Annotated in this window: 50 protein-coding genes and 1 tRNA gene (1 of these 51 cut by a window edge); 26 read left to right on the top strand and 25 right to left on the bottom strand. The window is 67.6% G+C overall.

Going from position 1 to position 56,362, the window contains the following annotated elements:
• From PMI02_RS12075 to PMI02_RS12090, 4 genes are all read right to left on the bottom strand, one after another.
• Positions 1–251, bottom strand: a 251-nt coding sequence (locus tag PMI02_RS12075; protein ID WP_007682981.1) for a recombination protein O N-terminal domain-containing protein, incomplete at its 3' end; no start/stop codon positions are given.
• Positions 252–267: 16 nt separating this feature from the next.
• Complete coding sequence (locus tag PMI02_RS12080; protein WP_007682985.1) at positions 268–522, bottom strand: accessory factor UbiK family protein; 255 nt, start codon at positions 520–522, stop codon at positions 268–270.
• A gap of 41 nt (positions 523–563) precedes the next feature.
• A complete protein-coding gene (locus PMI02_RS12085; RefSeq protein WP_007682987.1) occupies positions 564–1,118 on the bottom strand; it encodes a TspO/MBR family protein in 555 nt (184 codons plus the stop codon).
• A 90-nt stretch (positions 1,119–1,208) separates the two neighbouring features.
• Positions 1,209–1,985 carry a TlyA family RNA methyltransferase gene (locus PMI02_RS12090; protein WP_036503595.1) on the bottom strand — a complete coding sequence of 259 codons (777 nt, stop codon included), beginning with the start codon at positions 1,983–1,985 and terminating at the stop codon, positions 1,209–1,211.
• 49 nt (positions 1,986–2,034) lie between these two features.
• On the opposite strand from PMI02_RS12090, the gene PMI02_RS12095 reads away from it, so the two are divergent.
• Both PMI02_RS12095 and PMI02_RS12100 read left to right on the top strand, forming a co-directional pair.
• On the top strand, positions 2,035–2,592 hold the full coding sequence (locus PMI02_RS12095; RefSeq protein ID WP_052025529.1) for a hypothetical protein: 558 nt from the start codon (positions 2,035–2,037) through the stop codon (positions 2,590–2,592).
• Positions 2,593–3,246: 654 nt separating this feature from the next.
• Positions 3,247–4,347 carry a branched-chain amino acid aminotransferase gene (locus tag PMI02_RS12100; RefSeq protein WP_007682992.1) on the top strand — a complete coding sequence of 367 codons (1,101 nt, stop codon included), beginning with the start codon at positions 3,247–3,249 and terminating at the stop codon, positions 4,345–4,347.
• A gap of 145 nt (positions 4,348–4,492) precedes the next feature.
• On the opposite strand, the gene PMI02_RS25880 is transcribed toward PMI02_RS12100, so the two are convergent.
• On the bottom strand, positions 4,493–5,095 hold the full coding sequence (locus PMI02_RS25880) for a hypothetical protein (protein WP_007682995.1): 603 nt from the start codon (positions 5,093–5,095) through the stop codon (positions 4,493–4,495).
• Positions 5,096–5,313: 218 nt separating this feature from the next.
• On the opposite strand from PMI02_RS25880, the gene yghU reads away from it, so the two are divergent.
• From yghU to PMI02_RS12120, 3 genes are all read left to right on the top strand, one after another.
• Entirely contained in the window at positions 5,314–6,162 is an 849-nt protein-coding gene (gene yghU, locus PMI02_RS12110) for a glutathione-dependent disulfide-bond oxidoreductase (protein WP_007682997.1), read from the top strand.
• Between the two features lie 107 nt (positions 6,163–6,269).
• Positions 6,270–6,344: transfer RNA gene (locus PMI02_RS12115), tRNA-Gln, on the top strand.
• Between the two features lie 35 nt (positions 6,345–6,379).
• Positions 6,380–6,643 (top strand): hypothetical protein, encoded by a 264-nt coding sequence (locus PMI02_RS12120; protein WP_007683000.1) that lies wholly within the window; start codon positions 6,380–6,382, stop codon positions 6,641–6,643.
• 17 nt (positions 6,644–6,660) lie between these two features.
• Here the strand turns inward: PMI02_RS12120 and PMI02_RS12125 are convergent, their stop codons facing one another.
• The 3 genes from PMI02_RS12125 to PMI02_RS12135 form a co-directional block, all read right to left on the bottom strand.
• Positions 6,661–7,911 carry an MFS transporter gene (locus tag PMI02_RS12125; RefSeq protein ID WP_007683003.1) on the bottom strand — a complete coding sequence of 417 codons (1,251 nt, stop codon included), beginning with the start codon at positions 7,909–7,911 and terminating at the stop codon, positions 6,661–6,663.
• An 80-nt stretch (positions 7,912–7,991) separates the two neighbouring features.
• Positions 7,992–8,498, bottom strand: a complete 507-nt coding sequence (locus PMI02_RS12130; protein WP_007683005.1) for a nuclear transport factor 2 family protein — start codon at positions 8,496–8,498, stop codon at positions 7,992–7,994.
• A gap of 11 nt (positions 8,499–8,509) precedes the next feature.
• Positions 8,510–9,688, bottom strand: a complete 1,179-nt coding sequence (locus PMI02_RS12135) for a MaoC family dehydratase N-terminal domain-containing protein (protein WP_007683007.1) — start codon at positions 9,686–9,688, stop codon at positions 8,510–8,512.
• A gap of 247 nt (positions 9,689–9,935) precedes the next feature.
• Here PMI02_RS12135 and PMI02_RS12140 point away from each other — a divergent pair, with 247 nt between their 5' ends.
• Positions 9,936–10,730: an SDR family oxidoreductase gene (locus PMI02_RS12140; protein WP_007683008.1), complete on the top strand. Its 795-nt coding sequence runs from the start codon at positions 9,936–9,938 to the stop codon at positions 10,728–10,730.
• A 64-nt stretch (positions 10,731–10,794) separates the two neighbouring features.
• Here PMI02_RS12140 and PMI02_RS12145 read toward each other — a convergent pair whose 3' ends face one another.
• From PMI02_RS12145 to PMI02_RS12155, 3 genes are read right to left on the bottom strand one after another with little or no spacing between them, the layout of a single operon-like run.
• Positions 10,795–11,250, bottom strand: coding sequence for a nuclear transport factor 2 family protein (locus PMI02_RS12145; RefSeq protein WP_007683009.1), 456 nt, complete (start codon positions 11,248–11,250; stop codon positions 10,795–10,797).
• A 23-nt stretch (positions 11,251–11,273) separates the two neighbouring features.
• Positions 11,274–12,023, bottom strand: a complete 750-nt coding sequence (locus tag PMI02_RS12150; protein WP_007683010.1) for an SDR family NAD(P)-dependent oxidoreductase — start codon at positions 12,021–12,023, stop codon at positions 11,274–11,276.
• 42 nt (positions 12,024–12,065) lie between these two features.
• A complete protein-coding gene (locus PMI02_RS12155; RefSeq protein ID WP_007683011.1) occupies positions 12,066–13,973 on the bottom strand; it encodes a CocE/NonD family hydrolase in 1,908 nt (635 codons plus the stop codon).
• A 193-nt stretch (positions 13,974–14,166) separates the two neighbouring features.
• Between PMI02_RS12155 and PMI02_RS12160 the strand changes: the two genes are divergently transcribed.
• Positions 14,167–15,192, top strand: coding sequence for an acyltransferase (locus PMI02_RS12160; protein ID WP_036503600.1), 1,026 nt, complete (start codon positions 14,167–14,169; stop codon positions 15,190–15,192).
• Between the two features lie 4 nt (positions 15,193–15,196).
• Here the strand turns inward: PMI02_RS12160 and PMI02_RS12165 are convergent, their stop codons facing one another.
• From PMI02_RS12165 to PMI02_RS12180, 4 genes are all read right to left on the bottom strand, one after another.
• A complete protein-coding gene (locus PMI02_RS12165) occupies positions 15,197–16,246 on the bottom strand; it encodes a phosphotransferase family protein (protein WP_007683013.1) in 1,050 nt (349 codons plus the stop codon).
• A 144-nt stretch (positions 16,247–16,390) separates the two neighbouring features.
• Entirely contained in the window at positions 16,391–17,221 is an 831-nt protein-coding gene (locus tag PMI02_RS12170) for an IclR family transcriptional regulator (protein WP_007683014.1), read from the bottom strand.
• Between the two features lie 99 nt (positions 17,222–17,320).
• A complete protein-coding gene (locus PMI02_RS12175; protein ID WP_007683015.1) occupies positions 17,321–18,892 on the bottom strand; it encodes a class I adenylate-forming enzyme family protein in 1,572 nt (523 codons plus the stop codon).
• 216 nt (positions 18,893–19,108) lie between these two features.
• Positions 19,109–20,506, bottom strand: coding sequence for a short-chain fatty acyl-CoA regulator family protein (locus PMI02_RS12180; RefSeq protein WP_007683016.1), 1,398 nt, complete (start codon positions 20,504–20,506; stop codon positions 19,109–19,111).
• 148 nt (positions 20,507–20,654) lie between these two features.
• Here PMI02_RS12180 and PMI02_RS12185 point away from each other — a divergent pair, with 148 nt between their 5' ends.
• The 4 genes from PMI02_RS12185 (at position 20,655) to PMI02_RS12195 (ending at position 27,718) form a co-directional block, all read left to right on the top strand.
• Positions 20,655–22,247 (top strand): isocitrate lyase, encoded by a 1,593-nt coding sequence (locus PMI02_RS12185; RefSeq protein ID WP_007683018.1) that lies wholly within the window; start codon positions 20,655–20,657, stop codon positions 22,245–22,247.
• 102 nt (positions 22,248–22,349) lie between these two features.
• Positions 22,350–22,520 (top strand): hypothetical protein, encoded by a 171-nt coding sequence (locus tag PMI02_RS27515; protein ID WP_162130158.1) that lies wholly within the window; start codon positions 22,350–22,352, stop codon positions 22,518–22,520.
• A 163-nt stretch (positions 22,521–22,683) separates the two neighbouring features.
• Complete coding sequence (locus tag PMI02_RS12190; RefSeq protein WP_007683022.1) at positions 22,684–25,515, top strand: EAL domain-containing protein; 2,832 nt, start codon at positions 22,684–22,686, stop codon at positions 25,513–25,515.
• A gap of 91 nt (positions 25,516–25,606) precedes the next feature.
• Entirely contained in the window at positions 25,607–27,718 is a 2,112-nt protein-coding gene (locus tag PMI02_RS12195; RefSeq protein ID WP_238539062.1) for a bifunctional diguanylate cyclase/phosphodiesterase, read from the top strand.
• Between the two features lie 60 nt (positions 27,719–27,778).
• Here PMI02_RS12195 and PMI02_RS12200 read toward each other — a convergent pair whose 3' ends face one another.
• Positions 27,779–28,429, bottom strand: a complete 651-nt coding sequence (locus PMI02_RS12200) for a TetR/AcrR family transcriptional regulator (RefSeq protein ID WP_007683027.1) — start codon at positions 28,427–28,429, stop codon at positions 27,779–27,781.
• A 138-nt stretch (positions 28,430–28,567) separates the two neighbouring features.
• Between PMI02_RS12200 and PMI02_RS12205 the strand changes: the two genes are divergently transcribed.
• Both PMI02_RS12205 and PMI02_RS12210 read left to right on the top strand, forming a co-directional pair.
• On the top strand, positions 28,568–28,894 hold the full coding sequence (locus PMI02_RS12205; RefSeq protein WP_007683029.1) for a 2Fe-2S iron-sulfur cluster-binding protein: 327 nt from the start codon (positions 28,568–28,570) through the stop codon (positions 28,892–28,894).
• A gap of 37 nt (positions 28,895–28,931) precedes the next feature.
• Complete coding sequence (locus tag PMI02_RS12210; protein ID WP_007683031.1) at positions 28,932–30,191, top strand: cytochrome P450; 1,260 nt, start codon at positions 28,932–28,934, stop codon at positions 30,189–30,191.
• Positions 30,192–30,357: 166 nt separating this feature from the next.
• Here PMI02_RS12210 and PMI02_RS12215 read toward each other — a convergent pair whose 3' ends face one another.
• Positions 30,358–31,236: an alpha/beta fold hydrolase gene (locus PMI02_RS12215; protein ID WP_007683033.1), complete on the bottom strand. Its 879-nt coding sequence runs from the start codon at positions 31,234–31,236 to the stop codon at positions 30,358–30,360.
• Positions 31,237–31,771: 535 nt separating this feature from the next.
• Between PMI02_RS12215 and PMI02_RS12220 the strand changes: the two genes are divergently transcribed.
• On the top strand, positions 31,772–33,094 hold the full coding sequence (locus PMI02_RS12220) for an MATE family efflux transporter (RefSeq protein ID WP_036503603.1): 1,323 nt from the start codon (positions 31,772–31,774) through the stop codon (positions 33,092–33,094).
• Here the strand turns inward: PMI02_RS12220 and PMI02_RS12225 are convergent.
• From PMI02_RS12225 to PMI02_RS12240, 4 genes are all read right to left on the bottom strand, one after another.
• Positions 33,081–33,686 carry a DUF938 domain-containing protein gene (locus PMI02_RS12225; protein ID WP_007683037.1) on the bottom strand — a complete coding sequence of 202 codons (606 nt, stop codon included), beginning with the start codon at positions 33,684–33,686 and terminating at the stop codon, positions 33,081–33,083. The two genes, PMI02_RS12220 and PMI02_RS12225, sit on opposite strands and share 14 nt — an antisense overlap.
• A 156-nt stretch (positions 33,687–33,842) precedes the next feature.
• Positions 33,843–35,393 carry a DHA2 family efflux MFS transporter permease subunit gene (locus PMI02_RS12230; RefSeq protein ID WP_007683040.1) on the bottom strand — a complete coding sequence of 517 codons (1,551 nt, stop codon included), beginning with the start codon at positions 35,391–35,393 and terminating at the stop codon, positions 33,843–33,845.
• Positions 35,393–36,553 (bottom strand): HlyD family efflux transporter periplasmic adaptor subunit, encoded by a 1,161-nt coding sequence (locus PMI02_RS12235; protein ID WP_007683042.1) that lies wholly within the window; start codon positions 36,551–36,553, stop codon positions 35,393–35,395. The genes PMI02_RS12230 and PMI02_RS12235 overlap by 1 nt, the downstream gene beginning before the upstream one ends.
• Positions 36,546–38,006: an efflux transporter outer membrane subunit gene (locus tag PMI02_RS12240; protein ID WP_007683044.1), complete on the bottom strand. Its 1,461-nt coding sequence runs from the start codon at positions 38,004–38,006 to the stop codon at positions 36,546–36,548. The genes PMI02_RS12235 and PMI02_RS12240 overlap by 8 nt, the downstream gene beginning before the upstream one ends.
• Before the next feature lie 77 nt (positions 38,007–38,083).
• Here PMI02_RS12240 and PMI02_RS12245 point away from each other — a divergent pair, with 77 nt between their 5' ends.
• From PMI02_RS12245 to PMI02_RS12255, 3 genes are all read left to right on the top strand, one after another.
• Positions 38,084–38,680, top strand: coding sequence for a TetR/AcrR family transcriptional regulator (locus tag PMI02_RS12245; RefSeq protein WP_007683045.1), 597 nt, complete (start codon positions 38,084–38,086; stop codon positions 38,678–38,680).
• A gap of 122 nt (positions 38,681–38,802) precedes the next feature.
• Entirely contained in the window at positions 38,803–39,318 is a 516-nt protein-coding gene (locus PMI02_RS12250; protein WP_007683048.1) for a nitroreductase/quinone reductase family protein, read from the top strand.
• 25 nt (positions 39,319–39,343) lie between these two features.
• Positions 39,344–40,507, top strand: coding sequence for a MaoC family dehydratase N-terminal domain-containing protein (locus PMI02_RS12255; protein WP_007683049.1), 1,164 nt, complete (start codon positions 39,344–39,346; stop codon positions 40,505–40,507).
• Here PMI02_RS12255 and PMI02_RS12260 read toward each other — a convergent pair.
• Complete coding sequence (locus PMI02_RS12260; RefSeq protein WP_036503620.1) at positions 40,504–41,346, bottom strand: PhzF family phenazine biosynthesis protein; 843 nt, start codon at positions 41,344–41,346, stop codon at positions 40,504–40,506. The two genes, PMI02_RS12255 and PMI02_RS12260, sit on opposite strands and share 4 nt — an antisense overlap.
• Positions 41,347–41,476: 130 nt before the next feature.
• On the opposite strand from PMI02_RS12260, the gene PMI02_RS12265 reads away from it, so the two are divergent.
• Positions 41,477–41,944: a glycine zipper 2TM domain-containing protein gene (locus PMI02_RS12265; RefSeq protein ID WP_007683051.1), complete on the top strand. Its 468-nt coding sequence runs from the start codon at positions 41,477–41,479 to the stop codon at positions 41,942–41,944.
• Between the two features lie 51 nt (positions 41,945–41,995).
• On the opposite strand, the gene PMI02_RS12270 is transcribed toward PMI02_RS12265, so the two are convergent.
• Complete coding sequence (locus PMI02_RS12270) at positions 41,996–43,069, bottom strand: nucleoside hydrolase (RefSeq protein ID WP_157222495.1); 1,074 nt, start codon at positions 43,067–43,069, stop codon at positions 41,996–41,998.
• 335 nt (positions 43,070–43,404) lie between these two features.
• Between PMI02_RS12270 and PMI02_RS12275 the strand changes: the two genes are divergently transcribed.
• The 5 genes from PMI02_RS12275 to PMI02_RS27975 all read left to right on the top strand — a co-directional run bounded on the left by PMI02_RS12275 (position 43,405) and on the right by PMI02_RS27975 (position 48,061).
• Positions 43,405–43,734, top strand: coding sequence for a glycine zipper 2TM domain-containing protein (locus tag PMI02_RS12275; protein ID WP_007683054.1), 330 nt, complete (start codon positions 43,405–43,407; stop codon positions 43,732–43,734).
• Between the two features lie 319 nt (positions 43,735–44,053).
• Complete coding sequence (locus PMI02_RS12280) at positions 44,054–44,818, top strand: SDR family oxidoreductase (RefSeq protein WP_007683055.1); 765 nt, start codon at positions 44,054–44,056, stop codon at positions 44,816–44,818.
• Between the two features lie 92 nt (positions 44,819–44,910).
• Positions 44,911–46,152: a cyclopropane-fatty-acyl-phospholipid synthase family protein gene (locus PMI02_RS12285; RefSeq protein WP_007683057.1), complete on the top strand. Its 1,242-nt coding sequence runs from the start codon at positions 44,911–44,913 to the stop codon at positions 46,150–46,152.
• Between the two features lie 78 nt (positions 46,153–46,230).
• Positions 46,231–47,448 (top strand): argininosuccinate synthase, encoded by a 1,218-nt coding sequence (locus tag PMI02_RS12290; RefSeq protein WP_007683059.1) that lies wholly within the window; start codon positions 46,231–46,233, stop codon positions 47,446–47,448.
• Between the two features lie 274 nt (positions 47,449–47,722).
• Positions 47,723–48,061 carry a septal ring lytic transglycosylase RlpA family protein gene (locus tag PMI02_RS27975; RefSeq protein WP_007683062.1) on the top strand — a complete coding sequence of 113 codons (339 nt, stop codon included), beginning with the start codon at positions 47,723–47,725 and terminating at the stop codon, positions 48,059–48,061.
• Here the strand turns inward: PMI02_RS27975 and PMI02_RS25885 are convergent.
• The gene (locus PMI02_RS25885) at positions 48,051–48,983 is read right to left on the bottom strand and encodes a hypothetical protein (RefSeq protein WP_157222497.1); all 933 of its coding nucleotides are present in this window, start codon (positions 48,981–48,983) and stop codon (positions 48,051–48,053) included. The genes PMI02_RS27975 and PMI02_RS25885 overlap by 11 nt on opposite strands.
• A 606-nt stretch (positions 48,984–49,589) precedes the next feature.
• On the opposite strand from PMI02_RS25885, the gene PMI02_RS12305 reads away from it, so the two are divergent.
• Together PMI02_RS12305 and PMI02_RS27115 are read left to right on the top strand one after the other, a co-directional pair.
• Entirely contained in the window at positions 49,590–50,036 is a 447-nt protein-coding gene (locus PMI02_RS12305) for a hypothetical protein (RefSeq protein ID WP_157222498.1), read from the top strand.
• A gap of 254 nt (positions 50,037–50,290) precedes the next feature.
• Positions 50,291–50,461 carry a hypothetical protein gene (locus PMI02_RS27115; protein ID WP_007683068.1) on the top strand — a complete coding sequence of 57 codons (171 nt, stop codon included), beginning with the start codon at positions 50,291–50,293 and terminating at the stop codon, positions 50,459–50,461.
• 246 nt (positions 50,462–50,707) lie between these two features.
• Here PMI02_RS27115 and uvrA read toward each other — a convergent pair whose 3' ends face one another.
• Positions 50,708–53,605, bottom strand: a complete 2,898-nt coding sequence (gene uvrA, locus PMI02_RS12310; RefSeq protein ID WP_007683070.1) for an excinuclease ABC subunit UvrA — start codon at positions 53,603–53,605, stop codon at positions 50,708–50,710.
• A 209-nt stretch (positions 53,606–53,814) separates the two neighbouring features.
• On the opposite strand from uvrA, the gene PMI02_RS12315 reads away from it, so the two are divergent.
• Positions 53,815–56,362, top strand: the 5' portion of a protein-coding gene (locus PMI02_RS12315) for a DUF2235 domain-containing protein (RefSeq protein ID WP_007683072.1). 278 nt of this gene lie beyond the right edge of the window; only the first 2,548 of its 2,826 coding nucleotides appear in the window; the start codon lies at positions 53,815–53,817; its stop codon lies beyond the right edge, outside the window.

Raw genomic sequence — 56,362 nt, forward strand, 5'->3', positions numbered from 1 at the left:
GGCTCGGGGAGCCACGGCGCGCGGCTCTGCATGAGTTCGACGCGGGCGAAGGGAAGCTGGCTCTCGGACTTCGAGCGCACTTCGATGTCGACGGTATTGCCGGGGATCAGCACCGGGCGCAGCTGCCGCCCCCTGCCCCCCGCGACATAAGCCGCGACGAGGCCATGCTCCGCCGTCATCAACCGCGCAATGACGGCAGTCTCACCATGCGACAGGGCGGCGCAGACGACGGCGGGCGCGCGAAAGTGCATCGCCGCCGGACGGGGATCAGTTGGGGGTGTTGAGCTTCGCTTCGAGCGCGTCGAGGCGGGCCTTGAGCGTTTCCAGCTCGCCGCGAGCCGTCGAGGCCATGTCCTTCACCGCGTCGAATTCCTCGCGGCTGACGAAGTCCATGTCGCCCATGAACTCCTTGACGCGCTCACGCGCGCCGTCGCGCGCCTCGCGGCCGACACCGGCCAGCGTACCGGCGGCGCTGTTCATCATCTTCACGAAATCGGCGACGAAGGGGTTTTCGCTTTGCATGATGCCTAAATGGAACTCCCGCGCGCCGGACGCAAGGGGGATCAGATCTCGAAGCGTTCCACCGCGCCCGAACGCTGCACGCCGTCCATGCCGGGATTCTCGCGCAGGATCGCGAAATTGAGGTAGGTCGCGAACACCAGCCACACGAGATAGGGCAACAGCAGCGCCCCCGCGACCGGCCGCACGCGCCAGAACAGGACAGTGGTGGCGATCGCCGCCAGCAGCATCGCCACGATCACGATCAGCGCGACCGACATCAGGTGCATTCCGAAGAACACCGGCGACCATGCGAGGTTGAGGAGGAAATGCGCGCCGAAAACCGCTGCCGCCACGCCCCGGTCCCGCGCGCCGCGTGCCGAGAGAACCAGCGCCAGCGCCGTGCCCATCATGAGGTAAAGGACCGTCCAGACGATCCCGAAAGTCGCGGGCGGCGGATAGCCGGCGGGCTTGACCAGCTCGGCGAACCAGGGGTTTTCCGGCCCGCTCTGGGACAGGGTGCCCGACAGGAATCCGAGCAGCACGACGAGGGGAACGCAAACGAGCAGCCACCGCATGAAACCGGCACGCAACTGGCCCGACGAGGCTAGCAGGTTCATGGGCGCGAAAATCTCCGAATCGACGGCCGGACAGCGGCCTTTCGCGGTTTGTGGAACGGCGCAGGCCCGGGCGCAATCGTTGGCAGTAGCCTAGCCTTCACGTTGTGCCGAAACGAGAAACTCCACGTTTCCTTCCGGACCCTTGATCGGGCTCTCGACGATTCCCTGGATGACCCAGCCCTCACCCTCGAGCCAGTCGCGAACTTCGCCGCAGACCCGCTCGTGCAGCACAGGGTCTCGCACGACGCCGCCCTTGCCCACTTCGGCGCGCCCGACCTCGAACTGCGGCTTGATGAGGGCGACCAGCCGGCAGCGCGGCGCGGCGAGACGCAGCGGCACCTCCAGCACCTTGGCGAGGCCGATGAAGCTGGCGTCGCACACCACCCAATCGCAGGGCGCATCGATCTCGGCGGGCGTGAGGATGCGGGCGCTGGTCTGCTCGAGCACGGTGACGCGCGGGTCATTGCGCAGTTTCCACGCGAGCTGGTTGGTGCCCGAGTCGACCGCGAAAACCCGCACCGCACCGTTCGTCAACAGCACGTCGGTGAAGCCCCCGGTCGAGCTGCCGATGTCCATCGCCGTCGCGCCCGAGGGATCGAGCCCGAAGTGCTCGATCGCGTGGGCCAGTTTAATTCCGCCGCGCGAGACCCAGGGATGGTCGCGGCCGCGGACCTCGAGCGGCGCGTCGCCCCTGAGGCTCTGGCCCGGCTTGGCTATCTTGCTCTCGCCTGAGAAGACGAGGCCCGCGAGCACCAGAGCCTGCGCGCGGGTGCGGCTCTCGGCCAACCCCCGGTCGACCAGCATCTGGTCCACGCGCGCCTTGGCGGGCTTCTTTTCGACAGGACGGGGCTCGGATGGGTCGGTCATGGGCCAGTGCGCACTTGAGATGGGCCGCGCGTCATTCCATACCGGGGGCATGAAGGCAAATCCGCGCGTCCGCGCCATCGTTTCCCGCTTCCCCTCCACGGCGGCCATTTCCTCCTCGCTCCTTGCGGGAATGCTGGCCGGCTGCGTGCCGCCGCCGCCCACCATGCCCTCCCCGACGCCGACGGCCGCGCCGGTACCGCCCCAGCGTCCTGCACCTGCGCCGCCGCTCTCCGCCGACTGGCGCGACGCACCGATCACGCCGGGCGACTGGACTTACGCCGCCAATGCAGGAGGCTCGGTGGCGAGTTTCGGCGGCGGCGTGTTCAGCATGCGCTGCAATCCGCAGGCCCGCACCGTCAGCCTCATCCGCGCGGGCACGCCCCGCTCGGCGTCGGTCTCGATGGGCGTGACGACCTCGAACACCAGCCGCGCTCTCACCGGCACCGGCGCCTCGGCCGGCATCGAGGCAACCCTGCCCGCGCGCGACCCGCTGCTCGACTCCATGGCGCTGAGCCGGGGCCGTTTCGTGATCGCGGTTACGGGAGAGCAGACACTCTATGTGCCCAGCTGGACAGAGGTGACTCGCGTGGTCGAGGACTGCCGCTAGGCCCGCTGCGGCCGACCCGCACAGCGCTCATTCTGGACTGTGGAAAAATCCGGCCAGCAGTCCCGCTGGCTGCCTCTAAACCCGCTTCAAAGCTGGGTAAATGCGGGCCGGAAGCGAAGATCATGACGGCAAAAAAAATCATTGCAAGACTTGTTGTGCGGTGCGGAATGAGCCACATTTTCATCAGGACAACGGGACCCGGGAAACGCGCCCGGGAGTTACCGAAGTCCTCGCCGCTTCAGTGCGGCAAACCTGGCTCAACAGCGCGAAAGGAGGTGATCCGATGTCTCATGGTTCAGCAGAGAGGTCGGCAATTCCCGTCGCGGAGCATTATCGCTATTCCTGACTAGCGATAAAGGCTTCGCTGGCGGCACTTCCCGGCCGCTGACCATGCGAAGGGCCGTACCGGAACTCCGGTGCGGCCCTTCTCATTTGGGCCGGACCAACTCACGGCCGCTCAAAATTACGGGCTTTCCCGTAAGCGCCCGCTATCCCTGCACTATCTCGCCAGACTGCCATTGCAGGACAGGATTTCGCCGTCCCAACCTTCGTGCTACACCCGAAGCGACGAGAAGCAATGTTGCTTTAGGGTTGCGATCTACGACATTTTCGTTCAACGGCGCATCCTGATCGCAGTTATAGGAAGTTCGTTCGATGGCGAGTCTCGCCGATACCGGCCTGTCTTTCACCACTCTTGCCCACCCTGCCCCGACCAGCGCCGAAGCGCGCGGCGCGGTACTCGCGAACCCCGGCTTCGGCACCAACTTCACCGACCACATGGTGACGATCGAGTGGACCGAGGGGCAAGGCTGGCATGACGCGGTAATCGGCCCGCGCCAGCCCATCGCGCTCGACCCGGCGGCGGCCGTGCTGCATTACGCGCAGGAAATCTTCGAGGGCCTGAAGGCGTACAAGCAGGCCGACGGATCGATCTCGCTGTTCCGTCCCGAAGCCAACGCCGCGCGCTTCAATCTCTCCGCGCAGCGCCTTGCCATGCCCGACCTGCCCGAGACGCTGTTCGTCGAGGCCATCGAACGCCTCGTGGCGCTCGACCGGGACTGGATCCCGGAAGGCGAAGGCAGCTCGCTCTACCTGCGCCCGTTCATGATCGCGACCGAGGCGTTCCTCGGCGTGCGCCCTGCCCGGCAGTACAAGTTCATCGTCATCGCCAGCCCGGCGGGCAACTACTTCAAATCGGGCGCGCCCGCCGTCTCGATCTGGGTCAGCGACTACACTCGCGCCGCGCCCGGCGGCACCGGCGCTGCCAAGTGCGGCGGCAACTACGCCGCCAGCCTCGTGCCCCAGGCCGAAGCGATCGCGCGCGGCCATGACCAGGTCGTCTTCCTCGACGCCGCCGAGCACAAGTGGATCGAGGAACTGGGCGGCATGAACCTCTACTTCGTGTTCGACGACGGCACCCTGCTGACCCCGGCGCTGACCGGCACCATCCTGCCTGGCATCACGCGCGACAGCCTGCTGACGCTGGCGCGCGAGGAGGGCCTCAACGTCGTGGAAGGTCGCTACAGTCTCGACCAGTGGCGTGAAGACGCCGCTTCGGGCAAGCTGGTGGAGACGTTCGCCTGCGGCACCGCCGCGGTCGTCACCGCAGTCGGCAAGGTCTCGGGCCGTGACGGCGAGTTCACCGTCGGCACCGGCGGCCCCGGCCAGCTCACCGGCAAGCTCAAGAACCGCCTCGTCGCCATCCAGCGCGGCGAAGCACCCGACACCCATGGCTGGATCCGCAAGATCGGCTGAGAATACCGTCGTCCCGGCTTGATCGGGACCGCTGGCAAGGCCGCGCCGAACTCTCGGCTGGGCTGATGCAAGGGCTGGCCGTTCGAGAGCGGCCGCCTTCAGAATACACAGCGGTCCCGGCCTTCGCTGGGACGACGACCTCCCCTCAATACTCACCCTCGCCCACGGTGTTGAACTGCGGGTGGAGGCGCTTCCATTCATACATCCAGTCCATGCCTTCCCGCGCGCGCACGAGGTCGTCGTCGCGCGGCGCCAGGGCCAGCGCCGCCTCGCGCGCGACTTCGGGCAGGACCGAGGTATCCCAGCCCTGCTGCTCGACCTCGTCCGCCAGCGCGCCGGCTTCCGCACGTCGCAGCATGACCGGCAGGCGCTCGCGCAGCGCGGCGGTCACCCAGGGGATCATCGGGCCGTTGACGTCGGGGTCGTAGCCCCACAGCACGTTGTGGCCCGGTCCGTTGAGGATGTAGTGGTAGTGCAGCACTTTCCCGAAGACGTCGAAGCGCAGGTATTCCTCGTCGCGCGCGGCGTTGAAGACGTGGATGCTGGGGCCGCGCACCATGCGCTGCGGACTGTCACCCAGAGCTCGCGCCTCCACCGCGATCGAGACCAGTCCCGCGTCGAACCACCGCGCGTGGCGCTCGACCATCGGGATCAGCATGAATTTGTGATGCTGGCCGCGGATCGTCTCCACGGTGCGGTTGCCCAAGGGCGCAGCGGGCGGCGGCGTGGCCAGCGAGGTGGCGGTCATGGTGCAATTCTCCCGTTCTGCGGCCCGATTGCGGCTCTTCTGGACAGGGCCTGATTGCACCCCCTGAGGACCCCCGAGTCAATCATACGGGCTTGATCGAACGTCCAGACGACGCGCCCTTGCTGCCGTGCGGATAGCTCCCTGTCCGCCCTTGTCGGCGCACAAGTGCACACCTACCTGTGGGCGGCAATTCCCTCTCCCCAAGGAGCACCCCCCGCATGGCCGATCTCACTTACACGCCGCCCAAGGTCTGGACCTGGGACAAGGCCAACGGCGGCCAGTTCGCCAACATCAACCGCCCGGTTTCCGGCGCCACGCACGAGAAGGACCTGCCGCGCGGCAAGCATCCCTTCCAGCTCCACTCGCTCGGCACGCCCAATGGCCAGAAGGTCACGATCCTGTTCGAGGAACTGCTCGCGGCCGGCTACTCCGACGCCGAATACGACGCCTGGCTGATCAACATCGGCGACGGCGACCAGTTCTCCTCGGGCTTCGTTTCGGTCAACCCCAACTCCAAGATCCCCGCCCTGCTCGACTACTCGGGCGGCGAGCCGGTGCGCGTGTTCGAATCGGGCGCGATCCTGTTCCACCTGGCCGAGAAGTTCGGCGCCTTCCTGCCTGGCAGCGGCCCGGCGCGCACCGAATGCATGTCGTGGCTGATGTGGCAGATGTCGACCGCGCCGCTGATCGGCGGCGGCTTCGGCCACTTCTACGCCTATGCGCCCGAGAAGTACGAGTACCCGATCAACCGCTACGCCATGGAAACCAAGCGCATCCTCGACGTCGCCGACAAGCGCCTCGGCGAAACCCGCTACCTGGCGGGCGATGACTACACGATCGCCGACATCGCCGCTTATGGCTGGTTCGGCGCCTTCGTGCGCGGCGATGCTTATGGCGACGCCGCGACCTTCCTCGACGTGCCGAGCTACACGAATCTCGTGCGCTGGGGCGAGGAACTCGGCGCGCGCGAGGGTGTCCGGCGGGGCCGCATCGTCAACCGCAAAGGCGAGGGCCTCGTGCCCGAACGCCACAGCGCGGCCGACATCGACATTGTCCTCAAAGGCTGACCGACCTGCCGGCGCTGGATAACTCGGTCCAAAGGGCCTTTTCAGCGCCGGTATAAGCCGCTAAGCGGCGCCTCTCCCGTGAGGCCGCACAAGCGCGGCCGATCCGCTGGGGCGTCGCCAAGTGGTAAGGCACCGGTTTTTGGTACCGGCATTCGCAGGTTCGAATCCTGCCGCCCCAGCCAGCACTTCACCGCCGACAAGGGCGAGAGGAGGACCAATGACCGCATCATCCGCAATACAGGATACGCGCGACCACTTCGCTCATTGCATCCAGGTGTTTGGCGGCACGACCGCTGCCTCGCGCCGGCTCGGCATCGACGAACGGGCGCTCCGGCGGTTCGTGAATGGCGACCTGCCGATCAGCGCCCGCCTGCTGGACGACACCGCCACGGCATTGCGTGCCCTGATCGCGGAAGCGACTGCGGCGGAAACGGGCATCGCGGCGCTCGACACGAGCGATCCGCAGAGCAAGCCGGATTAAACCGGCCCACTCTCGAATCACCCGACCTTGGGCTTGTCCGGCGACCACGGCAGGAACAGGAACAGCACCGCGCCCACCGCGATCGAGCCCGACACCGCGTAGAGGAACGGTGCGAAGCTGTCGTAGGCGGCGAGCGTGCGGCTGATCGCCAGCGCGCCCAGCGCCGAGGCGAAGAAGCTCACCGTGTAGACCAGTCCGAGCGTCGTATTGTAGATTCGCAAGCTGAAGTAGCGCGCGACGAGGTACGAGATCAGGTCGCTCTCCGCCCCCACGGCGAGGCCGACGAGGAACATCGCGCCTCCGATCACCGGCACCGAATCGTGGTTGGTCCCCAGCACGAAGAAGCCGAGCGCGGGCAGCACCATGGACAGGCTCGTCACCAGCGGAGTCGCGAAGCGGTCGAGCGCGAGCCCGCAAGCGATGCGCCCGATCACCGTGCCGGCTGCGTAGACGGTGACGATGTTCGCGGCGGTCTGCGCAGAGATGTGGTTGTCGACGAGCATGAGGTTCATCTGCGAGGCGTGGAGCGGCGTCTGCAGCAGGCACAGGAACATCGCGGCGAAGATGGTCCAGAACACGGGACTGCGCAGGATCATCGCGTAGTCTCCGCGTGCCGGACGGTGAAGTTCGGCAGTGACGGGCAGGTCGGGCAGGTTGGCCCCCGGCCCCGCCTCGTGCCCCGGCCCGGTGCCCTTCGGGATCATCCGCACCGCCGCGAGCCCGGCGAACAGCGCGATCGCGCCGAGCACGAGATAGGCGCTTCTCCAGCCTATGGCCTCGATCCACCAGTTCGTGAGCGGCACCAGCGCCATCGCCAACAGCGCCGGCACGCAGTTGACGATCGTCAGTGCTAGGCCGGTCGCCTTCTCGAAGTTCTCGGCGATGAGGCGGGTGTAGACGAGCGTGCTGGTCAGGCTGCCGACCGCCAGCGTCGCGGTGGAAGCGGCGAGGAACCAGGCGAAGCTGCCGTTCTGCGTGGCATAGCCGATGAAGCACAGCGGGATCGCCAGCGTGCCTAGCAGCGCCATGCGCCGCACGCCGAGCTTGTCGGTGAAGCGGCCGACGAAAGGCAGGATGAAGATCGTCGTCAGCATGGTCAGCCCGACGAGCGCGAACTGCGACCGCGACCAGCCGAACTCGCGCACGAGGTGCGGCGCGAAGGCGCTGTTGGTGTAGGCGAACAGCGGCAGGCTGGTGCCCGACCCCAGGCTGGCAGCGATCAGCGGCCGCATGTTGCGGCGCAGTTCGCCGGTGTAGCTAGACGACATCATCGCTCTCCCCAGTGCCCGGCGGTTGTCCCGCAAGGTCGTATTGTTGTCGAACCGGCGGGGCGATATCGTCGCGGTTTCTAGCCCAGCGCCTTCGCGAAGCCGATCCGCCCTGCCCGCTCCTCCTGGTGGAGCGAGACGAGGTCGAGCTGGAACACCATGTCCTCCATCGGCGTCTGGACGCGCGGGTTGCCGGTCCAGAACACCACGCGGCAGGTGCGTTTCTCGATCCGCCAGCCCTCGGGAGTGCGCACCAGGCTATCGTCGTAATAACCGGTGCCGTCCCACACCGGAGGATCACCCGCGGCATGCCGGACAAGCCGCCAGCTCCCGTAAGTATGGGCCGAGGCGCGGTCGCCCGCCACTTTGACGAGGTGGTTGGTCATCATGTGCTGGGTGGCGTCGAACAGTTCGTGGAACGCGCCGAAGTCGGCCTTGAACCGCTCACGGTCGGTCCAGCTGGAGGTCGGGCCGTAGTCGGCGTCGACGCCGGGCGTGAATATCCGGTCGAACAGGTCCCAGCGGCGGGTGTCCATGGCGAACCCGTATAGGTTCAGCAGTTCGACGATGTCCTCGCGGTCGGCCATGGCGGTTCCTTTCAGCGCGGCAGCGAGACGGTGGCGGTGCCCTTGAGGATCGTCGCGCCTTCCTGCGTGGTCATGCGGGTCTCGACCGTGACGACCGGCAGGCCGAAAGCGCTGGTCTCCTGCTTGTCGACCACCGTGGCGTCCACATAGGTCACGTCGCCTTCGAAGGCGGGGCTGCGGAACTGGGTCTTGGAGTGCCAGATAAAACCGTCGACCCCGGCCCAGTAGGCCACCGTATCCAGGTGCCAGGCGTTCATCGACGAGCCGTAGCCATAGACCCCGCCCATGCCGACCTTCTCGCCCTTCTCGGCATTGATATGGCCCGAGCTGGGGCCGTGGAACAGGCCGTCTCCGTGGCGCGGATCGATCTTGCGGGCCTCGAAGTCGTAGGACATGTCGTCGGCGAAACCGGCGTCCTCGGTGGCGGGATCGTAGACGCCCTCGGGCACGTTCCAGCGCCATGTCCCCCAGATGTTCTGGCGGTGCGCGCGGCATTCGAGCGCGAAGGTCACCCGGCTGTGCGGACCGATCACGCGGCGCGGCAGCGGGTCGCCGACCTTCACCTCGCTCCACAGCGGCGAGACGCCCGAGCGCCCTGCCCTGATCCAGTCGAGCCGCACCTTCGCAACTTCCTCGAGCTCCGAGCGCGACCAGAGCTTGGGCGGCACGTTGCCCTTGTCGTACACCTTGCGCTTGGCCGCCTCCTCCACGAGGTAGCGGATCGAAGTGGCCCGCTCCTTGGCGACGAGGGCGCCGTGCTGGTTGCGGTGGACGGTGTCGCCGTCGGCGAACATCGTCGGCCCGGCAAAGCTTGTGTCGGCGATCTTGTACCCCGCGAAGCTGCGCTCCTGCGTCAGCTTGTCGCCGGGGCGGACGGGGGTGCCGTAGAACCACCACTCCTCGCCCGCGAAGATCAGGTGCGACCCGGGGATCTTGCCCACGCACGAGGGGTGGCAGCCGTGGCCGTAGTCCATCGCCACGGTGAAGCTCTGCGGCGCGACGATGCCGCCGAACCTGCTCGCCCGGGCGTACTGCTCGTCCCAGTGGAGCGGGTTGGCATAGTCCATCGCCTGTACCCAGCGGCGGATGTCGGTCGCGTTGCAGGGGTCGTAGAACTCCGCGAAGATGACGGGCTTGCCCACCCACTTGTCGACATCGCTGGTATCCAGGGTGACGTCACCTTCGGCCATCGTTCATCCGTCCCGTATCGTTGAGCTTCGCTCTTTCGCGGCGCCATCCAAGGCGCGCTCGCCCGCAGGCGCAAGAGCATCGGCAGCGCGTGCAAGCGCGATTGCCGATGCGGACCAGTGGGGATCGCGCCGCCTCCGCAGGGGCGATACTTGCAGTGGGTTAGCATCGTCGTTTCGACATCTGTCCACTCCCTGCGGTAGCGAGGCCAGCATACGATTCGAGCAGAGTTCGGGGAGACACATTCCAATGCAGATCGACAACAGCCTCGCAGCCATCGTCACCGGCGGCGCCTCGGGTCTCGGCCGCGCCAGCGCGCAGGCTCTGGCGGACGCGGGCGTCAAGGTCGCCATCTTCGACATCAGCGAGGAAGCCGGTGAGGCGTTCGCGGCCGAGATCGGCGGCGTCTTCTGCAACGTCAACATCATGGACGAGGACAGCGTCGAGGCCGGCTTCGCCAAGGCCCGCGCGGCCCACGGGCAGGAGCGCATCGTCGTTCACTGCGCGGTCGTGGCCGGCGGCGGCAAGACCGTCTCGTTCGACAAGAAGACCGGCGCGTACAAGCGCACCGCCACCGAGCAGATTTCCAAGTCGGCCGAGGGCATCTTCACCGCCTCGTACCGCGTCGCCTCGATCGCGGCGCTGGGCATGGCCAATGCCGACCCGCTCAACGACGACGGCGAGCGCGGGGCGATTATCCTGACCTCCTCGGCTGCGGCGCAGGACGGCCAGGTCGGCCAGGTCGCCTACGGCGGCGGCAAGGGCGCGGTGAACGCCATGGTCCTACCGATGGCGCGCGACCTCATGGACCTCGGCATCCGCGTCAACGCGATCATGCCCGGCACGTTCGCCACCCCGCCGATGCTGCGCGTCAAGGAGCACGCGCCCGAGGTCTACGACAACCTCGGCAAGGCCGTCCCCTTCCCCCGCCGCCTCGGCAAGCCGGAGGAGTTCGGGTCCTTCGTACTAGAACTGGCGCGCAACACCTACTTCAACGGCCAGTGCATCCGCCTCGACGGCGCGATCCGCATGCCGCCGAAGTAAAGGCGCCTCGCATAGACATCGGGAGGGGCCGCGCCGTCAGCGCGGCCCCTTTTCGTTGCCCGGCTCAGGATTCCCGAGGGAGCGGACGGCTGTCGTAGATCAGATAGCTCAGCTGCGTCTCGGCGATCCGCCAGCGGCCGTCGGCACATCGCCGATACCGTTCGCGGTAGTGGCCGTAGCCGGTGTGCCCGGTCTCGCCGACGGCAGCGCGGCGGTTATCGGCCATCTCGACCCGGTCGTTCATCGCCCAGACCACGCTGGCGCCGTTTCCATCCGCGTCGATCGCGATTTCGGGGTTGTGGACGTGGTGCGCGGTGCGGGCATGCTCGATGGACCCGCGCACGTAGCGGATCGCCTCGTCGCGGCCCTCCACGCGCTTCCCGCCGGCGGGCGAGGTATCGAGCACGAGGTCGTCGACGAAGCAGTCCGCCCAGCCGTCCCAGTCCTTGGTGTCCATCAGACGGCAGTACCGCGCCTTGGTTTCGCAGATCGCGAGCCAGTCGGAAAACGCGATGGTCATGGTTTACCTCCCCTCATTGTCGCTCAGGTGATCGTGAAGCCGCCGTCCACCGCAAGCACCTGATTGGTGACGCGCGCGGCCATCGGGGTCGCGAAGAACAGCACGGCGGAGGCAATGTCGCGCGGGGTGCAGGTGCCGAGCGGCGGGCGGCGGTTGCCGGGGCCGACCGGCGGCGGGCCTTCAGCGCCGATCGCTCCGGGCGTGCCTACGCCGCCGGGCAGCACGGTGTTGACGGTGATGCCATGCTCCGCAAGCTCGAACGCTGCCGAGGTGGTGAGCGCGGCGATCGCGCCCTTGCTCGCGGTGTAGGCGGCGAGGCCCTGCACGAACTGGCCGACGAGCCCGGACGAGGCGCAGTTGACGATGCGCCCTCCAGCGCCGCCCGCGATCATCGCGCGCGCGACTTCGCGGATCATCAGGAACGGTGCGCGCGCGTTGACGGCGTTGATCCGCTCCCAATGCGCGGCAGTGGCATTGAGCAGCATCTCGCGGTGCTGGAGCCCGGCGTTGTTGACGAGCAGCCAGGGCGCGCCGTGCCGCCCGACGACCTCGGCGCAGGCCGCGACGATCGAGGCTTCGTCGGTGAGGTCGACGGCGACGAAATCCGCCGCCGCGCCCTCTTCGATCCGGGCGCGCGCACCGCCCTCGTCGCGGTCGGTGATGACCACGCGGGCGCCGGCTTCGGTGAGCACTTCGCAGATGCCCGCGCCGATGCCGCTCGCCCCGCCGGTGACGAGCGCGACGCGGCCCGCCAGATCGAATGCTGCGCTCATTCATCCACTCCCCGTTTCGGCGGGGAGTGGATCTCCCCTGCCTCAGTCCTGCGCGACCGGAAGCCAGACGGCGCTGGCCGAGTCGCCGCCCCAATGTATCGTCTCGGTCGCCTTCACATAGTCCCCAGGCTTCGCTTCCATGATGGACGGCACCCAGCTCTGCGGGTTGCGGTCGTAGAGCGGGAAGAGGCTGGACTGGACCTGCACCATGATCTTGTGGCCCGGCAGGAAGACGTGGTCGACGTTGGGCAGTGCCCACTTGAAGTCGTAGACCTTGCCCGGCTCCAGCGGCTGCGGCTTGTCGAAGCCGCCCACGTAGCGGCCGCGGAAGATCTCGATGCCGATGCCCAGCTGGTAGCCGGCCATCGTGGGGTCGGCGCTGTTCTCGGCCGGGTAGACGTCGATCAGCTTGACCACGTAGTCGCTGTCGCGCCCGCTGGTCGCCGCGCGCAGGTCCACCTTGGGTGCGCCCTTGATGTGCAGCGGCTTGTCGAGCACGCCGGTCGAGTAGCTGAGCACGTCGGTGCGCCCGTCGACGAAGCGCTGGTCGTGGACGAGCCAGGTCTTCCACTCATCGCCCGACATGGTGATCGGGCGCGGCAGCATCGGCACGGGCTTGGCGGGGTCGGAGACGTAAGCGTCGGTGCCCGCCTGCGGCTTGCTCCACGACAGGCCGGAGTTCGCAGCCAGATACAGCGGTGTATAGGTGCCCGCGGGCCACTGCTGCGACACCTCCCAGCGGTTCTCGCCGGTCGCATAAGTCAGCACCGGCGGCGTGTCGCAGGCCGGCGCGTTGGTCTTGAGGTGGCAGTCGAGGAACGGCTTCATGTACTGCTTGCGGAACTGCAGGCCGGTGTCACCCTCCCACTTCAGGGGCCCGAGCGAGCGCGCCTCGTAGTTCACCTGGGAGTGACGCCACGGGCCGATCACCAGGCTCACGTTATCGGCGCCGTTCGCCTTGAGCGCGTGGTAGACCGCCGGCGCGCCGTAGCTGTCCTCCTGGTCCCACTGGCCGACGACGAGCATGGTCGGCACGGTCAGCTTGCGCGCGCCCAGCAGCTTGTCGACCGCCTGGCCCTGCCACCATGCGTCGTAGCTCGGATGCTCGAGCACCTTGCGCACCACCGGCAGGTCGGTGAGACCGTAAGCCTTGGCATAGTCCATCGCCGAGCCGACCGAGAGGTAGTGCGAGTAATCGTCGCCGGTCCCGCGCGGGACCGAGCCGCCACCCTTCTTGACCGTCTGGCCGAGGTCGTAGTCGAGGCCCATGGTGCGGAAGGCGCCGTTGTGGAACCAGTCGTCGCCCATCCAGCCGTCGACCATCGGGCTCTGCGGCACCGAAGCCTTGAGCGCCGGGTGCGGATCGACCAGCGCCATCAGCGAGGTGAAGCCAAGGTACGACGAGCCGGTGATGCCGACCTTGCCGTTGCTCTCCTTCACGTTCTTCACCAGCCAGTCGATCGTGTCGTAGGCGTCGGTCGCGTGATCGACCTTGGTCTTGTTCAGCGGACCGCGCAGCGGGCGGTTCATCACGTAGTCGCCCTCGGACCCGTCGAGCCCGCGCACGTCCTGGTAGACGCGGATATAGCCGTCGTTGACGAACTCGGCGTCGGCGACGGGCAGGATTTCCTCGATCTTCTGGCTGCGGTTGCGGCTGGTCATCCCGTCCGCGTTGTAGGGGGTGCGGCTGAGCAGGATCGGGCCGTCGGTGGTGCCCTTGCGGTAGACGATGACGGTGTAGAGCTTCTTGCCGTCGCGCATCGGCACCATCACGACCTTGCGCACGTAGTCCGCCTGGGGGCGCACCCAGTCGTAGGACTTCACCTGCTCGTTCATCATGGTGTCGGTGGGAGTCGCCCCGTCCTGCGCGGCGGCAGCGTGGGGCACGGCGATGGCGAGCGCGAGCGAGGTCAGTGCCAGGCTCGCGACGTTCCTGGTCTTTTTGTTCATGGCGCTTGGGTGCCCCGGCGACGGGAGCGGGTCAAGAGGCCAGGCGTGCGCCAGATGCGATGGATGTGGAGGATCGGGACGGCGCCCGGAGGGACCGTCACCCGGGGGAAGCTCCTGCCCATTTCTCCGGATGGATTGCGTGTCATCCCCGCCGCTAGGCTGCCTGCGGACTGCCGCTGGCGAGGATGACGTGTTGATACAGAGTAGCACGGCCGGACATCCTGCCCTCGGGCTCGCCTCGCGCAACCCTCCGGCGGCGAGCCCGGAGCAATCCGCCCGCAATCTCGGCATCGATGCCTTGCGGTATGGGCTGGCGTTCCTGGTCGTGTTGCTCCACGCCCTGCCCGGCGATCCCGAGCCCGGCTGGGCCGTGACGACCCAGTTCGCCTGCCGGGCGGCCGTGCCGTTCTTCTTCGTCACGAGTGGCTATTTCCTGCCGCGAGCGCCGAGCCCGGCCCTGGATTTCGTGCGGAAGACGGCCATGCGGATCGTGCCGGTCTACGCGCTGTGGATGGCCATCTACTTCCTGTATTTCACGCTCAACCCGGTCGGCACGCTCATCGCCCGGCCGCAGGACCTGATTTCCGGAGGCGGGGCGTTCCACCTCTGGTTCCTGCCTGCCCTGGGTTTCGGAATGGTATCGGTCGGACTGGGCATGCGGATCGCCGGCCCTTGGGCCACCGGCCTTGCCTGCCTCGGACTTGCGGTGATCGGCATCGCCACCAGCAGCTATGCGCCGTTCATCGATCCTGCCATGGAGCCGCGGCGCGGCGGGCTGCTGATCGCCCCGCTGCTCATCTTCGCCGGCCACATGGCCGCGCTGCACGGGCTGCGCATGAAGCCTCTCCACGCCGCTGGCCTGTTCGCTGCCGCCAACCTGCTGGTAGCGGCCGAGGAGCATTTTATCCGCGCTGCCACTCAGGCGACCCAGCTCGCAAGCCATGACTTCGTGGCATCGACGATCCCGCTCGGCATGTCGCTGTTTCTCGTCGCGCAGTCGCTACCGGCGAGCCGGCTGATCACGGCATGCGCCAGCTTCGGCAAGCTGAGCCTGGGCATCTATGCATCCCACCTCATGATCCTGCTGACGCTCTCCCGCTTCACCGACAGGGCCACTGCCCCGGAGGCTTTCGCGCTGGCGCTCGCCACGTTCCTGGCCGCGACCGTACTGGTTCTGGCCATGCGCCGGTCCAGACGGCTGGCCCGGTTCGTCGGCTAGCTCCTCAGGCGACCTTCAGGCGCCGTCGCATCGTCGCCTCGTCCATAATCGGCGTGCCGCGCAGGTGGCCGAGGCGTACGCCCGTGCAGGTCATCTTGAAGTGGGTGAATTCCTCGTACCATTCGAGGCCATCGGAGGACTTTCCGCTGATGTCCTCCCACAGCGCGATCGTCTCGGCGCGGGTGCCCATGCCTTCGAGGTAGGCACCGTGGCTGGAGGTCCTGCCGTGCATGGTCTCGGCCAGCGTGCAGAACCATGCGAGGTCGTGCAGCGCGCCGCCAAGCGAAGGCTGCTCCCAGTCCATCACCGCGACCACCTTGAAGTCCTCGTCGAACATCATGTTGCCGATGCGCGCGTCGCCCCAGACGAGACCCTCGGGATCGTGCGCGGGCTTCTCCGCTTCCAGCCGAGCCAGCGCATCGCGCAGCACCGGCTGCGGCGCCGTTTCCTCGAGCCATGCGGTGAAGCGCTGGTACTTGTCCCACTCCTGCGCCCAGCCCTGCGGGGCGTGGTCCGGGCCTTTGAGGAAGCCGACCTTGGAGACTGGTACGCGCTGGATCAGGGCGAGTTGCTCCACCGCGCCCTCCCACAGGGTCCGGCGCTGCGTGGGCGTCGCGTCTCGCAGCCAGCCTTCGCGCGCATAGGGCGGGATCGAGACGGGCACGCGGCCCTGCTTCTTCTCCATCACGAAGAAGGCGTTGCCGAGGATTTCAGGGTCTTCCTCGAACCACAGAGGCCGGGCGACCCGGACCTCCCCTTCTTCGGCGAGGAGCTTCATCACCTGGTACTGCTCGTCGAACAGGTTGTCCGGGAAGACGGTGAAGCTGCGGGGCTTGATGCGCACGACGCATCCCTGCGCGTGTTCCCGTCCGCCTTCACTCCAATGCGCGTCGAACAGCACCGTCTCGTGGCTCTGCCCGGCGCCGCGCGGATAGGCGAGGTTGGTGATGGTGATGCCGCTCGCGCCGGGCAGCTTGCCCGAAAGCCAGTGCGCCAGGCGCCCGGCCAGTTCCTCAAGATCCCGCGTTTCCGGGGCAACGATCACGTCCGACACAGCCACTCTCCCGCTTTTCGCCGACGTCGCCGCATAAGTTCGACATGGCGAATTTGTTTTCGCCTATTTGATATGACGACAACAAGGCGGGGTCAAGCGAAGCGCACCTCGCCCGAGCGGGATTTCAGGAGTGGAAAGTCTAGCTCAGTCGGCCTCGCCGCGGCCGGACAGGAAGCCGGAGATACGCTCGCAGGCGGCGGCGAGGCGTTGGCCCGCGTGGTTCACCGCATCGCCATCCATCGCGCCGTGAAAGCCCGCCATCACCAGTGCCATCATCACCCGGTTACGGGCGTCGTAGATGGGCGCCATCACCGCCATCAGCGGATACGTCCGGCCCGGCTCGATCGTGACAACGGGGACCACCGGCGGGTCTTCGGTGCCCGAGCGAATACCGGCCTCGTCGGCGCCGGGGCGGCGCACGAGCGCGGTGAAGCCATTGCTCCGGGCGAACTCCAGCCCGGCACGGAACTGCGCGGTGTTCTCGTCGTCCAGCGGCGGGTCGGCGCGGGCGATCCAGGCGTCGGCCTCGCGCGGCGAGCGGGCGAAGAAGGTGATGGCCTGGATCCAGCGCAGCGGCATGCGGGTGCCCAGCGGCACCGGGTAGCCGATGTGGCTGAGCGAGGCTGCGCGCTCACGCAGGTGGATGATGTCGCCTTCGAGGAAGTAGGCGCCGCAGACCACGTCGAACTCGTCGGCAAGGCTGCGCATCTCGGGCTGCGCGACCTGCAGCGGCGAGAAGTGGTCCGCCGCCGTGCGCCCGATCGCCGCGAGCGCGGGGCCGAGCACGTAAGTCTTGTCTGTGGTGCGATAGAGATAGCCGACGTCGACCAGGCCGGTCAGCAGCGCATGGCACGTCGCCCGGCTCAGCTTCAGGGCGCGGACGAGGTCGGTGAGCGCGAACGCCTGCCCCGGATGGTCGGCGATGAAGTTGAGGATGGCGGCCACGCGGGCAACGCCGGGAGAGGAACGCGACATGGGCTCTTTCGCTATTTCGAATAGCCGGGCCTAAGGGCAACGCTCCCCGTTCGTCAATAGACACAATTGTTCATTGGGGCGAATTTGGTGGGCGATTTGTCAACGCCCCAGCCGCTCCTCCATCAGCTTCGCCACCTCGCGCCGCGCAACCTTGTTGGAGTGCAGCAGCGGCACTTCCTCGCGCGACAACTGGACGTAGGCGCGTGGCACCTTGTAGCCCGACAGGCGGCGGCGAAGTTCCGTCTCGATCGCGGCGAAGTCGAGCGCCGCTCCGTCGCGCGGGACCACGGCGGCGACCAGCAGCGAGCCGCGTTCCTTGTCGGGGATGCCGACCACGTAGGCGCTGTGGACGCCGTCCAGCGACTGCATCTCCATCTCCACCTCGGCGGGCGAGACGTTGGAACTGGCGACCTTGATCATGTCGCCCCCGCGCCCGACGAAGTGGACGCGGCGACCCTCGGCGCGGTCCTCGATCGTGCACATGTCGCCGGTGCGGTAGTAGCCGTCGGGGGTGTAGTGCTCGGACCGTTCGATCTTGTGGAGCCCGCTGGCGATCGGGTAGCCGCGCACCTGCATCTCGCCCACTTCGCCGGCGGCGACGGGGCGGTGGTCGGTATCGGCGATGCGGATCTCGTAACCGGGGCCGAAGTGGTCCATCGGCGCGCAGACCGGGTAGCCGGGCGCGCGGAAGTCGTCGCCCCACGAATAGGGCCCGAGCGTCTCGCTCATCCCCAGCCCCCACCAGGGCTTAGGCCCCCGGATCAGCGCAAGGTCCTCCTCTGCAAGCACGCTGCCCATGGCGAAGCGGCTGTTGGACAGCGTGCGCTCGGTGCAGACGACCACCGATCCCGCCTCGAGCCCGGGGACGAGGTACATCATCAGCCCGCCCACCCAGAACATCGGCAGCCTGCAGGGCACCCGCTTGCCGAAGTGATGACCGATCATGGCGCGCATGGTGTGGCTGCGGAACAGCACCGGGCCATGGGCATGGCGCACGCCCTTGGGCAGCGCCATCGAGCCGGAGGTGTAGATCTCGACCATCTGGTCGGTGGGGTGCACTTCCGATTCGATCTCGGCCAGCAGCGCCTCGTCGACGGTGGCCGCGGCATCGGTGAGGAACTCAAGGCCTGCGATGCACGAGGGCAGACCCTGCCCTTCCGATACGATCCAGCGCAGGTACGGCGCACGGGACACGCGCAGCGCACCGCTTTCCTGTCCGTCCAGCTCGGGCAGCGCGTCGACGATGCGCTCGGCGAAGTCCTTGCCCAGCATGGTGCGCTGGAGGATTACGCCCTGCACGTCGCTCTGGCGCAGTACGCGGACGAGTTCGTTCGCGCGGATCATCGTGCTGATCGGCACCGCGATCGCCCCGATCCGACTGATCGCCGCCAGCGAGACCGCGAACTCCGGCCCGTTGCCATGCACGAAGCCGACCCGCGCGCCCTTGCCGATGCCGCGCGCCAGCAACCCGCGCGCGACCAGGGCCGAACGCTCGTCGAGTTCGCGGTAGGTGATCTGGGAGACGACATCCTCGCCGTCCTCGAGCACCACGGCGACGGCATCGCCGTAGGCGGCAGCGGCGGCGCGGATGAGCTGCGCGAAAGTGGTGGCCTTGCCGGGCGCGTCGGCGCCGGGCGTCTCTAGGACCGATGGGGCGGTGTCGCTGCTCACTCTCTCGTTCCCTCTCTCGCCCACCTTGGTGCCCTAAGGGCCCGGCGGTGCTTCGCGTTCGTCCGACGATGGAAAGCAGCGCGCCGCTTGTCCATCCTCCCCACTTGGGGAGTGGGCCAACAATTCGATATTTCAAACTTAGCGTCGATATTGAGGATTATCAACGCGAGCGCAACGAAGTTTGCGTGCCTCAGGCAGGATACCGCGCGGGCGTCGTCAACTCTCGGCGAAGGTGTAGGGCTGGGCGGCGCGCCGATAGTCGTCGGCCAGCACGTCGCGGCCGATGGGCGGCACCGAGCGCGCCGTGCATTCGGCGCGCTGGCACAGTCGGCAGGTCACGCCGATCGGGGTCGAGGGTGCGGCGGCAGGGTCCACGCCCCGCGCATAGACCAGCCGCTCCGCCTGCTCCGCCGCGCAGGCGAGCGCCACGGCGCGCAGCACGCGGGGGCCGCCGTAGCCGGTCGCTCCGCCCGTGACGGTACGCGCGATCGAGAAGAAGCGTTCGCCGCCGGGCAGTTCGAGCCACTGCGTGACGATCTCGCCCGGGCGGCGGAAGACCTGGTGGACGCTCCATAGCGGGCACCCGCCCCCATGCGCGGCGAAGGGGAAGCCCGCGCCGTCGAGCCGCTTGGAGACGTTGCCCGCCTCGTCCACGCGGATGAAGAAGAAGCCGACGCGCTCCTCGCGGGGGCGCTGGAGCGTGGTGAGGCGGTGGGCGACCTGCTCGAAGCTGGCACCGAACAGGGCGCAGAGGGCGTCTATGTCGTAGCCCCGCTGGTCCGCCGCGCGGGCAAAGCGGCCGTAGGGCATGACGATCGCGGCGGCGGCATAACCTGCCAGCGCGCGCAGCAGCAGCGTGGCGGTTGTGCGGCTGGAGAAGCTGTCGGCGCGGATCGCCTGCTTGATCTCGGCGCGCAGCGCGGTGTGCGCGATGTGGGTAGCGATCTGGAACGCACGGCTGGCGGCGTCGAGCGTGTCGGCGATCAGCAGTTGCTGGTTGTGGCGGTCGAAGCGCCGCAGCGAATCGACGAGGACATCCGGCGGCAGGAAACGGACCCGGACGCCCTGCTCGGCGAGCCAATCGGTCGCCCCGCCCGCCTTGTCGATCTCGGCGGCAAGGTCCTCGGCGCGGCTGTCGAGGGCGTGAAAGTAGTTGCGCGCACCCGCCAGGAAGCGCTGGGCCTCGCGCACGGGTTCGTTCTCGTCCGCCATCGGCCCGGCGGCGCGTTGCTCGGCGAGCGCCTGCGCCTCGCGTGTATAGGCCTGGTGCAGGCGCAGCAACGCTTCGGAGACGCCGGGGAAGCTGGTGGCAAGGTCGGCCACTTCGAGCGCGGGCAGGTCGATGTCGGCGAAGATCGGATCGCGCAGCACTTCGGTCAGGCGGCGGGCATAATCCGTCCCGTCGTCGCCCGCGATCTCGGCGATGTCGAGGCGGTAGGTCCGCGCGAGGCGCAGCAGCATGTCGGCGGTGACGGGGCGCTGGTTACGCTCGATCAGGGCGACGTAGCTGGGCGAAATTTCGAGGTCGTCAGCCATCGCCTGCTGCGTCAGGCCAAGTTCACGGCGCAACCGGCGCAGGCGCGGGCCGAGGTAGAGAGGACGGTTTTCTGCCATTGTCGTGCAAGTTTGTCAGGACCACACAACTTTACAAGGAATATCTGTCAAGTTTGACAACAGCACCTCGGCAGCAGTTCCGCACTGCAGCGAGGGCGACTACCTCGGGTTCATCGAAACTCAATCTTCCTCAAGGGGAACCCGTACCGTGACCTACCAGAGCAAGATCATCGAAGCCGGCAAGACGATCGGGACCGAGACCCACTGGAACGGGATCGAGGCCGAGTCGGTCGCCCGTATGCGCCTGCAGAACCGCTTCCAGACCGGCCTCGACATCGCCCGCTACACCGCGAAGATCATGCGCGAGGACATGGCCGCCTATGACCGCGATCCCGCCAACTACACCCAGTCGCTGGGCTGCTGGCACGGGTTCATCGGCCAGCAGAAGATGATCTCCATCAAGAAGCACTTCGGCACGACCAAGGGCCGCTACCTGTACCTCTCAGGCTGGATGGTCGCCGCGCTGCGTAGCGACTTCGGGCCGCTGCCCGACCAGTCGATGCACGAGAAGACCTCGGTCCCCGCGCTCGTCGAGGAACTGTACACCTTCCTGCGCCAGGCCGATGCGCGCGAGCTGGGCATGATGTTCCGCGAACTCGACAAGGCTCGCGAGGCCGGCGACGAGATGGAGGCCAAGCGCCTCGAACACGCGATCGACACCTATGAGACGCACGTCGTGCCGATCGTCGCCGACATCGATGCGGGCTTCGGCAATGCCGAGGCGACCTACCTGCTTGCCCGCAAGTTCATCGAGGCCGGGGCCTGCTGCATCCAGATCGAGAACCAGGTCTCGGACGAGAAGCAGTGCGGCCATCAGGACGGCAAGGTCACGGTCCCGCATGAGGACTTCATCGCGAAGATCCGCGCGGTCCGCTACGCCTTCATGGAACTGGGCGTCGACGACGGCGTGATCGTGGCGCGCACCGACTCGCTCGGCGCGGGCCTGACGAAGCAGATCGCGTTTACCCGTGAAGCGGGCGACATCGGCGACCTCTACAATGGTTTTCTGGACTGCGAGGAGGTCGATACCTCGGCGCTCGACCACGGCGACGTGCTCATCAGCCGCGACGGCAAGCTGATGAAGCCGCGCCGCCTGCCCAGCAACCTCTACCAGTTCCGCGTCGGGACCGGCGAGGACCGCTGCGTGCTCGACTGCATCCACGCGCTCGAGAACGGCGCGGACCTGCTGTGGATCGAAACCGAGAAGCCGCACATCGGCCAGATCGGCGGCATGGTCCGCCGCATCCGCGAAGTGATCCCGAATGCCAAGCTGGTCTACAACAACTCGCCCAGCTTCAACTGGACGCTGAATTTCCGCCAGCAGGTCTACGATGCCTGGCAGGCGGCGGGAGAGGATGTCTCGGCCTATGACCGGGCGCGCCTGATGAGCGTGGACTACGACGGCACGCCGCTCGCGGACGAGGCCGACGAGCGCATCCGCACCTTCCAGAAGGACTCGGCGCGCGAGGCGGGGATCTTCCACCACCTCATCACGCTGCCGACCTACCACACGGCGGCGCTGTCGACCGACAATCTCGCCAGGGAATACTTCGGCGAGGCCGGGATGCTCGGCTACGTGAAGGGGGTGCAGCGCGAGGAAATCCGCCAGGGCATCGCCTGCGTGCGCCACCAGAACATGGCCGGCTCCGACCTCGGCGACGACCACAAGGAATACTTCGCCGGCGAGGCCGCGCTCAAGGCCGGCGGCGCGCACAACACGATGAACCAGTTCGCTGCCTGAGGCAGCGGGGGAATCAATTCGCTGCATAACAGGATTGGATGGAGCCCCGGGGATGGTCCCGGCTCCAGGGGAAGCAACCCGCAAGCAAGGAAAGGAATGAGCATGACCACCATGACCGCCGAACCGGCCCGCGCCCGCGCGGTGCTCTCGAACGAGGACTTCAAGCTGCTGCAGGAAGCTGTCCTCTACTATCTCAAGGCGCACGAAGATGATCCGATCTCGTCCAAGTATTCCAACCTCTATCATCGCCTCGGCAGCGCCACGCGCCGCTGACGCGCCGAGGTAATTCGAGTTTTCCTGGGGAGGAAAGCTTGGCCCGTCGCACGTCGTGCGGCGGGCCATTTCATATGATTACCACCGTTGTGGACCCACTTCCGCGCCAGTGGATGTAATCGTTTCAAAGCCCGTTAAATATTGCCGCGATAAAGCGGCCGTCATGAGCGGACTGGGCGCAACACACTTTCTTCAGGTCATCTCCTGCGTAAGGGACCAGCACCGACCGGAAATGGTTCTCCTCGCCATGCTCGCCTGCGGGCTGGCGGCGGGCAAGGCCATGTCGCTGATGCCCCTCGCAGTTTCGGCGCGAGGAGCGACGCGGCGCCGGCAGCAGCGCGGGTGGTGCCTGCTCGCCGGGCTGATGCTCGGCTTCGGCGGCTGGGCCGCGCACTTCATAACGATCCTGGGATACGACAGCGGTTACGTGGCGGGCTACTCGCTGACGATGACCGCCGCGTCGCTGGCGGTGGGCGTCGTCGGCTCTCAGGTGGCGCTGTGGTTCGCGGTGCGCTCGCGCAGCCTTGTCGGCCGCGCCTCGGCCGCGCTGATGCTGAGCGCCGGGCTGGCCGCAATGCACTACACCGGCATGGCGGCGCTGAGGGTTCCGGCGCTGCTGCGCTGGGACTGGCACCTCGTCGCCGCGTCGGTGCTGCTGCCGGTCATGCTGCTGCACCCCGCGCTCTACATCGCCCTTCGCGCGCGCAGGAACCTGCAGGTCTTCGCGGCGACCGTGCTGGTATCCTCCGCCGTCCTCGTGCTGCATTTCACGGGCACCGCCGCGCTCAGCTTCATTCCCTCGCACATATCGTCGGACCGGGGCATCTCGGTGCCGCAGGAGGCGCTTGCCGCCTGGCTGTCGGTAGCGTCACTTGTGATCATGACGGTGAGCGCCTTCGCCCACCAGCTGCGCGAACGCAGCCACGCCGCGCGGCAGCTGGGCGAGCGGCAGTTCTCGATGCTGGTCAAGGGCACGTCCGACTACGCGATCTGCATGCTCGACCGCAGTGCCCGCGTGGCGCAGTGGAACGCGGGCGGGCTCTCGCTGATCGGCTACGACGAGGACGAGGCCATGGGCCTGCCCTTCGCGCGGTTCTTCACCGACGAGGACCGCGCCGCCGGCCGCCCCGCCCTCGCCATCGCCGAGGCCGAGGCCAACGGCATCGCCAAGGGCCAGTGGCTCTGCGTGCGCCGCGACGGCTCGCACTTCTGGGCGCACGGCACGGTCGAGATACTGTGCGACGAGGACGGCGTGGTCATCGGCTATTCGCTCATCACCCGCGACATCACCGAAATCAAGCGCGCACAGGATGCTCTGGCCGCGAAGACCGACCAGATGGACACCGCGCTGGAGCACATGAGCCAGGGCCTGTGCCTGTTCGACGCCGAGGAGCGTCTGGTCTTCGCCAACCGCGCCTTCTACGCCATCTGGAACATCCCCGAGGACCGCTGCCAGCCGGGCACCACGCTGTCGCAGCTGGCTTATGCGGGGTTCTTCTCGACCGAGTACCGCCCCGCCGAGACGCTCGACATGATCCGCAAGTCAGTGGCCCGCGCCCAGGCTTCGGGCGGCAACCCGACGTGGAACCTCGATTTCAGCGAGGACCTCGTGCTCGCCGTCAGCGAGCGGCCGGTGCCCGGCGGCGGCTGGATCGCGACGTTCGAGGACATCACCCGCCAGCGCCGCTCCGAGGCGAAGATCGCGCACATGGCGATGCACGATGCGCTGACCGGCCTGCCCAACCGCGCGCGCTTCTACCTCGGCCTCGACGAGATGATCGCGCAGGGCGCCCAGACCGGCGAGAAGGTCGCCGTCGTCGCGATCGACCTCGACCGCTTCAAGGAGATCAACGACACCTTCGGCCACGCTTCCGGCGACCGCCTGCTGCGAACCCTGGCCGAGCGCTTCATCCTCACCCGCCGCGATGGCGAATCGATCGCCCGGCTCGGCGGCGACGAGTTCGCGGCCGCCGTCCGTTTCACCCGCCGCTCCGAGCTGAACGACTTCATCGCCCGCATCCAGGGTTGCATCACCGCGCCCGTGCCCGCGCCCTTCGACGACGGCGGCCAGCCGCTGCTCGTCGGCGCGAGCCTCGGCATCGCGGTCTGCCCCCAGCACGGCACCACGCGCGAGACGCTGCTGAACAACGCAGACCTCGCGATGTACCGCGCCAAGGCAACGCTGGGCGAGGCCGTGTGCTTCTTCGAGGCCGGCATGGACGAGAGCGCGCGGGAGCGCCGCCAGCTCGCCAACGACCTGCGCCAGGCCGCCGCGCGAGGCGAACTGAGCCTGCTCTATCAGCCGCAGCGCTCGCTGCGCACCGGCACGCTGGCCGGCTACGAGGCGCTGCTGCGCTGGCACCACCCGCGCCGCGGCCTCGTCCCGCCGGACGAGTTCATCCCCATCGCCGAGGAGACCGGCGAGATCATCCCGCTCGGCGAATGGGTGCTGCGCCAGGCCTGCGCCGAGGCGCGGACGTGGCCCGGCGAGGAAAAGGTCGCGGTCAACCTCTCGGCCGTGCAGTTCCTCCAGCCCGACCTCGTGGAGATGGTGCGCGCGATCCTGCTGGAGACGGGGCTCCCCGCGCGCCGTCTCGAACTGGAAATCACCGAGACGGCGATCATCCACGACAAGCTGCGCGCGCTGCATTGCCTGCGCGGGATCAAGGCGATGGGGGTCAGCGTCGCGATCGACGACTTCGGCACCGGCTATTCCTCGCTCAACACCCTGCCGTCCTTCCCGTTCGACAAGATCAAGATCGACAAGTCGTTCCTGCTGAAGTCCGAAGCCAGCGCCCAGGCCCGCGCCATCATCCGCGCCGTACTGGCGCTCGGCCGCAGCCTCGACATCCCGGTCCTTGCCGAGGGGATCGAAACCGAAGGCCAGCTCCGCGTGCTGGAAGCGGAGGGCTGCGACGAGGGACAGGGCTACTACTTCGGCCGCCCGGCCCGCGCGCCCAGCCTCGAAGGGGCGGAGGCGGCGGAAGGCGGTTAAACTTTCGTCACAGTCCCGTTTACCATGGACGGAAAATTAACTCCCTCGCCGATACGCTGCATGAAACCAGGCGAGAACGGGCGTGTATTTGGTGCGGGAAGACGAACCGCCGGGCGCCGACATTTCGGGCGTGGCCGAGAGCGGCGGGGGCAAGCCTTCGCTCGACACGGCGCTGCAGGCGGCCTCGCTCGCCGACCGGCGCCTGCGCGAGGCCATCGAGGCCATGCCGCAGGGCATCGTCTTCCTCGACGAGGAGGACCGCTACATCCTCTGGAACGAGCGCTACGCCCAGATCTACGAGAAGTCCGCCGACCTCCTCCAGCCTGGTGTGCGCCTGCAGGATGCGCTGCGCATCGGCATCGAGCGCGGGGACTATCCGGACGCGCTGGGCCGGGAAGAAGCCTGGCTCGCCGAGCGAGTGGCCCAGCTGCGCCAGCCCGGCCTGCGCCACGAGCAGCGCCTGTCCAACGGCCGCTGCATCATGATCGAGGAACGCCGCATCGAGGGCGGCGGCACCATCGGTATCCGCGTCGACATCACCGACCTCAAGCAGAAGGAGGAAACCTTCCGCCTGCTGTTCGAGCGCAACCCGCTCTCCATGCTCGTCTTCGACATCGAGACCGGCAAGATCCGCGCCGCCAACGAGGCGGCCTGCGCGCTGTTCGGGTACAAAGCGGGTGCCATGGACGGCCTGTGCGCACGCAGCCTCTTCCCCGATTCGCTCTGGCCGGAAGCCGGCCCGCGCCTCGCCGGAGACACGTCCGACACCCGCGATTGCTGGGAAATGTTGCGCCGGGACGGCACCTGCATCGACGCCGTGATCGCAACCCGCCGGTCGGCGCTGGAAGGCTACACGGGCACCATCGTCTCGATCTTCGACGTCACCGAGCGCCGCCGCATCGAGCAGCGCATGGCGCATATGGCCCGCCATGACGAACTGACCGGCCTCGCCAACCGCGCGCATTGCCGCGAGCGTCTTCGCGAACTGCTCGACGACGGCGCCAACGGCACCGAGACGATCACCCTCGCGCTCGTCGACCTCGACCATTTCAAGCCCGTCAACGACACCTACGGCCACCACTTCGGCGACATCGTGCTGACCGAGGCGGCGCAGCGGATGCGTGAGCTGATCCCGCCCGAGGCGCTGCTGTGCCGCATCGGGGGCGACGAGTTCGCGGTGATCTTTCGCCGCTCCAGCCTGACCCAGGCCGAACTCGTCTCGAAGTCGATCATCACCACCCTGTCCGAGCCGTTCTTCGTGCAGGGCCACATGATCCACATAGGCGCCACCGTCGGCTTCGCGTCCTCCCCCTACGACAGCCGCGACGGCGAGACGCTGCTGCGCTACGCCGACCTAGCGCTCTACGCCGCCAAGGGCGAGCGGCGCGGCACCTGCCGGGGCTTCGAAGCAGGCATGGACGCCGCCGCGCAGGAGAAGAACCGGCTCGAGAAGGACCTGCGCGCCGCCGTGCGGGGGGGAGAGCTGGCGGTCCACTACCAGCCCATCGTCGACCTCCAGACCGGCGCGGTCGAATGCTACGAAGCGCTGCTGCGCTGGAACCATCCCGAGCGCGGGCAGGTGCCGCCGGACGTCTTCGTGCCGCTGGCCGAGGAGATGGGCCTGATCGACCAGATCGGCCGCTTCGTCCTCCACAGCGCCTGCGGGGAGGCCATGCGCTGGCCCGCGCACGTGCGCGTCGCGGTCAACGTCTCGCCGCTGCAGTTCCGCAACGGCAACCTGCTGAGCACGGTCATCAACGCGCTCTCCACCTCGGGCCTTCCCGCCGAGCGCCTGGAGCTGGAGATCACCGAGGCGGTGCTGATGGAAAAGGGGCCGCGCCCCGCCGCCATCATCCGCAACCTGCGCGCCTTCGGCATCGGCATCTCGCTCGACGATTTCGGCACCGGCTATTCCTCGCTGAGCTACCTGCTCAACTACCCCTTCACCAAGATCAAGATCGACAAGTCGTTCATTCTGAACCTTCAGGAGGAATCGAGTTCGCGCGCGGTGATCCGCGCCGTCATCGGCCTGGGCCGCAGCCTCGGCCTGACGGTCGCCGCCGAGGGGATCGAGCGCGAGATCGAGCGCGACTACCTGCGCGGCGAAGGCTGCACGCAGGGCCAGGGCTACCTGTTCGGCAAGGCGGTCCCGGCGGAATTGATCGCGGCCGCATCGCAGCCGGCCCCCTCTCAGGCAGCCTGAGACAGCACCGTCACGGGCTGCCGCGAGGGCGTGGTGTGAGGCGGAGAGCGAGCCAGCCGCTCAGGCCATGATCGCGCGGCGGCAGAATTCCCAGAGGTCCTCGGCCAGACCCTCGCGCTCGGCCGGGTCGGCGGCGCCGCCTTCCTCCGCAAGCAGGACGGTGTGCACGGTGGTCGACACGAGGTTGTAGATCAGCCGCGCCTGCAGCTGCGGATCGGCACTGCGGAACAGCCCCTGCCCCACGCCTTCCGCCACCAGCCCTGCAATCACGTCGAGAAGCGGCTCCAGCGCCGAGTTCAGTTCCGCCGGACGGGACTGCGCAAGGCGAAGGTGCTCGCGGCTGAGCGCGGCCCCGCGCCGGTTGGCACCCATGCGGTCCTGCCCGAGCTGGCCGACGACGATGCCCGTGACCACCGCCTCCAGCGCCTCGACCGGCCCGGCGCAGCGCGCCGTGATCTCGCGGAACTGCACCCCGGCAGCGCGCAGCGAGCTGTCGAACACCGCGAGCACGAGGTCGTCCTTGCCCTGGAACCGCTCGTAGAATGCCCGCCGGGCCAGACCCGCACGCGCCAGCACGGCGCGGATCGTCAGCCCTTCGAGACCGGATTCGTCGAGCAGGTCATAGGCCGCCTGGACTAGCAGCCGGGTGCGATCCTGTTCGCCGTCGGCAGGTGCGGGAAGCGTGAAGAGGGAAGGATAGGAAATGGCCATCGCTTCCCCGCTAAGGCGTGGCGGCGCCCCGGTCCACCCTCCGCTTGATTGACTTTTTCACCGCGATTGGCGTAAAAGAGTGAGAACAGCGTTCTCGCGGCAGGGCGAGAGCGCACCGACAGAAGAGAAAGAGGATCCATGGCCAAGGTCACATACGTCGATCACACCGGAGCGGCGGTCGAAGTCGATATCGAGGTCGGCGAGAACGTCATGCGCGGCGCGCTCTACAACGGCATCGAGGGCATCACCGGCGAGTGCGGCGGCGGGCTCTCCTGCGCCACCTGCCACTGCTACGTCGACGAGGCGTGGACCGATGCGGCGGGCGGCCCCTCGTCCGAGGCCGAGGCCGAACTGCTCGAATCGGCGGCGGCCGAAGTGAAGTCCACCAGCCGCCTGTCGTGCCAGCTCGTCGTCACCGAGGCGCTCGACGGCCTCGTCGTCCACATGCCCGAGCACCAGTTCTGATCACGGCGGCAAACGCCGGAAACCGAGAGAGATAGCCATGCCCATCGACGCCGCCAATCCCGTCCCGCCCGTCTTCCCGCGCCACGTCGGGATGGACCAGGTCCCCGCGCACGTGCCGCCCGAACTGATCCGCCAGTCGGGGCTCACGGTCGGCCCGGATTTCCTCGCAGGGCCTCACGACTTCATGGCGGCGATGCACGAGAAGCAGCCGCCGATCTATTACGACGTCTCGCCGATGGGCAACATGTGGCACCTCATCAAGCACGAGGACGCGCTGTTCGGCCTGCGCCATCCCGAGGTCTTCTCGAACGAGGGCGCCACCCCCTTCCCGCGCGATCCCAGCGACTACTTCTACTTCATCCCGATCGAGATCGACCCGCCCGAGCACCGCAAGTACCGCAACATCGTCGACCCGGTGTTCAGCCCCCAGGGCGTGCTCAGGCTGGAAGGCCAGATCCGCCAGCGCGCCAACGACCTGCTCGACGCGATCGAGGCCAAGGTCGAGGCCGGTGAAGGCTGCGAGTACACCGAGGACTACGGCCGCCCGCTGCCGGTCTCGGTCTTCCTCGACATCATGGGCCTGCCGCAGTCGATGCGCGACGAGTTCGTCGAGTGGGCGGTGCAGCTGCTCCACTCGAACAGCCGCGAGGCCATGGGCGAGGCCATGCAGAAGATCACGGTCTACCTGAAGAGCGCGATCGCCGAGAAGAAGGCCAATCCCGACGACGGCGTCGTCAGCCGCATCGCCCATGCCGCGCCCGACGGCGTGCCGCTGTCCGACAAGGAGATCTTCGGCTTCGTCTGCTTCCTGTTCATCGGCGGCCTCGACACCGTGTTCGCGACCATGAACAACATCTGGCTCTACCTCGCGCAGAACCCCGAGAAGCTGGAGGAAATCCACCGCCGCCCGGACGACATCGACAAGATCGTCGAGGAACTGCTGCGCCGCTGGTCGGTGACGTTCTCGGGCCGCGTGCTGGAAAAGGACTACGAGATGCGCGGGGTGCAGATGAAGAAGGGCGACCGCGTGACCTTCGTGCTGCCCGCCTGCAACTTCGACCCCGACGTCTTCCCCAACCCCAAGGAGGTCGACTTCGACCGCCCGCGCAAGACGATCCTCGCTTTCACCGTCGGCGTCCACAGCTGCATGGGCGCGCACCTTGCGCGGCTTGAGGTCAAGATCGGCCTGCAGGAATGGCTCAAGCGCATCCCGAAGTTCTCGGTCAAGCCGGGCACCGAGATCGAGTACCGCCCCGGCGGCGTAATCGGGCCGGAGCATCTGCCGCTGGTGTGGTGAAGACAAACCCACAGATCGCGATGTATCCTACGCGATAAAACCCGTCGTCCCAGCGAAGGCTGGGACCGCTGTGAACTCCTGAGGCGGAGCCCCTCGGCAGGACCGGCCGAGAGGTTCCGCGACACGGCCAGCGATCCCAGCCTTCGCTGGGATGACGGGATATCCGTCAGAGCTTGTGCAGCGGCGCGGCCAGTATCTCCAGCAGCGCCGCTTCGAACGCCTCCGGTCTTTCGTACATCGCCCAGTGCCCGGCGCCCTCGATCACACGGAACAGCGCCTCGCCCTGGACCGAGCGGAGCGCCGCTTCCTGTGCCGCCGGATCGGGGTGCGGCAGGTCGCGCTCCCCCCAGATCGCATCGACCGGGACACGGACCTCGGGCAGCACCCGAAGCAGCCGGTCGGGGACCACCAGCGGCGGCACATGCAGCCGCGCGGCCTTGGCGGTAGGCAGCAGCATGTGGATGGCGAGGTCGTCGGCGCTGTCCGGGTGATGCAGCATCAGGCCGAGCAGGTTGCCCTTGAGCGCCGCGCGGCGCTCCTCTCCCACCAGCCCGCTGATGCGGCCTAGGCGGGGATGACCCATCGGCGTGTCGAGCCCGCCGCAGCCGACGATCACCAGCCGCCGCGCGACGTGGCGGTGCAGCGCCGCAAGGTGCGCCAACGCCACGCCGCCGAACGAGAAGCCGCACAGGTCGACGGGCAGGCGCTTCGCCCCCAGGATCACCTCGAGCCCGCTGGCCAGCGCCGCCGAGATGCCCTCGTGATCCTCGCTCGCCGGCATGGCGGAGGCGCCGTGCCCCGGCAGGTCGGCGACGATCAGGCGGCGATGGCGGGACAGTCGCTCGATGTTTCGGACCCAGTGAGTCCATGACCCCTGCGCGCCGTGGGCCAGCACCAGCGGTTCGCCCTCGCCCCAGATGCGCCAGACCATCGTGCCCTGGCCGCAGGGAGTCTCGACCCGCTGCGAGAGCGCCTCGATGCCTGCGAGGTATGCGGCGGGATCGCCGTCCCTCTCATCGACACGATGCCGTGTACCCGTCGCCAATGTCCCTCTCCTTTGCCGGCAAGGGACCATCGCGAAGGCATTCGCGCAACGCACGCACACAACTCATCGCCCCGGTGACGCGCAGGGGTTGGCCACGCGCCGCGCGGGGCAAACCCGATGGAACGAAATTTTTTCAATGCTGCGCAGCACGAAAACGCGATTCCGGCTTGGCCGACACGAATTTCTGATGCAATGTGGCCCGTGAAAGGTTCTTGCAACCTTACCGGTGTTGGGAGAGAGCGCGCCGGGGAACTAAAACACCCCGGCGCGCCGATTTTTTCTCGCAGTTGCAGCAATGCCCGCAACTGCCTTCCTTAAACGTCAACCTCCCCGAAATCGCGACGCGGCGCAAGGTTTGTTTGGCCTGTCAGCAAACTTTTGCACGTGTACTTTTGCGCATTGCAGCAAAATCGCGGACTTAGCTGGCGAGCTGGTGGCCTTGGACCAGCGATTCGCGGCCATGGCGCGGATTGTGGTCCCCTCCGCTGTCCGATAAAGCCGGCGCCAGCCGCTATCAGCCCGGATGCCCTCCCCCTTGACCCGAAGCGACACTGCCCGCCAGCTCTGGTCGATCGCCTTGCCCGCGATGCTGACCAATGTCGCGACGGCGCTGTTCGGCCTTGCCGACATGTGGGCGATCGGACGCCTCGGCGACGCCCCGGCACAGGGTGCGGTGGAACTGGGCGCCAAGTTCATGCTCGGCCTGCTGAACGTCTTCAACTTCCTGCGCACCAGTACCGTCGCCCTCACCGCGCAGGGCAGCGGACGCGGCGACGACGGTGCGCAGGGGGCGACGCTGGCGCGCGCCATGGCGGTGGCGCTCGGCATCGGCGCACTGCTGCTGATGGTGATGCCTTGGGCGATCCCGCTCGGCCTCGACCTGCTGGAAGCGAGCGGGCCGGTGCGCGCGGACGCGCAGACCTACGTCGCGATCCGCTACTGGGCGGGACCGGTCTGGCTTGCCAACTGCGTCCTCGTGGGCTGGCTGATCGGGCGGCGGCACCTGCGCTACGTCCTTTGCGTAGAGATCGCCGCCAACCTCGTGCACATCGCGCTCGACCTGCTGCTGGTGCTCGTGGTGCGCTGGGGCGTCGCCGGAGTGGCAAGCGCGACGGTCCTGTCCGAGCTCTTGAAGTTCGCCCTGCTCGCCGCCGTGGTCGTGCGCGAGGGCGCCGCGCGCGAGGCACTCGCCGCCCTCCGCATCCGGGCGACCTGGGCGCGCGCCGACCTGCTGCGCCTCTTCGCACTCAACCGCGACCTCTTCGTGAGGACCTTGCTGCTCACCGGCGCGATCCTGCTCTTCGCGCGCAGCGGGGCACAGGCGGGGCCGGTGACGCTGGCCGCCAACGGCATCCTGTTCCAGCTGTTCATGCTCGCCACGCTGCTGCTCGACGGCTTCGAAAGCGCTGCGCAGGTACTGTGCGGCGAGGCCGTCGGTGCCGGCGAGCGGCGGCGCTTCGACGCTGCGATACGCGCCGCTCTGGTCTGGGGCGGGGTGACGGGCCTCGCCGTTTCGGCCGCCTACGCGCTGGGCGGCGCGCGGCTCGCCGCGGCGTTCAGCACCGACCCGCAGGTGATCGCGGCGACGGGGGACTATGCCGTCTGGCTCGCCGTGCTGCCGCTGCTGGGCGTGGCTTCCTTCGTGTTCGACGGAGTGTTCGTGGGAGCGGGCTGGACGCGCGCGATGCTGGGGACGATGGCGGCGGCGCTGGCGCTCTACCTCGCGATGCTCGCAGGCCTGGCGCCGCTGGGCAATCACGGCTTGTGGGCCGCCTTCGCCGCGCTGTTCGGCGCCCGCGCGGCAGGGCAGGCGCTGGTGCTGCCGCGCCTCGCGCGGCGCAGCTTCAGCGTTTCCTGAACACCAGGATCAGATTGTTGGCAGGCATCTCGACCAGCTGGTCGAACGCGAGGTCGTGGTCGAGCGCGCAGGCGCGCACGCTCTCCACGCCGCGCAGGCCCCATTCGGGATTGCGCAGCTTGAGGTCCTCGTCGAACGCCTCGTTGCTCGGCTCTATCGCGCGGTCGGCGCGGCGGTACGGGCCGTAGAGCACCAGCGGTCGCCCGGAATCGAGCGCCTTCGCCGCCCCCGCCATCAGTCCCTCGGTCGAGGCCCAGGGGCTGATGTGGATCATGTTGATGCAGACGACCGCCTCGAACGGCGTGTCCGGCCAAGCCGAAGATGCCGCGTCGAGCGCGATGGGTTCGAGCAGGTTCGAGAGCCCCGCATCGCCCCGGTACGCCGCGATGGAGGCGCGGGCTTCGGGATCGGGGTCGCTCGGCTGCCAGATGAGGTCGGGCAGCGCGGCGGCGAAATGGACGGCATGCTCGCCGGTGCCGCTGGCGACTTCCAGCACCCGGCCGGACAGCGGCAGGACGTCGCGCAAGACCTGGAGAATGGGCTCGCGGTTGCGCGCGGTGGCGGGGGCCTCTCGGCGGTCGTCTTGCGTCATGCCTATGGGATGGAGCGGTCGGCGCCGCCGCGCAAGGCCGGGTTGCGCCCGGCGGGTGCGCCGGCCGGACGGAAGGGCGATAGGCTGGGGGGCTGCCTGCCTTCCGTCCGGGCCGGACGCTCAGGTTCCTTCGATGCGACCCGAAGGACCTGTACCTCAGTGCCCCGAAGCGGGCTTGACGTTCTTCGGCGGGCGGGGCGCCAGCCAGATAGTGAAGGCCGCCAGGAACAGAGCCACGGCGCTGATGCCGAACAGCTCCGCCGTCGCCACCGCCGTGCCCTGGTTCTCGACCAGCCGGGCGATGGTGCCGCGTGCCTGCTCGGCGCTGAAGCCCTGCGCCTGCAGCTTTTGCGAGATCGCCGCTGCTCCGTTCAGCGTGCCCGAGAGCGTGTCCGCGCGGTCGCGCGACATGTCGCTCCATAGCGTCGTGACGATCGCGGTGGCGACCGCGCCGGCCAGCGTCCGCCCGAAGTTGGCGATACCCGCCGCCGAGGCGGTCTCGTGCGGCAGCACCGAGCTGAGGCTGATGGTGGTGAGCGGGACGATCATCATCGACACCCCCACGCCCTGAAGCAGCTGCGGCAGGGCGATGCTCCAGAACGTGATGTCGGTCGACCATGTCATGCGCATCAGCGAACACACGCCGATCCAGGTGATGCCGATGAAGACGATCAGGCGCGGGTCGAATTTCTGCATCAGCTTGGGCACGAACGGCGAGGCGACCACCGCCAGCACCCCGCTGAACGACATCGCCAGTCCTGCGTCGGTGGCGGTGTAGCCCATCGAGGTCTGCAGCCATTGCGGCACGATCACGATCGCGGCGAAGTAGGTGCCGAAGGCGATTGTCAGGGACAGCGTTGCGGCCGAGAAGCCCCGGTGTCGGAACACCGATATGTTGACGATCGGATGCTCCTCGGTCAGCTCCCAGACCAGGAACACCACGAAGAACACCGCGGCGATGCAGGCAAGAGCGACGATCTTGGGCGACGAGAACCAGTCCTCGTCCCGGCCGAGGTCGAGCATCATCTGGAATGCGCCGACCCAGATCACGAGCAGTCCCAGCCCGATCTTGTCGATCGGCAGCTTCTGCGTCGGCGTTTCCGCGCCCCGCAGCAGGGTGAACACGCCGAAGAAGATCAGGATGACGATCGGCACGTTGATGAAGAAGATCCACTCCCACGACCAGTTGTCGGAGATGTAGCCGCCCAGGATCGGGCCTGCGATCGGGGCGGTGACGATGGTCATCGCCCACATCGCCATGGCCTTGGGGTGAAGGTGCTTGGGGAAGATGCGCAGCAGCAGCGTCTGCGTCAGCGGCATCAGCGGACCGCCGCAAAAGCCCTGCCCCAGACGGAAGATCACCAACATCGACAGCGAGTTCGACAGCCCGCACAGGGTCGAGAACAGCCCGAAGCCGATCAGCGACAGTATGAACACGCGCAAGGTGCCGAAGCGGTTGGATAGCCAGCCGGTCAGCGGCACGCAGATCGCCTCGGCCACGGCGTAGGACGTGATGACCCAGGTCCCGCTCGACACCGAGACGGCGAGGCCGCCGGCGATGTGCGGGACCGAGACGTTGGCGATCGTCGTGTCGAGCACGACGATGAAGTTGGCCATGGCCAGCACGAGGCCGGCCAGCACCAGCTTCGCGCCTGTCAGGGGCTGCGCCGCGCTACCGGACCCCGTCGCTGCTGCCGCGCTGGCCATCAGTCCTTACTCGTCAGGTCGATCTTGGCTTCCATCGACAGGCCGATCCGCAGCGGGTGCTCCTGCAGTTCCTTGGGATCGAGTTCGATGCGCACCGGCAGGCGCTGCACGACCTTGATCCAGTTGCCGGTCGCGTTCTGTGCCGGGATCAGCGAGAACGCCGCGCCGGTGCCGCCCGAGAAGCCGACGACCTTGCCGTGGAACTCCACGTCGTCGCCGTAGAAGTCCGAAGTGACGATGGCGGTCTGGCCCGAGCGGACCTTGCCGAGCTGGTCTTCCTTGAAGTTGGCGTCGACGTAGAGCGCGTTCACCGGCACGATCATCATCGCGACGACGCCCACGTCGATCTTCTGGCCGACCTGGATCGAGCGGCGCGCGATGACGCCGTCGATCGGCGCGCGGATCACGGTGCGCTCCATCGCCAGCTGGGCGGTGGCGAGCTGAGCCTTGGCGAGCAGCACTTCGGGTGCGGTCTGGTTGGAGGTGCCGCGCGTCAGGGCGACCGAAGCCTCTTCCTGGCGGCGGGCGCTGTTGGTGTTGGCGCGCGCCTGAGCGACGGCGGCGGCGGCTTCCGCCGCGCCGGCCTGCGCGGAGGCCAGCGCCTGGCGGGCCGAGGTCAGTTCCTCGCCCGAAACGGCGCCGCCCGCGGCAAGGCTGTCACGCCGGCGGAAGTCTTCCTGCGCCTTGGCGAGGGTCGCCTTGGCCGAAGCCTGCCTCGCGATCGCGGAGTTGATCTGCGCGGCCGTGGCATCGGCGGCGGCGCCCAGCGCGTTGTTGTTGGCGAGCGACTGGCCGTAGCGGCGGGTCGCATATTCGAGCTGCGCCTCGGCCTGGGCCAGCGCGATACGCTGGTCCTTGTCGTCGAGGCGGAACAGGATCTGGCCCTTGCGCACCGGCTGCGTGTCGGTGACGTGGACCTCGGCGACCTGCCCGGCGGTGAGCGGGGTCACTTCCGCGCTCTCGCCGCCGACATAGGCATTGTCGGTCGAGACCGAGCGGCTGCCGATGAGCACGTCGTAGAGGAAGAAGATCGCGGCGATCGCAACCACCGCCACCGCCAGCCCGATCAGCAGCGGCTTGCGGTTCTTCTTGTCGACCACGCTGCCGCCGCCGTCGTTGCTGGCAGATGCCGCCGGCTGCTGCTGCACGTCATCACTCATCGTCGGAAGCCTTCTCACTGGAATTGTCTGCGAACCCGCCGCCAAGCGCGCGCTGCAGCGCGACTTCCAGGGCGAGGGTACGGAAATGGGCATCGACCGCCGTGCGGCGCGCCTCGAGCGCGTTGGTCTGGGCGGTCAGCGCGTCGAGATAGGTCGAGAGACCGCCCCGGAAACGCTGCATCGAAAGGTCGTAGGCGATCTGCGCGGTGCGGGCCGCCTCGTTGATCTCGCGTTCCTGCGCGATCGAGGCCTCGCGGCTGGCGAGCGCGTCGGCGACTTCCTGGAGCGCACTGACGACCGTCTCGTTGTAGTTGGCGACGGCGGCGTCGTAGCCGCCGCGCGCCTGCGTGTACTGGCCCTTCAGCCGTCCGCCCTGGAAGATCGGCAGGCTGAGCGCGCCGCCCGCGTTACCGTAGGTCGAGCCGCTGTCGATCAGGTTGGACAGGCCCAGCGAGGTCAGCCCGAACAGGCCCCGCAAGCTGATGTTGGGCATGTAGGCCGCCTTGGCGACGTCGATCCGCGATCCCGCCGCTTCGGCCCGGAGGCGCGCCGCGACGATGTCCGGGCGGCGTCCGGCGAGTTCGATGCCGGCATCGGCGGGAACGCCCGAGAAGGGCACTGTGTCGAGCGCACGGGGCACGATCGAAAGGCCGCGGTCGGGGCCCTTGCCCAGCAGCGCGGCGAGCGCATGGCGGCGCAGCAGGGTCTGCTCCGCATTGGACGAGGATTCCGCACGCGCGGCGGCGGCGGCGGATTCGGCGCGGCGCAGCGGGGCCTGGTTGTCGATACCGGCCTGCTCGCGCTGGCTGGTCAGGTCGACGAAGGAGCGGCGCGCGGTGTTCGCGTCGTCGAGCGCCTTGCCGCGCTCGACCAGGCGAGCGAGGTCGAAATAGGACGAGACGACGTTGGTCGAGATCATCAGTTCGGCCTGCCGCGCATCGGCTTCGGCGGCTTCGGCCTCGGACGTCGCGGCGGCGAGCGCCTTGCGGTTGGCGCCCCAAAGGTCGAGGTCGAAGTCGCCCGAAAGCGCCAGCGTGCCGGTGCTGTTCCAGCCCTTGGGGACGAAGTCGGCGGGGACGCCGTTGTTGTAGCTCTGCTTGGTGAAGCCGGCCGCGCCCTGCCCGTTCAGCGTCGGCAGCAGCGCCGCGCCGGCAATGCCGGCGGCGCCCCGCGCCTGGCGGATGCGCGCCTGCGCCGCGGCCACGCTCGGCGATCCGGCCAGCGCCTCATCGACCAGGGCATCGAGCTGCGGATCGCCGTAGACGGTCCACCAGCGTTCCTGCGGCCAGTCGCGCGACGCGGATGCCGAGGTGAGCGACTGGCCCGCCTCCAGCGTTCCGGGCGCCGTCATCTGCGGACGCGGGCCAAGGTCGGGCGCCGTGCAGGCTCCGAGGGACAATGAAATCGCCAGCAGCGAGGCCGCCGCGAATCGTGGTTTGATATGCGTACTCATCAGTACATTTTTTACGAAGTGTTGCTTGATCCTGTCAAACGAAAAGTGTACTAGATAGTACGACTATGACAGCGACGATGGGAAAACGAGAGCTCAACAAGGCCCGCAAGCGCGCGGAGATCGTGACGGTCGCCACCCGCCTGTTCTTCGAGCAGGGTTATGCCGCGACCACCATGTCGGCGATTTCCGATGCTCTGGGTGGTTCGAAGGCGACGCTCTGGGCGCATTTCGCCTCGAAGGAGGACATCTTCGCCGCCGTCATCGACATGCATGTCGAGCAGTTCTCCAAAGACATCGACGAAGTGCTGACCGGGCAGACCTTCTCCCCCCCGGCCCTGCGCCGCGCCTGCCTGCGCTTCCTCGATTGCCTGCTGAACGAGAATTCGGTCCTGCTCTACCGCCTCGTGGTGAGCGAAGGGGATCGCTTCCCCGAGATCAAGGAGATGTTCTACGCGCGCGGACCTTCCAAGATGCGCGCCGTCATCGCCCGGTTCTTCGCCACCCGCTACGACGACGAGGAAGCGATGCGCCTCACCCAGTTCACGGTGGCTGCCGTCACCGGCTACCGCACCGATATCCTGCTGCGCCCCGCCCCGACCACCAAGGCCCAGCAGGAAGCCTTCGTCGACAACATGATGGCGCACTTCTCCTTCCCGCCGCAGCGGGAGGACTGAACCGGGCTGCTGGCAACCGGGACCGCTGGGGCGATCACTGGCCGCCGTTCCCATTCGGGGTTAGACGCCCGCAGCCCCCATCGGCCATCCTCCGCCCGCTTCGGCAGGAGAGGACAAAAGCCATGAGCGACGAATCGTCAGCCGCGATCCGCGACACCCGCAAGGACTGGGCCAGCGAGCACCGCGAGATGTATCTCGAATCGGGCGGCGCCAAGGGCCACATCATGGACATCACGCCGGTGGGCGGCCGCGCATTCGCGACCCACTGCATGATCAAGTACACCGGCCGCAAGAGCGGCAAGGTGTTCATCACCCCGCTCTGCTACGCCGACATCGGCGGCGAAGTGGTGATCTGCGCGTCGAAGGGCGGCGCCGACCACCACCCCGCCTGGTATCTCAACCTCATCGAGTCCGACGTGGTCGAGTTCCAGGTCGCCACGCAGGCCTTCCGCGGCACCTGGCGGGAGCCGGAAGGGGCCGAGCGCGAGAAGGTCTGGGCCTTCATGGCCGACTGCCACCCCTTCTACGACAGCTACCAGAAGGCCACCGACCGCGTGATTCCGCTGGTCATGATGAAGGCGCTCGAGCCCATCCCCGTGTTCCAGGCGAGCGAGGCCACCGGCCAGCGCCAGTTCTGAATTTCCTGAAAGAGACATCCGAAACATGAGCGACGACTTCGACACGTCCGACATCGACCAGTACCTCGGCAAGCCGATGGACTTCTCGCCCCTGCGCGAGCCGATCGCCCCCAACGACATCCGCCGCTGGGTCCACGCGATGCACTATCCCAACCTCGTCCACTTCGATCCCGACACCGCGAACGCGAGCCGCTGGGGCGGCCTCGTCGCGCCGCAGAGCTTCGCGATCGCCACCGACGACGGCCACGGCGCCGCGCCTGCCTGCGTCGGCCGCCTTGCCGATTCGCACCTGCTGTTCGGCGGCGACGAATGGTGGTTCTACGGCCCGCGCATCAAGCCGGGCGACATCGTCACCAACACCCGCATTCCCTTCGACTACACGCTCAAGCAGACCGGCTTCGGGCCGACCGTGTTCCAGCGCGGCGACAACAACTATTCCAACCAGGACGGCGAGGCGATCGCGCGCCAGCGCTCGACCTCGATCCGCTACCGCGCGGCGGCCGGCGGCGACAACGTCAAGACTGCCGACTTCGAGGAGCCGGAATGGACCGACGCCGAGATCGAGGACATCGAGGCCCGCCGCTTCGCCTGGGTGCAGGTGCTCCACGACCTCGGCCACGCCGAGCGCTGGTGGGATGACGTGACCGTGGGCGACCAGCTGCCCGAGCGCGTGTTCGGCCCGCATTCGATCGCCAGCTTCGCCACCGAATGGCGCGCCTTCATCGTCAACACCTGGGGCGCCATCGACCTGCGCGTCCAGGACCTCGAGGCGATGGGCTTCACCAAGGAGATGGCGGGCTACGAGAACGATCCCGTCATGCTCAAGGTCAACCCCTTCCTCACCGACGGCGCTTATTACGGCCCCTCGCGCGGGCACCTGTTCCCCAAGTTCGCCCGGAAGATCGGCATGCCGCGCGGCTACGGCTATGGGGCCTCGATGGGCTCGTGGGTGACCGACTACCTCTCGGGCTGGGCGGGCGAGCACGGCATGGTCGTCCACTCGGTCGCCAACTACCGCGGCCCGGCGCTGACCGGCGACGCGACGATCCAGACCGCCGAAGTGGTCGACAAGTCGATCGACGACGAGGGCCGCGCGCTCATCCACGTCAAGCACCTGATGAAGAACCAGAAGGGCACCACCATGTGCACCGGCACCGCCGAGATCGCGCTGCCGAAGAAGCCCGCCTAACCGGGGAACAGGTCGCCGCCGCGTGAGACGGTCTCCACCCGGCCGGCGATCCACACCTCACCGCCCTCGCCTTGCGAGCAATGGACCAGCCCGTCGGCGCCGACCTTGCGGCCCTGCGCGGCGACGTATCGGCCCTGCGCCTGCCCGCTGGCGAAGAGGTACTGCGCGATCGCGGCGTTGAGGCTGCCGGTCACCGGGTCCTCGACGAGCTTGCCCGCTGGGTCGGCGAAGAACGCCCGCACCTCGAACTGCGCCGGTCCGCCCGGCGCGCAGGGGCCGAGCAGCGCGACGTCGGTGCCGACCGGCGCGCGGGGCACGGGCTCGGCCGCCAGCACTGCCTCGGCCGAGCCGAGATGGAGCAGCTTCCACTGCGGCCCGTTGGCGGCGTGGACGGCCGCGATCACATCACCCGCGTCGGCCCCCGTCAGCCGCAGCGTCTCGGCAAGGTCGCCCGCATCGAGCGGCCCGGAGCGGATCAGCGGCGGCGCGCGGAAGGCCAGCCGCTCACCGTCGGCCCGGACTTCGACGAGACCGATGCCGCACTCCTGCACCACCTTGCCCGCCTCGCGCGGCACGCCTCCCGCTGCCAGCCACGCATGCGCGGTGCCCAGCGTCGGGTGCCCGGCAAAGGGCAGTTCGCCCGCCGGATAGAAGATGCGCACGCGGTAGTCGGCGCCCGGATCGGTGGGCGGGAGCAGGAACGTCGTCTCGGAGAAACCGAGCCACCGCGTCAGCCGCAGCATCGCCGCCGCGTCCAGCCCTTCGCCCCCGCGCACCACCGCCAGCGGGTTGCCGCTGAGCGAACCGGAGCCGAACACGTCCACGAGATCGAGCAACATCATGCAGTTCTCCGCATCCTATCAGGCGCTTGCGCGTTCCATCGTGACAGACACCGGCTTGGACCGGTTCGAATTTCGCCGGCCATGGCATCCCCGTGGTCCTGCATCAATCTCCGCAGGAGCTGGAACTATGAAGAAAACCCTGCTGGCTCTGGCCGCATTCGCCGCCACCGCCGCCGCCCTCCCGGTCGCCCCCGCCTTCGCCGACCAGCAGTGGTCGAACCGTGACCGAGACGACCGCCGGGACCGCGACGACCGGCGGGGAGACCGCCGTGACGATAGACGTGACGACAGGCGCGACTATCGCGGTAACGACCGCCGGGGCTACCAGCAGCGCAGCGCCTACGATTCGCGCGGCCGCTACTCCGAGCCGCGCCGCATCGACCGCAACTCACGCCTCTGGCGCGGCAACGATGGGCGCTATTACTGCAAGCGCGACAACGGCACGACCGGCCTCATCATCGGCGCGGGCGTGGGCGCGCTGGCCGGCAACCAAGTCGCCGGAAGCCGCGACAAGACCATCGGCACCATCCTCGGCGGCGTCCTCGGCGGCGTGGCCGGACGCGAGATCGACAAGGGCGACATGAAGTGCCGGTAAGGCGATAGCCTCGCACCCTCCCCATCGCGAAGCGATGGGGAGGACCGCGGATCACCGCCCCAGCAGATCCACGAACATCGCTTCCACCCGCGCCTTGTCGACGCGGTAGACCACGTCCACGTCCTGCTCCCCGAGGCCCGGGCCCTTGCCCGCCGGCCAGGTCACGAGCGCGCCGTAGTTGGCGCCGGGCATGAGGTCGACGTCCATGGCCATGCGTCCTCCGCGCCTGACGATCGCGGGGTCGAGCCACGCCGCCGCCTGTACTTCGTCCCACAGCGGGAAGCCCGCCTGCGCCGTCTTCGCGAGATAGCGCGCCGCCGGCCGACCGCTCGCCGCCGCCCTGTCGATCAGCGCCCGGGTGCCGAAGATACCCTCGTTGGCGTCGCCGGTCACCAGCACGAGCCGCTTCCACTTGGTGGTGAAGACGATGTGGGCGGCTTCGGGATCGAAGAAGTGGTTGAACGACATGCGCGGGGCATAGGCGGTCTGCATCGCGAACTCGTCGTGCTGCCCGTCCACGTCGCTGGCGATGAAGTTACCGCCCTCGGTGACGAGTTCCTTCAGCCGGTCCGCGAAACCGGGGTCGAGCCGCTGGGCGAGCGCGAGGTTGGTCAGCGGACCCATCGCGATCACACTGACCTGGCCCGGATACCTGCGCGACATTTCCAGCAGGAACTCCGCCGCCGAGCCGGGCCGGGCCTTCGCCCTGGGCATGCCCTCGGGCAGTGGCGGCACTTCGAAGGGGCCGTGCGGCTCGCGCCGCTTCATGGTGTTGTAGGCGGGCCAGCTGTCCATCCACGCGCCCTTGTAGGGCATGGGACCATAGAGCGCCTCGCGCCGCCGGGTGCTTTCGCGCGTGTTGACCAGCGGGAACACCGCGCCCTCGACCACCGGCACGTCGGTGCGGCCGACCAGTTCGAGCATGCGCAGCGTCGCCGCCGTCTCCTCGGGCGCCCAGCCGTCGCCGCTGACGGTGGTGATGCCCAGCACCTCGACGGTGGGGTCCTGCAGCAGCATGAGGATCGGCTGGAGCCCTGGCCCCTCGAACGCATCCTGGTCGACGATGACCTTGCGGCGCTCGGGTGCGGCGATCGCGGCAGAGGGCAGCGCCCAAGCGCCTCCCAAAAGGCAAGCGAGAGCAAAATGGACGGCCCGAATAAGCGGCAAGGCAGGTCTCCGTTCGTAGCTGCCCTGCTCTATCGGTCCGGCGTCCCAGCGGCCAACGCTATAGTTCGTGCGAGGCGTTGCCGAAATTCGGCCGCGGCCATGGGCTGCGCGCAACCTTATGGAAAGAGCCCGCTTTATGTCTGGCAGCAACATCGCCGCACCACTCGTCGCGCCTGCCGCGCGTCTCGTCAGAGTTTTCCGTTCACAACGACACGTTCATCTGACGTTGTGGATCAATGAACGAAGAGCGGCGTTACCAGATCATTCCACGCTACCAATGAGGGCACACTCCCATGCGTAAAATCATTCTCGCCGCCACCATGATGGCACTCACCGCTCCCGCCATGATGGCCGTTTCCGCTCCCGCCGAGGCTCGCGACAACCGAAAGTATCACCGCACCAACGACGGCGTTCGCTACTGGAAGGGCAACGACGGTCGCTATCGCTGCAAGAAGAACAACGGCACCACCGGCCTGCTGGTTGGCGGCGTTGCCGGCGCTCTTGCCGGACGCGCTGTCGATACCCGCGGCGACCGTACCGTCGGCACCCTGCTGGGCGCCGCGGGCGGTGCAGTCCTCGGCCGCGAGATCGATCGCGGCGGTTCGAAGTCGCGCTGCCGCTGACACCTGCACAGTCCCCTGAGAGAGAGGCGCGCCGTTCCCCTGCGGCGCGCCTTTTTCGTTTGGGCGTCGCAATTGCGCTCCGGCGGCCGGTAGCAGATGCCGCGCCGCGGCGATCCGAACCTGCCGCCAGCTGGCGGGCCTTTCCTACTCCGGCCGGCTATGCTCCAAGGGGAACCATGGTTCAGTCACTCGTTTCTCAATCATTTACGCCTTGCACCGCCCAGCATTCGGAGGCCGTCCCGGGGCTCCGCGCCGTTCTCCCAGGACTGTGTAAACCGTGTAAACCTTGTCGCCTTGTGATCACCGTGGACGCGGCTCGATGAGCGAATTGCAAGGCCGCCCCGCCATGCTGGTAACCGGCGGCGCCAAGCGGATCGGCGCCGCGATCGCCCGCGCCTTCGGAGACGCGGGCTGGCATGTCGTGATCCATTACGGCCGCTCGCAGGCGCAGGCCGAAGAACTGGCCGCCGATCTGCCTTCCGCCGAAATCGTCTCCGCCGACCTCGACGACTGGGACCAGGGGCCTGCGATGGTCGAGGCGCTGGCCACGCGGCTGGGCGACTGGCGCGTGCTGGTGAATTGCGGCGGGGTGTTCGACATCGACAGCGCGCAGGCGCTCGACCCGGCGATCTTCACCTCGGCCCTGCGCGTCAACGCGGCAACGCCGGCCCGGCTCGGCCAGGCGTTCCTCGGCCATGCGCGGGCAGCGGGCGGGCGGAGGCTGATCCACGTCACCGACCAGAAGCTGGTCAACCCGAACCCCGATTTCTTCTCCTACACCATGAGCAAGCACGCGTTGTCCGCGACCATCCCGATGCTTTCGATGGCGCGCACCGACGAACGCGACCGCGTCTACGGCATCGCGCCGGGCGCCATCCTCGCCAGCCACGACCAGACCGAGGCCGAGGCCGAAGTGTCGCACCGGATGAACCTGCTGGGTCGCCGCGCCACCGCGCAGGACGTGGCCGGGGCGGCGCTGTTCCTCGCCGGCGGCTGGTTGGCGAGCGGCGAGACGCTCTACGTCGATTCGGGCCAGCACCTGACCGCCCAGCCGCGCGACGTCCTGTTCCTCGCCCGCCAGTAACATGCAGGAAACGAAAGGGTCTCTCCAAGTTTTGTGCATTTTGCAACACAAGACCCCTTGCGGCCCGGCGCCTACCCCCGCAGAAACCCTCAATGGCAATCCTTGACCGCTTCCTCGAGCGCGGCGTCCGCCGCGGCGTCCTCGAGGTCCTCCGTCCCGATGGCAGCCTTCGCCGCTTCGGCACCCCGCAGGAGGGCTTCCCGCAAGTCCGCATCCGCTTCACCGACAAATCCGGCGAACGCCGCATCCTCAGGGATCCCAGGCTGGGCGCGGCCGAGGCCTACATGGACGGCCAGCTCGTGGTCGAGGAGGGCGACATCATGGCCCTCATCGAACTGCTGCGGGGCAACAAGCCATGGGACCGCGGCGGCACCTTCGACGAAATATCGCCGCTCAAGAAAGTGGGAGCCAAGGCGCTCACCCTGATCGACGGCATCAACCGCGCCGCCAGTGCCAAGGCCAACATCGCCCACCACTACGACGTCGGCAACGACCTCTACCGCCTGTTCCTCGACACCGAGCACATGCAGTATTCCTGCGCGTACTGGCCCAGCGAAAACATCACGCTGGAGCAGGCGCAGAGCGCCAAGCTCGCCCACATCGCCGCCAAGCTTGCGCTGGAGCCGGGCCAGAAAGTGCTCGACATCGGCTGCGGGTGGGGCGGCATGGCGATCTACCTCGCAAAGAACTGCGGCGTCTCGGTCAAGGGCATAACGCTGAGCGAGGAACAGCTCGCCCTCGCCCGCACCCGCGCCGCAGAGGCCGGCGTCGCGGACCGCGTCGACTTCGAGCTGATCGACTATCGCGACCTCGCCGCCCGCGGCGACAAGTTCGACCGCATCGTCTCGGTCGGCATGTTCGAGCACGTCGGCCAAGCCCAGTTCGGCCGCTTCTTCCGCGACTGCGCGAACCTGCTCACCGACGACGGCGTGATGCTGATGCACACGATCGGACGAATGGGCAGCCCCGGCTCGACCGACGCCTTCACCCGAAAGTACATCTTCCCGGGCGGCTACATCCCCGCCCTCAGCGAGACCTTGGTTGCCAGCGAAAAAGTCCGCCTGATCGCCACCGACATCGAGACGCTGCGTCTCCACTACGCCCTCACCTTGCGCGAATGGTACAAGCGCTGCGTCGCCAACAGGGACGCCATCGTCGCCCTCATGGACGAGCGCTTCTACCGCATGTGGATATTCTACCTAGCGGGTGCGACGGCGGCGTTCGAGAGCGGCGGCATGTGCAACTACCAGATCCAGTACACCCGCAGCCGCCACGCCCTGCCCCTCACCCGCGACTACCTGGCGGAAGCGGAGAAGCAACTGCCCGGCGAGTGATGCGCATTGCGATCCGGCGGCGCACCTGCTAGCCGCGCGCCCAACCATTCACCGCCCATTCTCGCGGAGCCGTTGCCCATGTCCGACACCATCAAGAAGGTCGTCCTCGCCTACTCCGGCGGCCTCGACACCAGCGTCATCCTCAAGTGGCTGCAGGTCAACTACAACTGCGAAGTGGTGACCTTCACCGCCGACCTCGGCCAGGGCGAGGAACTAGAGCCCGCGCGCGCCAAGGCCAAGCTGATGGGCCTGCCGGACGAGAACATCTACATCGACGACCTGCGCGAGGAGTTCGTGCGCGACTTCGTCTTCCCGATGATGCGCGCCAACGCCCGCTACGAGGGCGACTACCTCCTCGGCACCTCGATCGCCCGCCCGCTCATCTCCAAGCGCCTGATCGAGATCGCCCACGAGACCGGCGCCGACGCTGTCGCCCACGGTGCCACCGGCAAGGGCAACGACCAGGTCCGCTTCGAGCTCTCCGCCTATGCGCTCGACCCGAACATCAAGGTCATCGCCCCCTGGCGCGAGTGGGACCTGACCAGCCGCACCGCCCTCATCGCCTGGGCCGAGCAGCACCAGATCCCCGTCCCCAAGGACAAGCGCGGCGAGAGCCCGTTCTCCACCGACGCCAACCTCCTGCACACCTCCTCCGAGGGCAAGGTGCTCGAGGATCCATGGGAGGAGACGCCGGACTACGTCTACTCGCGCACCGTCAACCCGGAAGACGCGCCCGACGTGCCCGAATACATCACGGTCGACTTCGCCAAGGGTGACGGCATCGCACTCAACGGCGAGGCCATGTCGCCCGCCACCCTGCTCACCGCACTCAACGAGCTTGGCCGCAAGCACGGCATCGGCCGCCTCGACCTCGTCGAGAACCGCTTCGTCGGCATGAAGTCGCGCGGCATGTACGAGACGCCGGGCGGCGAGATCTACGCCCGCGCCCACCGCGGCATCGAGCAAATCACGCTTGACCGCGGCGCCGCTCACCTCAAGGACGAGCTCATGCCCAAATACGCCGAGCTCATCTACAACGGCTTCTGGTTCGCCCCGGAGCGCGAGATGCTGCAGGCCGCGATCGACCACAGCCAGGCCCGCGTTAACGGCACCGTCCGGCTCAAGCTCTACAAGGGCTCGGTCTCGGTCGTTGGCCGCAAGAGCCCCGATTCTCTCTACTCCGAACGCCACGTCACTTTCGAGGACGACGCCGGCGCCTACGACCAGAAGGACGCGGCGGGCTTCATCAAGCTCAACGCCCTGCGCCTGCGCCTGCTCGCCCAGCAGGGCCGCTAGAGTCTTTCCGATAGCTTAACCGCATCAGGCGGCCCGTTGCCAAAGCGCGACGGGCCGCTTTTGCATGGGTAGCCACCGGGAACCCGCGCCTTTAGGACTCCCGCATCGTCAACGACGAAGTGGGGCATTCTTGAAACTCCGGAACTCAGGCCACCTGGCCAGCCGACTGTCGGCGCTTTGCGCTGCGACTGTCCTGACCCTCGCGGGTCCTGTCCAGGCCGATTCCGGTATTCTCGCGGTCAACGCCACTGTCGCCCCAGAAGTTCCCGTCTCCATGCTGCCGACCCCCGCCGCCCCCTCGCTGGAGCTCGACATCGAGCCCATCGCCGGCGGCGTCGCCAGCTACTACGGCCGCCATCTGGCCGGAGCGCGCACCGCCAGCGGCCAGCGTTTCAACCCCGACGCGCTCACCTGCGCGCACCGCACGCTCGCTTTCGGCACCAAGGTCCAGGTGACCAACCCGGCCAACGGCGAGAGCGTCGTCGTCACCGTCAACGACCGCGGGCCTTTCCACGGCAACCGCGTGATCGACCTGTCGCATGCCGCCGCCGAGGAAATCGGCATTCTCGGCAAGGGCAGCAGCAAGGTCGAACTGGCCGTCCTCAACGACTGATCGGCCCGGCCGGATTTCTCGATGTAGGGGAAAAGTGTCGGCCGGCGCAGCTCGGGAGGGGTGGGGGAAGCGCCGCGCCGGCCTTCACACCTGATAACGGCGAACACGCCCGGGCGTTCCCGGACCCCATCACTTTCTGCCCAGCCGCTCCGCGCCGTCGACGAGCCGTGAGGTTTACACGGTTTACACGGTCCAGGGCGAGCACTCCCGCCCCCTCTCCGGCCCCCGCCGCGCCCGGCCCGCCGAGCGACTTGTATTCCATCTCCCCCGCCAGCAGCGCATCGACGCGGGCGAAGGCGCGCGACTGCCAGGCGTCCCAGCGCGCCGCGCTCGTCTGGTGGAGGTCGGCGCGCTCCGGCGCGGGCGGATAGTCCGGCGCCTCGGCGTCCGGGTCCGCCGCGACCGCCCGGTCGATCGCCTCGACCGCATCGAGCCACGCGCCCCGCACCTCGATCCAGCCGGGCCCGGCACTCGCCTCCAGATAGTCCGCGCGGGCCGGCGGCAGCGCGCCCGGCTCCTGCGCATCCGCCGCGAGCCCGTCCGGCCCCAGCCCCGGGCGCTCCCCCGCGACGACCGCCAGCATCTCGTCGAAGCGGCCGGCGAGCGCTTCCCCCTCGCCCCCGTCGGCCCCCGCCGCGCGGTCGAGCCGCGCGAGGTGCGCCAGCAGCAGCCGCGCATCGTACCTGCGCCGGGTGCCGACCAGCTCGCCGCGAAACCACACCGCCTCCTCGGTCCCGTCGAGCGCGCGCGTCGCCAGCACGTCCTCGACATGCCGGCGCGCCAGCACCAGCGCCGCCTGCCACCCGGCCGCGAACGCAGTGTCGCGCCGCCGCAGCAGGTAGGCCGAAGTCCGGCTCATCCCCACCCGCGCACAGGCCGAGGACACGTCGCCCTTCCCCGCGAGATGATCGAGGAACCGCACCTTCCGTTCCGCATCCCAGGCCGTGTGCGGAGCCCCGTCGCCGCGCGGGACACAATCGTCATCCCGCCGCAGGCCGGGATCGCCGGCGCCCTCGCAAGGACCCGCACCGCGCGGGGCGGCGAGGTCGTCCCCCGGCAACCCGATATCGCGGCCCCCCGGAATCCACCCCCGCCCGAACCGCGACCGCCCCTCCCCGGAACCGAGAGGGAGACCATCCGCAGGTGGAGCGAGCGGCACAGCCCCATCACGCGAGCCATCGTTCATACCGAAACCGCCCAAAACGTCCGTCATCGTCCACCTCGCCCAAGAGGAAAGCCACGAAAACCCAGGGCACGCCGCGAGGGCGCGTCGAGGGGGACGGATATTTATCGCATGTGGGGGTTTGTAGGAAAGCGGGACCGACTGTTAAAAAGGATTTCGCCGCCAAAACCCAGTTAACATGACCCTTCCTCAATACCTTTATGTCCACATTCTAAGGACGAGAAACGTCGCAGACTTCCCGAGCTTTCTCCGGTTCCTTAAGGCCATCGCCGAAGTCTGGGGTTAAGTCTGAGGATTTTTACCGACCCGCTTGCGCTGAAACTCGGGTTAGACTACGTCATGGAAATGGCGACAACGCTCCGAGACTTCATCGCCCAGCGCGAAACCGAAATCAGGGACCAGCAGAAGGCTCTGAAGGCGGAACTGCGCGAGCTTCAGATTGCGAAAGCCGCTCTTGGGGGGCAGGCATCGCCGCCTTCTTCCGCGCCATCTGGGGCCACTGCGACCATCAAAGAGATGGCGAGACAAGTACTCTCAGGCCAAACGAGTGGGCTTAATTCCAGCGGTATTCTCGACGCCATCAAGAAGGAATTTGGTCGCGATATAGAGCGGACAAGCCTCTCGCCCCAACTGAGCCGCCTGAAAGAAGAGGGCGAGCTCATCCTAAACGGCGAAGTCTGGTTCACAACATCGAACTTCAAAACCATTGAGACGCAGTGGGGAAACCCCGCTCCGCCGGTCAACGGGGACTTCGGCTCAGGCTTCGACGACGATTCCGAGATTCCGTTTTGATGGCCGGCTCTGCGTCCATCAAACGAAAAGGGCCGCCCCAACAGGCGGCCCTAGCTTGGCAACCGAGGCGCGCCAACGCCTCGGCTGCCTTTGTTGGTCAACCCTATCCCACTCAGCCGGGAGCACGAGCTAGGAGTATCCCTATGTGGCAAACCGCCTTGTTGAACTAAGCGGACGCCGCGTCCGGGGGCAGACGCCTCCGGCGCGGTTCTTGTTAGCATGCCTAAGATTCATAGGTCAAAGGAACATTAGAAATGGCTGCGAAGTCTGGCGGGAAGCCGCCCTCGAAGTCGCCGACGCCGCGCGACAGCGGCAAGACCCCTTCGTCCATCGCTGGGAAAGCGATGGCCAATGGCGGTAAGCTGTCCAAGACTGAAACTATGACGCTTGCGGCGTCAGTGATGTCGCAGAACCAGAAGCCTTAACCGCGGCTCGCTTAGGCGAGTGTTCTTTAATACGCAGCGTGTGAGTATCGGGAATCACCTCCGATACCTGCACGCTGCCTTCGTCGTATATGGCCCCCATGTTTGCGTTAGGATCGGGCGGGTTTCACGCTTTGTCTTCTTCCGCATCTCCGCGTGGGATCGGATTGAGCCGCACGCACCCCTCTACCACCCGCTGCGCGGGCGGTTCCCCTCCCCGTCGCGGCGCGACAGGGAGGAATAAGCGCGTCACTTCCCCAGCAGCGGCTTCAGGTAGTGGCCGGTGAACGAGCGGGGTTCCTTGACGACCTGCTCGGGGGTGCCGACGGCGACGATCTCGCCGCCGCGGATGCCGCCTTCGGGGCCCATGTCGATGATCCAGTCCGCGGTCTTGATGACGTCGAGGTTGTGTTCGATGACGATCACCGAATTGCCCTGGTCGACCAGGCGGTGCAGCACTTCGAGGAGCTTGCGCACGTCCTCGAAGTGGAGGCCGGTGGTGGGCTCGTCGAGGATGTAGAGCGTCTGCCCGGTGGAGCGGCGCGCCAGTTCCTTGGCGAGCTTGACGCGCTGCGCCTCGCCGCCCGAGAGCGTGGTCGCCTGCTGGCCGACCTTGACGTAGCCGAGCCCGACCTCGTTGAGCATGTGCATCTTGTCGCGGATCGGGGGGACGGCCTTGAAGAACTCCTCGGCGTCCTCGATCGTCATGTCGAGCACGTCGGCGATCGAGTGGCTCTTGAACTTCACCTCCAGCGTCTCGCGGTTGTAGCGCTTGCCGTGGCATTCCTCGCACGTCACGTAGACGTCGGGGAGGAAGTGCATCTCGATCTTGATGAGGCCGTCGCCCTGGCACGCCTCGCAGCGGCCGCCCTTGACGTTGAAGCTGAAGCGCCCCGGCTTGTAGCCGCGCGCCTGGCTTTCAGGGAGGCCTGCGAACCAGTCGCGGATCTGGGTGAAGGCGCCGGTGTAGGTGGCCGGGTTCGAGCGCGGGGTGCGGCCGATCGGCGACTGGTCGATCTCGATGACCTTGTCGCACTTCTCCAGGCCCTTGATCCGGTCGTGCGCGCCCGCGATCACCCGCGCGCCGTTGAGCTGGCGGCTGGCGCCCGCCTGCAGCGTGTCGATGGTGAGCGAGGACTTGCCCGAGCCCGACACGCCCGTCACGCAGCAGAAGGTGCCGAGCGGGAACTTCGCGGTCACCCCGCGCAGGTTGTTGGCGCGCGCGTTCTCAACCGTGACGAAGCTGCCGTTGCCCTTGCGGCGCTTCTTCGGGACCTCGATCCGGCGGGTGCCGTTGAGATAGGCGGCGGTGAGGCTGTCCTTGGACTTGAGCACCTGCTTGAGCGTGCCCTCGGCCACCACCTCGCCGCCGTGGACGCCGGCGCCGGGGCCGAGGTCGACGATGTAGTCGGCGGTGCGGATGGCGTCCTCGTCATGCTCCACCACGATCACGGTGTTGCCGAGGTCGCGCAGGCGCTTGAGAGTGACGAGCAGCATGTCGTTGTCGCGCTGGTGCAGGCCGATGCTGGGCTCGTCCAGCACGTAGAGCACGCCCGAGAGGCCCGAGCCGATCTGGCTGGCGAGGCGGATGCGCTGGCTCTCGCCGCCCGAAAGCGTGCCCGAGGTGCGGTCGAGGTTGAGGTAGTCGAGCCCGACGTTGTTGAGGAAGCCGAGGCGCTCGTTGATCTCCTTGAGGATGGCCTTGGCGATCTGCTTCTGCTGCTCGGTGAGCTTGGCTTCCAGCTCGCCGAACCACGCATAGCCGTCCGACACCGAGAAGCGCGCGGCATCGGCGATGTCGCTGCCGGCGATCTTGACCGACAGGGCCTCGGGCTTGAGGCGCTTGCCGTGGCAGGTCTCGCAGGGCTGCGCGGTCTGGAACTTGGTCAGTTCCTCGCGCATCCAGGCGCTGTCGGTCTGGATCAGGCGGCGGTTGAGGTTGCCGATGACACCTTCGAACGCCTTGTTGACGGTATATTCCTTGCGCCCGTCCTTGAAGGTCAGCGGCACGGCCTTGCCGCCGGTGCCGTAGAGGATGACCAGCTGCACTTCGCCCGGCAGCGCGTCCCACGGCGTCGTCAGGTCGAAGCCGAAGTGCTTCGCCAGGCTGGAGAGCACCTGCATGTAGTAAGGCGAAGGCGGGTTCGACTTGGCCCAGGGCACGATCGCGCCCTGCTTGAGCGTCAGGTGCTCGTTCGGCACCACCAGCTGGGGGTCGAACAGCAGCTTTTCACCCAGGCCGTCGCAGGCCGGGCACGCACCCTGCGGCGCGTTGAACGAGAACAGGCGCGGCTCGATCTCCTCGATCGTGAAGCCGCTGACCGGGCAGGCGAACTTCTCAGAGAATACGATGCGGTTGGCGGGCAGCCCCGCGCCCTTGAGGTTGGTGCCCGTCGCGTCCTCGTCGTCGCGGCCGGGGACGTTGCCGTCCGCCATGTCGGCATAGGCCAGCCCCTCGGCCAGCTTGAGCGCCTGCTCGAAGCTGTCGGCAAGGCGCGTCTGGATGCCGTCCTTCACCGCGATACGGTCGACCACGACTTCGATGTCGTGCTTGTACTTCTTGTCGAGCGCGGGCGCGTCCTCGATCGCGTAGAATTCGCCGTCGACGCGCACGCGGGTGTAGCCCGCCTTCTGCCACTCGGCGAGTTCCTTGCGGTATTCGCCCTTGCGGCCGCGCACCACGGGGGCGAGCAGGTAGAAGCGCGTGCCCTCGGGCAGTTCCATCACCCGGTCGACCATGTTGGAGACGGTCTGCGCCTCGATCGGCAGGCCGGTGGCGGGCGAATAGGGAATGCCCACGCGCGCCCAGAGCAGGCGCATGTAGTCCCAGATCTCGGTCACCGTCGCCACGGTCGAGCGCGGGTTGCGGCTGGTGGTCTTCTGCTCGATCGAGATGGCGGGGCTGAGGCCGTCGATATGCTCGACGTCGGGCTTCTGCATCATCTCGAGGAACTGGCGCGCGTAGGCGCTCAGGCTCTCGACGTAGCGGCGCTGCCCTTCGGCGTAGATCGTGTCGAACGCCAAGCTCGACTTGCCCGAGCCCGAAAGCCCGGTGATGACGATCAGCTTCTCGCGCGGGAGCGCGATGTCGAAGCCCTTGAGGTTATGCTCGCGCGCACCGCGCACTGTGATGTGGGTGAGACTCATGGAGGCGGTATGTTCCAGATTTGTTCGCGGCCATCAAGTGGCAGGCGCCGATTTCGCTAGTCCCATAGATGGGCGCGGATGGCGTCATGACAATGGCTGCGCGCACAAGGTGTGTCCGCCGGGCGCCTCCGGGGAGTGCCCCGCAGCCGTGCGTATTGCGCCCGATACTAAGTCCATAGTATTCGACTCGGCCGGGTGGGAGAAATGGCGTGGCGGAGTCGAAGGAACTCAAATCAACCGAAGTCGGCGATCCCAATGAGCAAGGAACAGCTCCTAAAACAGAAGAGCAAAAACCGGAACGCCGCGCCGACTCTTCTCCGCCCATTTCCAGCGCGAAACGCATCATCGCCTTTTCGGACGGCACCGGAAACAGCAGCGGCAAGCTGTTTCGCACCAACGTCTACCGGCTTTACACGGCGCTGCGGCTTGGCGAGGTCACCATGGCCAAGCCGCAGATCGCCTACTACGATAACGGCGTCGGCACCTCGAGCATACGGCTCTTCGCGGTGCTGGGCGGCATCTTCGGGCTGGGGCTCAAGCGCAACCTCGCCGAACTCTACTGCTACGTCTGCCGCAACTACAACGCGGGCGACGAGATCCACGCCTTCGGCTTCAGCCGCGGCGCCTTCACCATCCGGCTCCTCGTCGCGCTCATCTGCGAGGAAGGCATCATGCCCTACAAGGACGAGCGCGAACTGAAGCGCAACTGCGCCGACGCGCTGCGCCGCTTCCTCGGCCACAACCTGCCGGACCGGTTCGGCCTGCTGTTCCTCGTCGTTCGCGGCGTGCGCGACCTGTTGATCCGGGGCTGGCGCGGGATGCGACATCAGGACTTCAACCAGCAGGCCGCGCACCGGCCCGACATCGAGTTCGTCGGGGTGTGGGACACCGTTGCCGCCTATGGCGGGCCGATCAGCGAACTGACGCGCGGCATCGACCAGTACGTCTGGCCGCTGACGATGACTGACTACATGCTCAACCGGAAGGTGAAGACCGCCCGCCACGCCCTCGCGCTCGATGAGGAGCGCGACAGCTTCTGGCCGCTGCTGTGGGACGAGGTGGCGGAACAGCGGCCGATCGCGGAAATCACCGAAAAGCTGGACAAGGCACTCGCGAAAAGACGGTCGGTCGATCCTGCGCTGAAGGACCTCCAGCAGGCACTGGCCGACAAGCTGCCGATCGAGCAGGTCTCGCTCAGGCTCGAGAAGGCGCTGGAGACAAAGCAGCCGGTCGAAGGGCTGCTCAAGGAACTGCAGCGGGCGCTCACGGAACGGCAGCGCATCGACGCCCTGTCCGACGACGAGCGCAAGGCACTGGTACGGGCGCCCCGTCTCAAGCAGGTGTGGTTCTGCGGGATGCATTCGGACGTGGGCGGCGGCTATCCCGACGACAGCCTCGCCTACGTCTCGCTCGACTGGATGATGGCCGAGATCGGCGACCGGCTTGAATTCATCCCCAGCGAAAGGCTGCGGATCGCCGAGTTCGCCAACCCGCTGGGGCCGATGCACGATTCCCGGTCCGGCGTGGCGGCGTACTATCGCTACCAGCCGCGCAAGATCTCGGCGATGCTCCACCCGCGCGCCGGGGACTCGATCACGCTCGACGAGACGCGGGTCCTGCGCGACCCCACCATCGGCGAGAAGCCGCACCGGCCCCAGGGCCTGCTGCTGCGCTGCCTGATCCACCGCAGCGTGGTCGAGCGCATCGCGGTCGGCAACGACAACTACGCCCCCATCGTCCTGCCCGAGACGTTCGAGGTCGATGCGCTCCAGCCCGCCACCGACCCGAGGGTCCGCGCCGCCATCGCCAATGTCGAGGACCCGAAAATCGCCGGTCCGCGCGTACAGGTCCAGGAGAACCACTGGGACCTCGTGTGGGTGCGGCGCGTCGGGTACTTTCTGGTCGTCGCGGTTTCCCTGCTGCTGGTCATCGCGCCGCTGCGCAAGGATCGCGTGCATATCCCCAACCCGGAGAATTTCTGGCTGAACTGGGTCGACGGCACGTTCACGTGGATCGGCGGCTTCGTCCCCGGCTTCCTGAGCCCATGGTATGTCGCGCTGACGCAGCACTGGGCGGAAACGCTGGTGATCCTCCTGGTGCTGTTCGCGATGAGCCAGGTGATGGTCGGCCTCGAAGCCACCCTGCGCGACCGCATGCGGGTGCTCTGGTGGGATTCGGTCGATGGTATCCCCGCCGACACGCCGGAGCCGTCCGGGCTGCGAAAGTTCCGTAGCAGCTACCGTTACCAGCGCACGCTGCAGCGCTGGAAATGGGACGTGATGCCCGGCCTCACCGGCGGGGGCATCCTGCTCGCCGGGGTCTATGCGCTGGCGGTGGTCGGGGTCCAGGCGGCCCTTTACTACAAGGAAACGGTCGGCACCTACTGCTCCGGCAAGTCGCCCGGCCCCGCCACCATGGGCACGGGGCAGCTGCTCGACGCGTCGCAGACATGCCTCAAAGTGGTGCAGACGAAGCCGGTCGAAACGACACAGCCCCGGACGGAAGCCAACGCCGCCGTCCCCGTCCAGGTGAAAAAGGGGAAGCGCTACTTCGTCTTCATCGAACCGCTCACGCCTTCAGCCACGCCGTGGAATGACGGGCCGAACATCCGGGTTCCCGCCGAAGGTAAGGCGACCTTCAACCTCGACTGGAAACAGTTCGGCTTGATGGCCCTGTCGGCGGGCTTCCGCCGCGTCGGCACCGCCCGCTGGCTCGAGCCCGTGGTCCAGATCCGCGACGTGAGGGAGGACAAGGCGA

The sequence above is a fragment of the Novosphingobium sp. AP12 genome, from assembly GCF_000281975.1.
Classification (GTDB): Bacteria; Pseudomonadota; Alphaproteobacteria; order Sphingomonadales; family Sphingomonadaceae; genus Novosphingobium.

What these genes read in the sequence shown, in the direction of transcription:
- PMI02_RS12080 (WP_007682985.1), bottom strand. Translation starts at nt 522, where the DNA reads ATGCAAAGCGAAAACCCCTTCGTCGCCGATTTCGTGAAGATGATGAAC.
- PMI02_RS12085 (WP_007682987.1), bottom strand. Translation starts at nt 1,118, where the DNA reads ATGAACCTGCTAGCCTCGTCGGGCCAGTTGCGTGCCGGTTTCATGCGG.
- PMI02_RS12090 (WP_036503595.1), bottom strand. Translation starts at nt 1,985, where the DNA reads ATGACCGACCCATCCGAGCCCCGTCCTGTCGAAAAGAAGCCCGCCAAG.
- PMI02_RS12095 (WP_052025529.1), top strand. Translation starts at nt 2,035, where the DNA reads ATGAAGGCAAATCCGCGCGTCCGCGCCATCGTTTCCCGCTTCCCCTCC.
- PMI02_RS12100 (WP_007682992.1), top strand. Translation starts at nt 3,247, where the DNA reads ATGGCGAGTCTCGCCGATACCGGCCTGTCTTTCACCACTCTTGCCCAC.
- PMI02_RS25880 (WP_007682995.1), bottom strand. Translation starts at nt 5,095, where the DNA reads ATGACCGCCACCTCGCTGGCCACGCCGCCGCCCGCTGCGCCCTTGGGC.
- yghU (WP_007682997.1), top strand. Translation starts at nt 5,314, where the DNA reads ATGGCCGATCTCACTTACACGCCGCCCAAGGTCTGGACCTGGGACAAG.
- PMI02_RS12120 (WP_007683000.1), top strand. Translation starts at nt 6,380, where the DNA reads ATGACCGCATCATCCGCAATACAGGATACGCGCGACCACTTCGCTCAT.
- PMI02_RS12125 (WP_007683003.1), bottom strand. Translation starts at nt 7,911, where the DNA reads ATGTCGTCTAGCTACACCGGCGAACTGCGCCGCAACATGCGGCCGCTG.
- PMI02_RS12130 (WP_007683005.1), bottom strand. Translation starts at nt 8,498, where the DNA reads ATGGCCGACCGCGAGGACATCGTCGAACTGCTGAACCTATACGGGTTC.
- PMI02_RS12135 (WP_007683007.1), bottom strand. Translation starts at nt 9,688, where the DNA reads ATGGCCGAAGGTGACGTCACCCTGGATACCAGCGATGTCGACAAGTGG.
- PMI02_RS12140 (WP_007683008.1), top strand. Translation starts at nt 9,936, where the DNA reads ATGCAGATCGACAACAGCCTCGCAGCCATCGTCACCGGCGGCGCCTCG.
- PMI02_RS12145 (WP_007683009.1), bottom strand. Translation starts at nt 11,250, where the DNA reads ATGACCATCGCGTTTTCCGACTGGCTCGCGATCTGCGAAACCAAGGCG.
- PMI02_RS12150 (WP_007683010.1), bottom strand. Translation starts at nt 12,023, where the DNA reads ATGAGCGCAGCATTCGATCTGGCGGGCCGCGTCGCGCTCGTCACCGGC.
- PMI02_RS12155 (WP_007683011.1), bottom strand. Translation starts at nt 13,973, where the DNA reads ATGAACAAAAAGACCAGGAACGTCGCGAGCCTGGCACTGACCTCGCTC.
- PMI02_RS12170 (WP_007683014.1), bottom strand. Translation starts at nt 17,221, where the DNA reads ATGTCGCGTTCCTCTCCCGGCGTTGCCCGCGTGGCCGCCATCCTCAAC.
- PMI02_RS12180 (WP_007683016.1), bottom strand. Translation starts at nt 20,506, where the DNA reads ATGGCAGAAAACCGTCCTCTCTACCTCGGCCCGCGCCTGCGCCGGTTG.
- PMI02_RS27515 (WP_162130158.1), top strand. Translation starts at nt 22,350, where the DNA reads ATGACCACCATGACCGCCGAACCGGCCCGCGCCCGCGCGGTGCTCTCG.
- PMI02_RS12190 (WP_007683022.1), top strand. Translation starts at nt 22,684, where the DNA reads ATGAGCGGACTGGGCGCAACACACTTTCTTCAGGTCATCTCCTGCGTA.
- PMI02_RS12200 (WP_007683027.1), bottom strand. Translation starts at nt 28,429, where the DNA reads ATGGCCATTTCCTATCCTTCCCTCTTCACGCTTCCCGCACCTGCCGAC.
- PMI02_RS12205 (WP_007683029.1), top strand. Translation starts at nt 28,568, where the DNA reads ATGGCCAAGGTCACATACGTCGATCACACCGGAGCGGCGGTCGAAGTC.
- PMI02_RS12210 (WP_007683031.1), top strand. Translation starts at nt 28,932, where the DNA reads ATGCCCATCGACGCCGCCAATCCCGTCCCGCCCGTCTTCCCGCGCCAC.
- PMI02_RS12225 (WP_007683037.1), bottom strand. Translation starts at nt 33,686, where the DNA reads ATGACGCAAGACGACCGCCGAGAGGCCCCCGCCACCGCGCGCAACCGC.
- PMI02_RS12230 (WP_007683040.1), bottom strand. Translation starts at nt 35,393, where the DNA reads ATGGCCAGCGCGGCAGCAGCGACGGGGTCCGGTAGCGCGGCGCAGCCC.
- PMI02_RS12235 (WP_007683042.1), bottom strand. Translation starts at nt 36,553, where the DNA reads ATGAGTGATGACGTGCAGCAGCAGCCGGCGGCATCTGCCAGCAACGAC.
- PMI02_RS12240 (WP_007683044.1), bottom strand. Translation starts at nt 38,006, where the DNA reads ATGAGTACGCATATCAAACCACGATTCGCGGCGGCCTCGCTGCTGGCG.
- PMI02_RS12245 (WP_007683045.1), top strand. Translation starts at nt 38,084, where the DNA reads ATGGGAAAACGAGAGCTCAACAAGGCCCGCAAGCGCGCGGAGATCGTG.
- PMI02_RS12250 (WP_007683048.1), top strand. Translation starts at nt 38,803, where the DNA reads ATGAGCGACGAATCGTCAGCCGCGATCCGCGACACCCGCAAGGACTGG.
- PMI02_RS12255 (WP_007683049.1), top strand. Translation starts at nt 39,344, where the DNA reads ATGAGCGACGACTTCGACACGTCCGACATCGACCAGTACCTCGGCAAG.
- PMI02_RS12260 (WP_036503620.1), bottom strand. Translation starts at nt 41,346, where the DNA reads ATGTTGCTCGATCTCGTGGACGTGTTCGGCTCCGGTTCGCTCAGCGGC.
- PMI02_RS12265 (WP_007683051.1), top strand. Translation starts at nt 41,477, where the DNA reads ATGAAGAAAACCCTGCTGGCTCTGGCCGCATTCGCCGCCACCGCCGCC.
- PMI02_RS12275 (WP_007683054.1), top strand. Translation starts at nt 43,405, where the DNA reads ATGCGTAAAATCATTCTCGCCGCCACCATGATGGCACTCACCGCTCCC.
- PMI02_RS12280 (WP_007683055.1), top strand. Translation starts at nt 44,054, where the DNA reads ATGAGCGAATTGCAAGGCCGCCCCGCCATGCTGGTAACCGGCGGCGCC.
- PMI02_RS12285 (WP_007683057.1), top strand. Translation starts at nt 44,911, where the DNA reads ATGGCAATCCTTGACCGCTTCCTCGAGCGCGGCGTCCGCCGCGGCGTC.
- PMI02_RS12290 (WP_007683059.1), top strand. Translation starts at nt 46,231, where the DNA reads ATGTCCGACACCATCAAGAAGGTCGTCCTCGCCTACTCCGGCGGCCTC.
- PMI02_RS27975 (WP_007683062.1), top strand. Translation starts at nt 47,723, where the DNA reads ATGCTGCCGACCCCCGCCGCCCCCTCGCTGGAGCTCGACATCGAGCCC.
- PMI02_RS12305 (WP_157222498.1), top strand. Translation starts at nt 49,590, where the DNA reads ATGGCGACAACGCTCCGAGACTTCATCGCCCAGCGCGAAACCGAAATC.
- PMI02_RS27115 (WP_007683068.1), top strand. Translation starts at nt 50,291, where the DNA reads ATGGCTGCGAAGTCTGGCGGGAAGCCGCCCTCGAAGTCGCCGACGCCG.
- uvrA (WP_007683070.1), bottom strand. Translation starts at nt 53,605, where the DNA reads ATGAGTCTCACCCACATCACAGTGCGCGGTGCGCGCGAGCATAACCTC.